Genomic DNA, 57,671 nt, shown 5'->3' with positions numbered 1-57,671 from the left:
CTAATCCAACTAATTTCTTTTTCTTTGCGGCCCAGCAATTATTTAAACAAGTAGGAGATATTGATGTATCAAAAACCTTGCCAAGTAGCCATGTTTTTTCTTTATATATAGAACCATCATCTCTATTAAAAGTTGAAATGAATCCATTTAAACACGTACCACTAGAAAATAGTAAATCCACCGAAAATGTAAAAAAAAAATCGTGGGAATCTGTTGACCAGTTAGATTGTCCATTTTTTTAAGCATAGAAAAATATAGGTAGAGCCCATCACTATACATACGAATGCAGTGATGGGTTTTTGGTATTGTATCGTAATCTTTATAAAGTGAAACTATAATCAGTGGGGGTTTTGTTCATCCCCCACTGATTATTAGCCTTCACCAATCGGGCGTTTACGGACAGTTTATCTCCCACCTAATTTCTTTGCTTCAGCTGAATTTTGAGGTGGGAGTTTTACTGCCCACAAATAGCGGGATAAATAGAAGGGGCAAAACAATTTGTGCCCCTTCTAATAGTTGTTCTTATCTTATACGGGATATATGTTCTGAAACTGCTTTAATAATTTTATCCCAGTCATCGGGATGAATCTCGTGCCCTGTACCTTCAAGGGATAATAGCTTTGAGTTCGGAATTTCATCAATAAGTGCGAGTCCATGTTCAAGTGGAAGAGCTGTATCATGCGTACCATGAATTACTAAAGTAGGTACTAGTAACGACTTTAGTATACCTTCATAAGAATAATCACCTGTAAGGAGGGCGTGATTAAACATACTTAATAGATTGTTAGCACGTTCTATTTCTTGCTTTACTTGTTTTAAAGTTCTTGCTTCATCAAATATACGCTTTGATCCACAGAGTAGACGTGATCCTGTAATTAAATATTTCGCTATAACATCTTTATTTGTCCAATCTAAATTTGCACCATTAGCATGATGTGTCAAAATTCTTTCATCCATTGGAGGCAAATCACGAGTATTGTTATCAGATCCAATAACGCTTGTTGCTAGTAATGTTAAGGTCAAAATTCTTTCTGGGTGTTTTACTGCAGCAATTTGAGTAATCATACCTCCTAATGACATGCCAAAAAGGTGTGCCTTGTCAATATGATACGCATCGAGTACTCCGATTGCATCTTCAGCCATATCTGCTACAGTGTAATTGGAAGTCCCAGGCTCATATGTAACAGAACGCCCAACATCACGGTTATCATAGCGAATGACAAACCTTCCTGTGCTAGCCAACCTTTCACAAAATTCTTCATCCCAATAAACCATTGAACACGTAGCTCCCATAATTAATAATATTGCTGGGTTATTAGGATTTCCAAAGCTTTCTGTACATATATCAATACCGTTTACTTTGAAAACTTGTTCACTCATAGCACACTCTCCGTTTCATTTAAAGGTCATTAATAAATAAAGAGAAATATAACTTTGGGTGTTTCTTAGGCGTAAATTAGATTGTATTTAAGTGAAATAAATGTTTTTTGCACTCATGATGCTTAATTAGTAGAGTAGCATAAATATCACCTCCAAACATATTTATTTTCATTCAAGGCGAAAAATTTTGAAAAATAATTGTTTGTTATTAAAATAAACAGCAAGGGGGAGAGGAAATGAAATCAATTGTTATTGATCAATATGGTAGTGTTGAAGAATTACAAGAAAGACAAGTTCCTAAACCAGTTGTTAAATGTAATGAAGTATTAATACGTATACACGCAACATCTGTCAATCCTGTTGATTGGAAAATAAGAAAGGGAGACTTACAAGAAAAGTTGCGATTTTCATTTCCAATTACATTAGGATTAGATGTTGCTGGAATAGTTGAAGAAGTTGGAGAAGATGTGAATCATTTTAAAATAGGAGATAAAGTGTTTACGAAACCTGAAAATATAGGGAAAGGTTCTTATTCTGAATACATTACAGTGAAATCAAATTTAGTATCGCAAATGCCTAATAATCTTAATTTTGAAGAAGCAGCATCTATACCTCTTGCAGGACTAACAGCTTGGCAAAGTCTTGTTGATTACGCACAAATAAAAGAAAATGACCGAGTATTAATTCATGCTGGAGCGGGCGGAGTAGGGAGTTTTGCAATTCAAATCGCAAAATCATTTGGGGCCTTTGTCGCAACAACTGCAAGTAGTAAAAATGAAGAGTTTTTAAAGTCTTTAGGTGCTGACCTTGTTATTGATTATAAAAAAGATAAATTTGAAGAGCTACTATCAGATTATGATATTGTGTTAGATACAATCGGCGGAGAAGTACAAGAAAAAAGTTTTCAAATTATTAAATCTGGTGGTGTTCTAGTTTCTATCGTTCATGAACCACTTCATGAAGTAAAGGGGATAAAATCAGGGTTTTTATGGTTGAAACCAAGCGGGAAGCAATTGGACGAATTATCTGTTTTGATTGAGCATGGAAAAATTAAACCTATCATCAGTAAGGTTGTTCCGTTTAATGAAGAAGGAATTAGAGAAGCTCATATTTTAAGTGAAAGTCAGCATGTTAGAGGGAAAATTGTAATTACGATGGAATGATATTTACATAAATATACGAGTGGTGACTATATGAGATGAAAATAGTCACCACTCGTATATACTATAATTTTTGCTATCGTGAATACATTTTTGGACATTCATCACCACTTGGTTCGTAAAAGCAATGGCTTTTAAATTGCCCTGCAAACGGCTGATTATACCATTCGGGTGGACAAGCTCCAACTGGACGGAAATACCAAAGAGCCCATCGTGCTGGCCAGCGCCATTCACCTTGTAAAACTTTTCTTGCGATTTCTTTTTCTGATTCACGGGCACGTTGATAAAAGTAACCGTATTGAACTGCTTCGAATCCGCCAGGGCTTTGATATACTGCATCACGCACAGATCGAAGTTGTTTGAAATCTAAGCAATCACAAAATACACGGTTTACTACAACACATCCAACAAGTTGTTCACCTTGTCGTCCTTCGCCCTCAGCTTCAGCACGGATTAAACGTGCTAGTAAATCAACGTCACTTTCGTTGTATGGAATAAGGGGCATTGTAATACCACCTTTCTTTACCTGTTATAGTAAAGAGTGTATGTTTCAAAATGAGCTAAGTGCATTTTTCTTGAAAATAACTACTAATTTTAAAAAGGAGCTTATGCAGATAAAAGCTAATTATTACATAGAAGATAAAAACGAAAAAGGAGAGGTACTATGCATCGTATTCATAAAGAACATATCATTTACGCAATGTCACCAGAAAATAATCCATGTATTGAAGTAGAAATTGGGAGCCGTCTTGTATTTGAAACATATGATTGCTTTGAAAATCAAATTGATTCTGAAGATGTTGTGTTTCAAGAATTAGATTGGAATCGAATAAATCCAGCGACCGGACCTGTACATATTAAAGGTGCAGAACCTGGTGATATATTAGTCGTAACGATTGAAAAGATTAAAATTGCAGAGCAGGGTGTTTTAACTACAGGTGCGAACCTAGGTGTAATGGGTGATGAGCTAAATGAAAATACAGTAAAAATTGTCCCAATACATAATGGACATGTTTCATTTTCAAATGAACTGCAAATTCCAATTAATCCAATGATTGGTGTGATTGGTACTGCACCGAAAGAAGAGAGTATTTCATGTGGTACACCGCATGATCACGGCGGGAATATGGATTGTAAAGAAATCAAAGAAGGTACAACGTTATTATTACCTGTAAATGTTCCTGGTGCTCTTTTAGCATTAGGCGATTTACACGCTGCGATGGGTGATGGTGAAATTGGTGTTAGTGGAGTAGAGGTTGCTGGTGAGGTAACTGTAACTGTTCAGACTATAAAAGGAAAGAAATGGCCATTACCATTGGCTATTCAAAAAGAAAAAATAATGACGATTGCTTCAGAGAAATTGCTAGATGATGCAGCGAATCGTGCTGTACGTAATATGGTGACATTTTTACATGAAGAATTAGAAATGTCTAAAGCTGATGCAACTCTTTTATTATCAGCAGCAGGTAATTTAAAAATTTGCCAAGTTGTGGATCCACTAAAAACGGCGCGGATGGAACTAGGAAGGGAATATGTGGAGAAGTTAGGATTTTCTCTAAATGCATTTCATATTAAATAAGAAAAATAGAAAAAGGATACTTTTGTATAAAAGTATCCTTTTTCTATTTTACGGATTTTGTGAAAAGAGGTAGTATTTATTTATATAAGTATATTTGAGATTGTGGATCAAAAAGGAGTTCAGAGATGGTTAAAATTATGATTGTTGAAGATGATATGAAAATTGCGGAGCTATTATCAACATATGTTGCGAAATACGGTTACCAAGGAATTATTGTAACGGATTTTCAAAATGTGTTAGACATATTTTTAGAAGAACAACCGGAGTTAGTTTTATTAGATATTAATTTACCAAGTTTTGATGGTTACTATTGGTGTCGTCAAATTCGCGGGGTTTCCACATGTCCGATTTTATTTATTTCGGCCCGTGAAGGTACGATGGATCAAGTTATGGCGTTAGAAAATGGTGGCGATGATTTTATTCCGAAGCCGTTTCATTATGAAGTTGTAATGGCGAAAATTCGTAGTCATTTAAGACGTGCTTATGGAGACTATGCACCGAAACTAGAAGAACGAATGATTGAGCAACAAGGTCTTAGTTTATATCCCGAAAGACTTGTATTAAAACTTAGGAACCAAGAGATTGATATAACGAGAAACGAAGCCATTTTATTAGAGATGTTAATGAAAAACCATCCGCGTGTTGTTAGTAGGGAAGTATTATTAAATAAATTATGGGATAGTGAATCTTATGTTGATGATAATACATTAAGTGTAAATACAACACGTGTGCGTAAAAAGTTAAAAACGTTACAAATTGAAGGAGCAATAGAAACAATTCGTAGTGTTGGATATAGATTACATATTACTTGGGATAATGGTATGGAAAAATGATAAGGTTATTTATAAGTGATCATATACCACTTATTTGTTTTACTGCGATCCAACTACTAGCCATATTCTTAGTTTATTGGTTTGATGGGCATAATCATATTTCAACGGCATTATATGCAATGTTTTTAGGTGCTTTTTTTATGGTAAGTTATTTAGTATTTCGTTATTTTACACATCGTTCTTTTTATGAACGTTTAGCAAATCCGTTGCAATCTTTGGATGAATCTGTTCAAAAATCTGATTTTGCAGTTTTATCTACTGCTCTCCAAGATTTGCTCGAAGTACAATATCGACATTATCAAAATCAGCTCCAGTTACAAGAGAGGAAAAATAATGATCATTTAACCTTTATGAATCAGTGGATTCATCAAATGAAAACACCTTTATCAGTAATAGAATTAATTACACAAGATGAAGTGGATTCACGTTTTGAAAGTATTAATGAGGAAACAGATAGGTTGAAAAAGGGGTTAGAGATGGCACTGTATGTCGCACGTTTAGAAGCATTTACACAAGATTTTTATGTAGAAAGAGTACAACTACATAAAATAGTGAATGATTCCGTGCATGAACATAAACGCTTTTTTATTCGGAATTTTGTATACCCAGAGCTTGAAATTGATAAGAGTATTACTGTAGAAAGTGATGCGAAGTGGTTACAATTTTTAATTGGACAAATAATATCGAATGCGATTAAATATTCATCAGGTAGTAGAGAAAAGATTAAAGTGAAAGTACGTAAGGAAGGTAATACAGTTGTACTTGAAATTACCGATAGTGGCGTAGGGATACCGAAGCAAGATTTACCAAGAGTATTCAAACCTTTCTTTACAGGAGAAAACGGTAGAGATTTTAAAGAATCAACTGGAATGGGGCTCTATCTTGTATATGAAATTACGAAACAATTAGGACATAGTGTAGGAATCCATTCAGAGGTTGGTAAAGGTACCGTTGTACGAATTATATTTTTTAATGTGTAAATAAGTGAACTAGGCTAAAGAACTTTGGAGATAAGTTTTTTAGCCTTACTTTATCCCGCTTTAATGGGCAGTAAGACCCCCACTGATTAAAGTTTCACTTTATAGCGATTATATGAAATGGTAAAAGGTCATCTTAGTATGTATAATGACACGCTAATAAATACGATCTTTAAATTAGAAGTATTTAATAAAAAGCTGATAAATAGTTTTTGTAAGAAAAAAGCCACCTCTTTGAAAGAGATAGCTTCATGAATCCATCCTATGAATAGGTGTATCAACATTAATAAGTATAATGTTCGAATTCGTGATATGTTTTGTGGATTATAATAGAATTAGTCTTTTGTTTTTTTATAATACAGTATTGTAATTAAGTAAACAAACTTAATAATGTATATCCAATTAATCCTAAAATAGTGATAGGAACCATCATTAAGAAAGAAGAAATTCGATTAGCATTAGAGCGTTCTAACACAAGAATCAAGATAATCCCGACTATCACTTCGGTATATCCAACAGGTAACATGTGACTATAGTCTTCAAAATTTAAAAGAATGTGAAGTCCATCCGTTACAAAAACTCCACTAATAAGCGCGCTTCCGAATTTATGAAGTGGATTTGTAGTATCTTTCCATAGAAAACCTGCAATTCCAAAGATAGTTCCTCCTATAAATGCACATACAATCCATACAGATATAAAATAAATAGAGTGAGCTACATTTTTAATAACTATTGCATAACCATAATAGCCTAATACCATGCCGAGTAGTGCAAGGATACCAGAAAGTATAGCTGTACGCTTAGAATAACTAAAGCTAGCCACGAAAAAGGATGGAACTAACCAAACACTTCCTAGATTAGCTAATGAATGCCAATGTCCTGGAAGTATACCTTGCCCTAATTTAGTTAGTATACCAACAATTATCCCTACTATAATCGGGATGAGAAAAATCTTTAAAAACATATTTAACTTTGTGATTTTTAATGTCCTGTCCATAAATTCAATCCTTACATTAATATTTTCTACAAACATATAATAGCTTATTAAAGGGGAGTAATCAATAAAAATTTATCGAAAAACAATAAGTGATTATTGGATAGCGAATAACATTTTCTTTTTATTTATAATTTATTAGAAGGAGGGCTTTTTTGCTAGTTGTGAATGATAGGGGGATTGAAATGGATATTCGTAAAATGAGATATTTCATAACAGTGGCAGAAGAATTAAACTTTAGTCGTGCAGCAGAACGGCTTAGGATGGCACAACCTCCTTTAAGCCAAGAAATTCGTAAATTAGAAGATGAATTGGGCGTTCAACTTTTTCATCGAACAAAAAGAATGGTTGAACTAACCAGTGCAGGGAAAATATTTTTAGAAGGTGCGCGGCAAACGTTGCTTCAAGTAGATAGAACTATTAAAGAAACACAGCTTGCGGATGAAGGGAAGATAGGACATTTAATAATCGGTTTTGTCGATTCTACAGAAACCGTAATAGACATATTAAAAAAATTTCGAGAACGTTTTCCTAGAATACAGCTTATATTACGCGAGATGACAACAGACCAGCAAATAAAAGCGCTATATGAAAAACAAATTCATATTGGATTTATTCGTTCCAAGCAGGATAATGAAATATTAGTTTCCGAAGTTTGTTCTGAGGAATGTTTAAAATTAGTTTTGCATGAAGATCACCCTTTAGTTTCGTTACGTAACATTTCAATCAAATCATTAGTTGATGAACCATTTATTTTATTTCCACGTCATTTCGGTACTAACTTTTATGATTTAATTATTAGTTACTTTTGGGAACATGGAGTAAGTTTAAATATTGTTCAAGAGGCGATCCAAATGCAAACTATTGTGAATTTAGTTGCAGCAGGAATGGGGATTTCTGTCGTTCCATCATCGGTGGAAAGCTATAAAAAATCGGGTGTCATGTATAAAGACATTCAAGAAAATACACCAAAAATAAATTTATATGTTGGATGGAGACAAGATGAAAAGTCTGTCGTATTAGAGAACTTCTTAACAGTTGTTAGAGAGGTTTATACGACTTCACAATTTGAATTTAAAAAGTAAAGGCCCATCTTGATGGGATGGGCAGTCGGAAAGTTGGATAGGAAAACTTCTATTTTTATTTTAAAGTCATTGAAGATTCAACCTGTTTTACTCGGATCGTACTCAGCGAAACCTTTTAGTATATTATCAATCTGATCCATAATTTCAGGTTGCAATTTAACACTAGAAGCAATTACGTTTTCTCTTATTTGCTCCGGATTTGAAGCGCCAATAATTGCAGAGGAAACAGCTGGATTTTGTAGTACCCAAGCAACTGCGAGTTGTGGTAGGGTAAGATTAGTTTCTTGCGCGATGGGATTGAGTTTCTGAATTGCAGTGAGTACATCATCACTCATCCAACGTTGCACGAGTTTGTGGAAAAATGGTTTACCAGCATCTGAATTAGCACGTGATTGAGTCGGCAAGGGTTTACCAGGTTGATATTTTCCAGAGAGAATGCCTTGTGCGAGGGGAGACCATACAACTTGACCAAGTCCCTCACGTTGACATGTTGGTATTACATCAGTTTCAATAACTCGCCACAACATCGAATATTGAGGTTGGCTAGCGATAAGTGGAATGTTCAATTCTCGTGCAAGTGCTGCACCGCGGGTAATTTGTTCTGATGTCCATTCACTTACGCCTAAGTAAAGGACTTTACCTTGTCTTACAAGATCAGCAAAAGCTAACATCGTTTCCTCAAGGGGAGTTGTTGAGTCAAATCTATGTGCATAATAGACATCAATGTAGTCTGTCTGCAACCGCTGTAACGATGCATTACAATTTTCTATAATATGTTTTCTCGATAATCCACGATCATTTTTTCCAGGTCCTGTCGGATGGCATACTTTTGTACATAGTTCTATGCTTTCTCGGCGTATACCTTTCAAAGACCGGCCAAGTACTTTTTCGGCTATAGTGTCCGAATAAACATCAGCAGTATCGAACGTAGTAATTCCGACATCTAGTGCGGCTTTCACACAATCATTTGCAGTATCTTCGTTTACTTTTCCACCATGGTTAATCCAGTTCCCATATGCAATCTTACTTACTGTTAATCCACTGTTTCCTAGTTTGCTAAATTCCATTGTAGTATCCTCCTTTTAAAATGATATCTTTATTATAAGAACTGAAATGTAATATGTATAATATATAATTAATGATAAATTTATATAAAAATTATATAAAAGGGAGTGCTTAGAAGTTTACTACTAAGGAAATCTAAAGCCAGTAGTATTACAGATGTTGTTTGTATTTGATCGGTATGAAGTGAAGATAAATAGACCTAAAAGAAAGCAATCATTTTCACAGCACGTATAATCGCATTTACTCATACAGTACTACTATGGTACAATATGGTTACTAACGACGGAAAGGAATGATGGGTGGACGATGATTAACTAATCTTATTTTTAAATGTTGAAATTCAATAAATTTCAATTTATAAAAAATAGGATTAGTCTGCCCAATTTCCTTACAACGGTATTGCTATTTATTATGCGTAATAGCTTATTTGGGTATAAATATGTTAACGACTAATCCTGCCAAATTAATTTGGGAGGATTTTTTTGTTCTCCCTTAATGAAAGGGATCGGTAATATGAAAGAAATTTTAAAATTAAATGATGTTTATGTTGAAATAAAGGAAAATACTTTGTTAGAGAAAATGAATGTTACAGTAAAACAAGGGGATGTTATCGGATTAATTGGTAAAAACGGTGCCGGTAAATCAACGTTACTTCAATTAATAAATGGGAAGATTGAGCCATCAAAAGGGATTGTTGAATGGCAGCAAATGAATATGACAACGGCATATGTTGAACAAGAAATAGAATCTTTTATTAGTAATGATATGATTGCAAAAGAAGCAGAACTTCTTGCGAAATGGGGCGTGCCAACGAACGATTTTCTTACTTTAAGTGGTGGTGAAAAGCTGAAAGTTCGACTAGCAAAAGGATTTGCCGAAAATCCTAATTTATTAATATTAGACGAACCGACAAATCATTTAGATGAGATGAGTACGGAATTTCTCATTAAGCAAATAAAAAATATGAAGGGTACAGTTATCGTTGTATCGCATGATCGATACTTTTTAGATGTTGTCGCAACGAAAATATGGTCAATTGAGGAAAAGAAACTAATTGAGCATAGCGGTAATTATACGAGTTATATGAAAGCACGTGAGCATACAAGAATGACGCAGCAACGTGAATATGAAAAACAACAAAAAAAGATAGAACAAGTAGAAACACATATAAAAGAATTAAGTTCATGGTCACAAAAGGCACACGCACAGTCTACAAAACAAGAAGGAGTTAAAGAGTTTTATCGTGTAAAAGCGAAGCGAATGGATGCGCAAGTGAAGTCAAAACGAAAACGTCTCGAAAAAGAGCTGGAGAAAACGAAAGTAGAACGTGTGAAAGAAGAGTATTCAGTGGAGTTCTCTATTCAAGCGAATAAAAAAGTAGGAAAACGCTTTTTAGAAGTAAAGAAATTAAAAAAAGACTTTCATGGAAAGACATTATTTGAAAACGTTAATTTTACAATCCAGCACGGTGAGAAGGTTGCGATTGTTGGACCAAACGGTAGCGGGAAAACAACATTACTGAAGATGATTATGGGAACGGAAACTGTACAAGGAGAAGTATGGATTTCACCATCTGCAAACATCGGTTATTTAACACAAGAAGTATTTGATTTACCACTGGATAAAACACCAGAAGATTTATTTTTTAAAGAGACATTTGAAGAAAGAGGAAAAGTCCAAAATTTAATGAAACATTTAGGATTCCAAGCTTCTCAATGGAAAGAACCAATTGAGCATATGAGTATGGGGGAACGAGTAAAATGCAAGTTAATGGCTTATATTTTAGATGAAAAAGATGTACTTATTTTAGATGAACCGACGAATCACCTTGACCTCCCTTCACGTGAACAGCTTGAAAATACATTAGCTGAGTATAATGGAACACTCGTTATAGTTTCTCACGATCGATATTTTCTGGAGAAAACAACTAACACGAAACTCGTGTTTTTAAATAATACGATACAAAAGCAGCTAGAGGAACTTATTAAAACAAGAGATGATATTGAAGAGCTACGTTTAACATTAGAAACAGAGAGACAAGAAGTATTAGGTAAATTAAGCTTTTTAACTTCTAACGATAAAGAATATAAAGAACTTGATGAACGATTTATAGAACTTACGAAGCAGATTAAGGCGCTTTAATGTAATTAAGGGGGATTAACATGGGAGAAGAGAGTTCGACTAATTTATTTAGAATAGACTGTGGAGATATATACTTGCAAGAGTTTACTATCAAAGATGCGGAGAGCATTTATAAAATATCGAATCAACCGGAAATTGAAAAGTTTTTGCCGGACTGGAAATCAACGAAAGAACAGAGGGTTAATTGATTATTTGTTTAAAAATACAAATGTAGATGTCCTCAACGCAATTGCTTTAATTAACAACGTACCATCAAATAAAGTTATTGAAAAATGTGGATTTACTTATTTGAGCCAACAGACGATAGAAAACCAACTATATAATCATTATTTATTGAGCAAATCAGAGTGGATAAAAAATATTGCTCTTTAAAAGAATCTATAATGGAATGTAAAAAAGCTTAGAGCTAAAACTCTAAGCTTTTTTACATTCCATTATACCTGTTACCATATCAAAGAGACAATTTGGATGGCTTCTTGCCGGATTTTCTCATCAAAAAAACAAGGGGATTAAGCTGTACATGCGATAATCATTTTATAAAAAATCATATATGAAAAGGGGTTTGGATAATTTTGTCGAATGCATTTGTCTATGAAAACACCACTTTCTTACTCAAATTATCCTAAAAATGAATCATTTTGAGCTCAAATAGAAGAAAGCACGGCAAAAGTGAAGGTGAGCGAAGTTTTGCATATAAAACTTACGGTTGAGTGTTAGTGGATTAAAAGTTTTAAGTTATGAAATAGATTAAATGAGGGAGGGGAACGCATATCATAATTTGGTTTCGTCAATTGCCACAGATAAGTATGGATTTTTCAGAATGGACTCCTTTTATTAAGAATAATTGGTATCAAAAGCATTATATGAAGTTTGTATATCTACTTCAAATAATCATTTTTCTGATACCAAATTACTTTGGAGTAGGTTTCACTCATATTAATATATTGTATCTAATCATAATAGGTATCTTTGTCTTCATCATTCACGAATGTCTACACATTTTGGTCATAAGTAACAAAGGTGATATTAGCTTAACATGTAGTGGAATATTTTTTTGGCTAAATACAAATGCAACCCTATCCAAAGCGAGATTTTGGGTCTTTATGAGCTTACCCATAATTGTATTATCGGTAGCCCCTGCATTTATGTCGTTCTATGTATCAGGAAATATTAAATCAATCATATTATTTGTATGTTGGATAAACGCAATAATTTCCGCATCAGATATTTACAATTCATTTTTAATTGCAATGAAACCGAAGAACTCAGTATTTTGCAGAGGATATTATCAAGTGAAATAGTATTAAAAGTATTATTTAATTATATTTCAATTTAAGAAATTAGTTAAAAATATAATATTTGAAAGTAAAAAGACCGATAATACAATCGGTCTTTTTTCATTAATATAATAAAGATTAGAAATAAATAGCATAGTATTTCATACTACCCTGCGAATATTATAAGATAGATATAAATTGATTATAGTTTCAAAGTAGATTTATTATCAGTTTTTTTAGAAATCTTACAATCGTGTAAGATAAATGAAAGATGAATCAATATGTGCTATAAGACAATTCATTTACACTATATTGTGAGAAGTGCAAATGAAGGGAGAATATAAATGGAAATTCTACATGCAAAAAGTATTAGTAAAGTATATAAAGGGAAAGTACCTTTTAAAGCATTGGTAGATATTGATTTATCAATTCAAGAAGGTGAATTTATAGGGATTATGGGGCCATCAGGGAGCGGGAAAACAACGTTATTAAATATGGTATCTACTATCGACTCTCCAACATCGGGAGAAATATTAATAAATGGTATAAATCCATTCCAGTTGACATCAGATAATTTGGCTTTATTCCGTAGGAAACAATTAGGATTTGTTTTTCAATCATTTAATTTACTTAGCACACTTACAGTAAAGGAAAATATCGTATTGCCGATGACATTAGATGGTGTTTCTGTACAAGAAATGAACGAACGAGTTGAAGAAATTGCAGAGAAATTAAATATTACAGATATATTGAGTAAAAGAACTTTTGAAATTTCAGGGGGGCAAGCTCAAAGAACAGCAATTGCTCGTGCAATTGTTCATAAGCCGCAATTATTACTTGCAGATGAACCAACAGGGAATTTAGACTCTAAATCTTCAAATGATGTAATGGAGATGCTAGATACTTTAAATAAAGAAGAAAAAGCTACGATGATGTTAGTTACACATGATCCGTATGCAGCGAGTTTTTGCAGCAGAGTCATATTTATTAAAGATGGTCAACTATATAACGAAATTTATTGTGGTGAAAGTAGGCAAGCATTTTATCAAAAGATTATGGATGTCCTTTCTTTGTTAGGAGGGAAAAGGCATGACTTTTCGTCAGTTCGCATTTAATAATATTTTTCGCAATAAGCGTACATATGCAGCTCATTTTTTAAGTAGTGCATTTTCTATTATGATTTTCTTTACGTATGCTCTTTTATTATTTCATCCTGATTTACAAGGTGAGTTGAAATCGACAAGTGCAACAATAAGTGCATTTGGTACATTGGGATTTTCAGTTTCGCAAGGCTTGATTTTTGTATTTTCATTTTTCTTCATTCTATATTCAGTTAGTTCATTTTTAAAAACGCGCAAGAAAGAATTTGGGATATTAATGATGCAAGGTATGTCAATGAGACAGCTTAAGAAATTATTATTAATTGAAAATATGTTGATTGGACTTGGCTCAATTTGTATAGGAATTCTCATTGGACTCATATTTTCTAAACTAGTTTTATTGATAAGCGCAAGTGTATTAATGATTAGTAATGGTTTGCCTTTTTATATACCAGTGCAGGCCGTATTATTAACAGTTATCACATTTCTTTTATTATTTTTAATTGTTTCGCTCGTTACATTTAAAATGATAAAAGTAACAGAACTTGTGGAACTTATACAAGCAGAGGAAAAGCCAAAGCCAGAACCGAAAGCATCAATTTTATTATCGCTACTTTCTTTAATTAGTATAGGGTATGGATATTTTTCAGTATTTCGCTTTATCCCAAGTACTAATTTTATTACGCTTGGAATAGGGGTGCTCCTAGTAATTATAGGAACGTACTTTTTATATACACAGTGTAGCGTTTATATATTGCACCTTGCGAAAAGGAGAGAATCTTTCTTTTTAAAGAGAACAAATATATTAACATTTTCTGAATTAATTTACCGTATGAAAGATAATGCAACGATGTTTTTTATAGTATCTATTGTTTCAGCAGTTGCATTTACAGCGATTGGTACAACAGCTGCAATTGGAAATAGGGATTTGGTAAGGATGACAAATCCGTATACATTTTTGTATGGAAGTTTTGAAAACGACAAAGTATTAAATAAAAATCTTTCTATTATAAAAAAACACCTTTCTGATGCTAATATTCCGTATCGAATGGCTTCATCTTCATATATATACACGGAAAATGGTGTAGATGTAATGAAGTTAAGTGAATATAACGATCTTGCTAAAGCACTAGGCTATCAACAAGAAACAATAGAAAAAGAAGATGAAATTTTATTAATTCCTGGAGTCGTATCACAAAAACAAGAATTTAAAAATGGCGAGTATAAAAAGAATATAGAAGTCATTCAAGGAGATTGGACAAAGACATTTCATGTGAAAAAAGCTGTAGAAAATTTAGTTTTACCACATGATTCTAGAACTATTTATATCGCTGTTAAAGATCAGGTATATGATGGAATCCCTCTTACTAGTGACCCAGTTAATAAAGACATTCCATATCGTACTTACGGATTTGTTGTAGACGATTGGATGAAAACGAAGGGAATTTCAAACGAATTAATTAGTAGATTTGAGAAAGATACTAGAGTAGGTAATTTTCAATTTCGGGCTTTAACTATAGATTTGTTAAGTGCAAAGCAAACGAATGGATTATTACTTATGGCAAGTGTTTTAGTCGGAATCGTCTTCTTCACATTCGCTGCTAGTTTTATTTATTTCCGATTATATACTGATTTAGATCGCGATCAACAGCAATATAAAATGATTTCGAAAATGGGATTAAGTAAACGAGAATTAAAAAAAATTGTAACGAGACAGTTATTATTAATGTTCTTCTTACCGATTGTTGTTGCAGTGATTCATACTGTAGTCGCTTATACGGCATTACAGCAATTAGTCGATTTTTCTATAATTAATAGCTCTATCGTTATTTTAATTTCATTTATATGTATACAAGTTTTATATTTCTTTATAACCCGTTGGCGTTACCTGCAAAAGCTTTATAAGGTTATGGAGCAATAGAGTTTATTAGCTTGTAAGACTACATTAAAGTATGTGGAAAAAATGAACTGTATGATGAAAGGAAACGCGATGAAAAGAACTTTAACTATTTTTATGTTAACGATACTACTATTAATAAGTTTTAGTGCATGTTCTAAAAAGGAGAATCCATTTCCTGCAAACGGTTTATTAATCATTGGAAATGAAAATAAAATTTCACCAATTATTAATCGTTATCAAGAAATTACGAAAGAAAATGAAGTGTTTTCTGTGAAAACAGGTACTTATGGAAACGGACAAGTATTAATTTTAAATGAGTCTACAGCACAAGCATTGATTAAAGCTAAAGTTTTCCGTAAACGAGATAATGGCTCCAATTTTATGCCTGTAAATACGTTACCGAAATTCCCAAAAGAGGGTTCTCTACTGTTTGCACAAGAAGACGAAAAGACTTTGAAAAGTATTAAATTAGAAGGAAAAGAGGTCCCTGTCATATACAATAGTGACGCTTGGATAGGTAACAAGCGTAATTATCCAACGCAATGGTATGTGATTGTATCCAAAAATAATATATATAAGGAAATAAAAGCAAATGAAACAAAAATGCATCTTCTTCAATTAAAAAAATCTTTAGGTGACGAAAAACCTAAAATGTCGACAGATAATACATTGGTTAATGAAAATGTAAAAGTAAGAAAGCTAATTAAAGATTTTGAGGGAGAAGTATCAGTTCAGTTTTTAACGATTGAAGAAAAATCTTAAAAAAGAGTTCAAGGTTGATAAAGTTTCTATCAACCTTGAACTCTTTTTAGTTATAGACCCTTCAGATAACATAGTTTACATGACTTCATTTAATCGAGTCTCGCTCGTTTCTTCAATCGCATTTGAATGTTGAACCGAACCATTTTGAGATTCCTTTTCTTTACGAAATTTCTGTAACATTTCTAAAATCATCCATAAAGGTACACCTTTGTCTTTTAGCATTTTCCATAAGTCTAATTCGCTAAATTTATGATCCGCTTGTTTCATTTCTTGTTCAGATGTACGAATATCAAATTTGATTAGATCATTAGATTTCTTATCTTTATGCTTAGTAGAAGAGATAGTATTATGCTCAAGATTAGATGGGGTTATTTTAGAAGGTTGAGCTAATGTATGAATTTTTAATCCGACTTGCATGCTTTTTTCCTCCTTTTCAAGCAATGAAATTAGTTTTCTTATGATTTTTAAATCCATTTAACATGAGGAAACTATATTTAATTATAAATTCAAATAATCAGATTTACAAGTTGTGTTATGAAAAGTAAATGCTTACTAGAATAAATATTTATCAACATTTGTATATGTTTTCTATATATACAACGTATATAAAATACTTTACATTATGTTTAAGTTGCAAACTAAGTTTGTATTTTTTTTCAAAGATAAATGTAAACGTTTTATTGAGGGGGAGAAAGTATGGGGAAATTATTTTTAAAAGTATGTTTTTTCGCATTAGTGACTGTTTGTTCATTCGCAGCGAAAACAACATACGCTGAAGAGAGACAACAAAATAATTATCCTATCATTTTAGTGAATGGATTTGCTGGATGGGGTAGAGAGGAAATGCTAGGGGTAAAATATTGGGGTGGTGTTCATGATATACAAGAAGATTTAAAAAGAAATGGTTATACAGTACATACTGCAGCTGTTGGACCAGTTTCTAGTAACTGGGATCGTGCATGTGAATTATATGCGCAAATTAACGGTGGAATAGTAGACTACGGTGCGGCACATGCTGAGAAACATGGACATAATCGTTTTGGTAGAACTTATAGTGGATTTGCACCGAATTGGAGTGAAACAAATAAAGTTCATTTAGTTGGGCATAGCATGGGTGGACAAACGACAAGAACATTAGTGCAGTTATTAAAAGAAGGAAGTTATGAAGAAAAAGATTATGTGAAAAATCATCCGAACACAAAGATATCACCACTATTTGAAGGTGGCAAATCGTATGTTCATAGTGTTACAACTTTAGCAACTCCTCATAACGGTACAACACTCGCGGACGGAAGTCTTCTGTTGCCGTTCGTTAAAGATTTACTCATTACAGCTGCAAGTTTAGGTGGAAACAATAATTTATCATTATATGATTTTAAATTGGATCAATGGGGTATAAAAAAGAATACTGGAGAGTCCTTTTTTCAATATACTGATCGTATTTTAAATAGTTCAATTTGGGAAAATACAAAAGATATAAGTCAATGGGATTTAAGTACTGATGGAGCAAAGGAGTTAAATAATTGGGTAAAGACGCAATCGGATGTATATTACTTATCCTATAGTGGACATGCATCGCAAGCAGCACCAATAACAGGTTTACATTTACCTCATATAACGATGAATAAAGTGTTAATGGGTAATGCATTTTTCTTAGGTTCCTATGCAAGATATGAAGAGAATCGAACATTAATAGATACTTCTTGGTGGCAAAATGACGGTGTAGTAAATACAAATTCTATGATTGCACCTTCATCTAATATTGCTGCAAATGATAATGAGTCTTTACAGGTTGGAAAATGGAATCATATCGAAACGAAAGCAAATTGGGACCATCTTGATATGGTAGGATTAAGCGTTTCAGACACGTTAGGTTTTTCTAATATTCAAGAGTTTTATAGAACAATTGCAGAAAAATTATCACGGTTACCGAAATAGATAATAATAAAGCACTCTCGATGGAATTCGAGGGCGCTTTATATTATATTGAAAGAGGGATTTGGCAAAAAAAACATGGGGTGATCTTATGAAAATTCAAGTTGTATTATCGGGGTATGGGACAGTTGGTAAAGAATTTATTAAATTATTAAACGAAAAATATTTATATATAAATGAAACATATGGAATTGACTTAGTTGTTAGTGGAGTGATAGGAAGAAATATTGCAATACATAACGGAAAAGGTTTGCAGATTAATGATTTATTGACGTATGGTGATGGTTCTGCTGCAATTGAAAAATATATCGAACATTATCCAGAGGAACGCGGAACGATTAATATAAATGGTACTGTATTGGTTGAATCAACTGCTACAAATCTTAAAAATGGAAATCCAGGGAAACAGTATATGAAACAAGCTATTGAAAATCAAATGGATATAGTAGCTATTTCAAAAGGTGCACTTGTTACAGCTTGGAGTGAACTGAATACGGCAGCACGTATTTCAGGCTCACGCATTCGATATAGCGGTGCAACTGCCGCTGCGTTACCGACATTAGACATTGGACAACTAAGTTTAGCAGGTTGCCATATTGAAAAAATAGAAGGAATATTGAACGGGACAACAAATTATATTCTTACAAAGATGCATGAAGAATATAAGACGTTTGAAGAAGCATTGCAAGAAGCACAAAATAAAGGAATTGCGGAGACTAACCCGTTATTAGATATAAGCGGGATGGATAGCGCTTGTAAATTATTACTTTTGACGAATCGTTTAATGGGAAACGATTATTCACTCAAAGATATAAAAATAAACGGAATAGAGCACGTTACAACGCAACAAATTCAAAATGCAAAGGAACAAAATAAATCAATTAAATTAATTGCATCAGCATATAAAGATGATAATGGAAAAGTAAACCTTAGTGTACAACCTTGTAATTTAGAGAAAGAACATCCGTTAGCAAATATAAATGGCACGGAAAAAGGAATTACGTTCTTTACAGATACAATGGGACAAGTCACTACAATTGGTGGAGCTTCTAATCCACGCGGAGCTGCAGCAGCTGCTTTAAAAGATGTAATCAATTTATATCGAAATGATTTATAGGCTTTATAACCATACCGCTTTTAATAAAAAATACATATGTAGTGGACCTTTTGAGAATGAAATAAATATGCAAAAATAATTGCAGGGGGTAAGAAATTGTTTAAAGATTTTAAAGTTGTAAAAGATCGTCCCGTTTATATTCAATTAAAGGATTATTTAAAAAAGATGATTATGAAAGGGCATTTGTTGGGGGACCAAAAAATCCCATCAACAAGGGAACTGAGTGAATTATTATCAGTGAGCAGAAATACAGTACTCTCTGCATATGCGGATTTAGAACAAGAAGGACTCATTTATGCAGTTAAAGGAAAAGGAAATTTCGTTGCGAAGGTGGATATAAGTAACACCTCGTCTGTTGAAATAGATTGGAAAAATAAACTTAATACAGTTACCACATTAGCGGATGAATTAGACTTAATGAAGCATGGAGTTCGCTGGGAAAAAGGAATGATTGTTTTTAATAGTATAGCCCCGGACGAAAAGCTATTTGATGTTGAAAATTTCAAAAGAGCTTTTCTTACTCGTATGTCCATTGAAGGGGATATCGTATTGAACTACGGATATGCAAAAGGTTATAGACCGTTAATTAATTATTTACTTCATTACATGGAAATGAAAGGTGTAGATATTTCGAACAAAGATATTCTAATTACAAATGGATTTACAGAAGGATTAGATATTGTGTTATCTTCTTTATCGAAGAAATCAGGGCGTGTTATTTGTGAGAACCCAACTCACCATGCTGCATTGAAGCTTTTTCGTTTACATGGACTTGAAGTTCATGGAATTAATATGAATGATGATGGTATTGATACGAATGAAGTAGAAAAAAGATTGCGTGAAAAGGATTTTGATTTCGCGTATTTAATCCCTTCTTATCATAATCCGACTGGTATTGTTACGAGTTCGGAGAAAAGAACGGAATTGATGAGGTTATTTTCAAAATACAAGATCCCTATTATAGAGGATGGGTTTAATGAAGAATTACGTTATTCGGGTTCACATTTATCGCCATTATTAACTTTTGCAGGGGCTGGTAATAATGTGATTTATATTAGTAGCTTTTCAAAGGTACTTTTCCCTGGTTTACGTGTAGGTTGGATCATTGCAGATAAAGAACTGATACATTATTTAGAAAGTGTTAAAAGAGCCAGAACCATTCACACATCTACGTTAGATCAAGCTGTTCTGTTTCAATATTTACATGAAGGATATTTTGAAAAATATTTAAAAAAAGCAAGATCTGTTTATAAGAAAAAATATGAGTTAGCTGTTGGGGCGTGTAATCAGTACATTCCGTTTAAAAGAATGACTGGAGACGGTGGACTTCATTTGTTTATAGAGTTGGAAGAAAAAATTCAAGCCCGCACACTTTTACAAAAGTGTTATGAGAAAGGAGTTACATTTTCTCCTGGAGATGTTTTTTACTCTGATGGAGGAGGAGCGAACACATTCCGATTAGGATTTTCACGTTTGAAAGAACAGGAAATTGTTAGCGGGATTCAAATAATTGGTGAAACTTTAAAAAATGAAACTTGGAGTTGAGAAAATGAGAATTGGCGTTATTATGGGAGGAGTATCCTCTGAAAAGCAAGTATCAATTATGACTGGGAATGAAATGATTGCACATTTAGATAAGAGTAAATATGAAATCGTTCCAATTACGTTAAATGAAAAAATGGATTTAATTGAAAAAGCGAAAGACATTGATTTTGCATTGCTAGCATTACACGGGAAATACGGAGAAGATGGTACGGTTCAAGGGACGCTTGAGAGTTTAGGTATTCCATATAGCGGCAGCAATATGTTATCTAGCGGTATATGTATGGATAAAAATATTTCAAAAAAGATTTTGCGTTATGAAGGAGTAGAAACACCAGATTGGATTGAACTTACAAAAATGGAGGATCTAAAGCTTGAGGAGTTAGATAAATTAGGATTTCCGTTAGTGGTAAAACCAAACTCTGGCGGCTCAAGTGTTGGAGTTAAGATTGTCTATGATAAAAATGAATTAATCTCTATGCTAGAAACTGTATTCGAATGGGATTCTGAAGTAGTAATTGAGAAATATATAAAAGGTGACGAGATTACATGTTCAATTTTTGATGGGCAACAGTTACCTATCATTTCGATTCGACATGCTGCTGTGTTCTTTGACTACAATGCAAAATATGATGATACTAGTACAGTTGAAGAAGTTATCGAACTTCCAGCTGAAATAAAGGAACGTGTAAATAAAGCGTCACTGGCTTGTTATAAAGCATTAAAATGTAGTGTTTATGCAAGGGTTGATATGATGGTGAAGGAAGGAATTCCATATGTAATGGAAGTTAATACATTACCAGGGATGACACAATCAAGTTTACTGCCAAAAAGTGCGGAAGCAGCGGGAATTAATTATAGCAAACTATTAGATATGATAATTGAAACTTCATTAAAAGTAAGGAAAGAAGAAGGTTTTTAAGGTAGTTATATAATTAATTCTTTTGACAGTTCCACGAATTATGCTATGATAATTACAATACGACAACTAAATATTTATCCACTAGGGGGGCCTTTTATAGGCTGAGATCAGATGAAATTTTGAGACTCTTAGTACCTGATCTGGTTAATGCCAGCGTAGGGAAGTGGGAAAGACATTGCTATTTAACGAATAAATACTGTCAATTTCACTTTCTTTACGCCTGTAAAGAAAGTTTTTTTATTTTACAGCTTTAATAATTGTGGATAAATACGTATGTTTTTTACATTATTTGGAGGGATTTAAATGACTTTTTCACAATCATTACGTAAAGAAGTAGATTCAATTTGGGAAGCAAGTTTTAACCATCCTTTTGTAAAAAAACTAGGCGAAGGAACATTAGATTTAGCTAGTTTTCGATATTATGTGCTTCAAGATTCTTATTATTTGAGTCATTTTGCTAGAGTACAAACGTTAGGTGCTGCAAAGGCTCTTGAATTAGAAACGACAGCTCGTATGGCACACCATGCACAAAATACGTATGAAGCTGAGTTATCATTACATGAGAATTTCGCAAAGAAATTAGGGATTACAAAAGAAGAAAAAGATAATTTTATTCCTGCGCCAACTGCATATGCATATACATCTCATATGTATCGTGCAGCTTATGAAGGGCATTTAGGAGATATTATTGCGGCTATTTTACCTTGTTATTGGTTATATTATGAAATCGGTGAACGGTTAAAAGAATGTCAACCAGAAGAGCCAATTTATCAAGAATGGCTTTCTGCATATGGATCTGATTGGTTCCGTACTCTAGTAGAAGAGCAAATCACACGATTAGATACGATCGCTGAAAAAGTAACAGAGGCAGACCGTAATCGTATGAGACAACATTTTATTTTTAGTAGTCAATATGAATATTCATTTTGGGAAATGGCATATACATTAGAAAAATGGCCGGTGAATGAAGAAGTTAAAGGTGTTATTTAATTAAGAGTATATAAAAGGTATCGCTATATAAAGAGGCGATACCTTTTATTATATTTAGTTTCTGTAATTTTTTTGTAAATCATAGATAAAAAATATAATAATTTATTATAATGATTTTATAATATAAATTCCCATAAGGAGGTAGTTATATGTTAATAGTTACTTTATATTAATTTGATTTTAATAATGTTTTATTCGTATAATCAAATGTAATTTAGCTATTTCCTTTAATGTGCTTGGTTAAAATTTGATTCGTTAATGCTTAAAAAATTGGTATCTTTTCTAGTATTATTCATGATCAATATAAATTAAGAGAGGAAGTATTAATAATATGGAAAAATTACAGTTATTAGCATTTAAAAATATAGTAGAACCCCTCTATAATGAGAAAGTATCGTATATTTATTTTCCTATTGAATGGCTTGAGATTGTAGAGATACATTATAGAACATTTTTATTAACGAGCAAATTAAAACTTGTAAATGAAAGATTGTATGAAATGTTTTCTGATATATTATTCATTCAGCATAATCCATATATATTAAAGGAAGATACGCCCTGGATTGTAGCAAAAGAACCAATGAAACAAGAACAGTTAGACTATATTTTCCAAAGCTGGTATGAGGTTATTCATGATTGGAAACCTAATAAATTAATAGATCCACCACATTTAGAATGGCAGTATGATTTAATTAGTAATTTACCAGCATTACATGATAAAAAAACGTTTTCTAAATGGGTACCAGCTCTAATTACTCATATTTTTTGCGAACAGCCTTTACGTATGGAAAATAAAAATGAGGAAGAAATATATTTTTCACCACTGCGATCACAACATGTTTCTGAAGCGATGTCTGAGCCAATCAAAGATGAAGAAACACATGATTATTTCTCTTATGTATATCGGTTTGAATACGTAACTCGTGGAGGTGAGAATATTCCGCTATTAAAAGTATCTGTAGGGATTAGGAGGTTTTATCAACAATATAATCATAAAGATATCCCTATACTTTTAGGGCGAAAGCGGAGCCAAATACTGATTTCAACTCCTGAATTTGAATCAAATAATAAAAAGCAAAGATTTGTAAAGTTAAAAGTACAACAAGCTGTAAAAGGAATAAAGTGGATTAAACGTTTTAGAAATTTAAAAGATGATTATAGGATAGGGGGAGAAGTTAAATTAGAGAACATTCTCCAATGTCCGAAAGAGTATATTAGAGGAACAAAGATAAGAGTGCTTCTTCCATATAACGAAAATATATATAAAGTTCAAGGAACAAAAATAAAATTTGGTATAAAAGTAAGAGAAAAAGAGGAACTTTTTAATGAATTCCAACGAATATGCCCATATTTCACATTACTTCCAGAATGTGAAAATGTATTAACTAATAATGAGAATGAGTTATTACCTTTATTTGCCCCAAAGGGATTAGACTCAATTACGTTAGAAGTATGGTCAGATGATATAGTAATAGAGATAGAACAAGCGTTATTAGATAGCAAAATAGTTTTAGCTCAAAACGGAGATTCCTCCTATGTATTAAATGCAGACAATCCGGTGTTGTTAAAAATAGTAAGATATAACATTGGGAAATTGTTACAAAATCCATATAGAATGCAATATAGCCATAAAAACAAAAAGAAACTAGTAGACGATGTCGTAAAAGCTGTACATGCTACGGCAGGTGAGCAAAATGAAATGAAATTAGCATTGATTGCAATAAAAAATTGTGATGGTCGCGAAAAAATTAATCCAAAGCAAATTATTCGGGAAGGATTCGCTCAAACGGAACGTATTTCAGCATTTATTAATTTATTTATCGGACAAAGTGTATCTAAAAAAGAAATTATTAATGCCATTCTTAGTTTGTTAGAACAAAAGGGGTTCTTAAAGTGTAGTTGGAATAAGATAAAATTACCGGGGGTAATTGTAAATTTATCAATTGAGAAAATGTCTAAATATGATTTCTTACCTATTTTTTCAAAAATAAATGGGAGAGAAATATTATATAAATTATATGGTCAAGAAGAATGGGGCACAATTGATCATACTTTATTAAATATAGGTAATAATAAAGTGTTTTTACCACAACCATCAAAAAGGAATGATATAGGAGTCAGTTTTAAACAATTTATGTCAGAAACATTAGTTGAAATTTCACAAGATGCACATAAACAAAATAAAGAAGTTTATTTTATTGTAGATGCCAATATGAGGAAATATTGGATAGAGGAATTGCAAAATAAAAGCGTTAATATTGGGGTTTCACCTGAAATAATCTCAAATTTAAAAGAGGATATAAACATAATTAGAATTAATACTAACTCAGATGTACCGAACTATATTGTTAGAGACCAAGAACATGTTATGAATGAAACGAGATTATTTGTAGATCAAATGGGAATTTACTATAGCACGGCTGCATACGAATTAGATTGTAATGAGATAGTACAGCAGTACATACTCGAAGTTATCCCGCTTGGTGTAAAATCTGAAGAGAGAGAAGAAATCGCCAAAATGATACATTACATGTGCAGTAAATCAACCTTGCTCTCAGAACAAAATATTCATAATACGTATGTAATGCATATGGCTAAATTAATTAAAAATTATACTACCGATATTGATTCAAGGGAGTTTAAAGAATTCAATGACGAATTAGATGAAGATGTAATAATTTTAGAAAAAGAAGATACATTGATATTAATATAAATAATAGTGTACAAATCCTGCTAGTAATAATGAGCAGGATTTGTCATTTTTTCATGTAAATAAGGCTATCCTTTGTCATGTATCTTTTCTTTTACGTATTTACTTTATTTACATACAGGATTAAGATGTTTTTTAGAAATACAAAAACTACATCATATGGAAAAGCGATTTTTATTAATTGAAAAGAAAATTTGAAAGGAATGGGGAATTGTGAAGAAATTAGATGTATTATTAATGCTACTGAGCGGCCTCTTTCCAATTGCAGGAATGTTAAAGCAAATCCCTCTTGAACAATCTTTATATATTGGAGGACTTTTATTTTTTACTAGTTTCGGTAGTTACTTTGCGAAAAAGATATATTCACGTATATGTAGCTGGATAGCGTATGCACCATTTATAACATTACTGTTAGTTATTTGGAATCAGGATATTTCAATAAGTTCAATAATAGCGAACGCGAAAATCGCCGCTTGCATTGCGTTAATTCCGTGTTTATTCCGGTTTCGTACATACGGGCTTACTTTGGGCTTATTCTCATTATGGGCCGCGTTACTATGGGATATAAAAGAAGTGCAGTCGTTAGTCATACTTGAGCGTATGATGAATTTAATGACAAGCCATTACTTATATATTCTCCTTTTAGTTGGAGGACTTATATTAGGTGGATTACTTGCGATGTTATTACACCGTAAAGAGAAAGACACTAATAAAGAAAATACAAATCTATTTAAACAAAAAAAGAAACGTAAAAGGCTATCATTTAAGATCCGCTTTCCAAGATTACCGAAATTTAAGATGAAATTATTTAAGTTTGGTGGAAAAGGTTCTAAACGTAAAACGCCAGAAATAATGCATGAGCGTAATAACGAAGAACCAGTTGTAACATATGAAATGGCAGAGCAAATAGATCAATATAAAGAAAGTACTGTTCAAGGACAAACTAGGATGGAACGTCGGAAAAATAGGTATAATGCATAATAAATTTCACTAACCTCTTAATGATTTATCGTAAAATTGATAAATCATTAAGGGGTTTTTTATGTAATTAAATATAGGTTGCGTATGAAGGATTCATAGCATATTTTAAAGGTAAGGATTTAAATAAAATAATGGGAGGACAAAATGCTTATTATTACATATATTTCTGTTTGCATATTATTCTTAGTTAGTTTTTTACATGTTTATTGGGCTTTCGGAGGTAAGTGGGCGACAAATAGTGTCATTCCAACTAAAGCTGGAGAAAAGGCGTTTACACCAGGTACAGGAATGACATTGTTCATTGCGTTATTATTAAGTATGGCAGCAATGATTTTATTACAACAAGCAAATATTGTTCATTCCGCACTTCCCATTGTTTTTGTTCAAATGGGATCCTGGGTTTGTATGGTTGTTTTTTTCATAAGAGTAATTGGTGAGTTTCATTATTTTGGTATCTTTAAACGAAAAAAAGATACGCAGTTTGCTAGAATGGATACTGTTTTATATGTACCACTTTGTGCATTTTTATCTTTATCCTTCTTATTAGCAATAATAACGTGAACATATAACCAGCATTATTTTAATACTTTATTACAAACTAAAGAGAAGAATAGCTAGGGATTTATACGGCAACAGAGATGAATTGATGCTGTTATTAAATGAATTTAATAATATAAAATGTACGGCTGCATCTGAAAAAGAGAAAAATAATATGCTATCTCGTTTACAATTAATTTATCAAAATATGAAATTAGATAAGCAGTACCCTCTTCCATTTGCTTTAAATAACAAGTTATTGGTGCGGTTAGAAAATGAATCTCTTCAAACTATTGATGGTTGTATATCATGTCTACATTTTATGTTAGATATAAATTATGAGAAAATAAAACATTATGGATCGAGCACAAGTAGGTCATTTGTTCCATTATCGCAATCTTCAATTTGTCTTGCTGATTGTGTTTGTTTAACAGGAGTTGTATTGGGGTTACTAGGAACAGTGACATTTGGAGGATTAATGTTATCTGTATGTTCTCTTACATAAAGAAAAAAGGACACCCACTTAAGGTGTTTTTTTTAGTTACTTAGGAGAGCTTTTGAGATAGGAGGGACATGGATTCAAATCTATAGTTACACATTTTTATTGTGTTGTGTAACTCAAAAAGGAAAGTATCAGCAACTGCTTATTTTGTATGACTATAAACATTGGCTATTTTGGAGCTGTAATAGAATGCTTAGAAGGGGGCAAAAAATGGTGTGTGAAATATTAATAAAAAAGGACAAGCAGTCGTACCTACTGTCCTTTAAAGGAGAAAAGTCTTTTGGTTAAGAACTACGAATAAACAGAAAATCTGCTTGTAATTAGTTTTATCCCAAATATACATGCCTATACAAAAAGGGATAAGTTCAAAAATACTTATCCCAGGAAGGGAAATCCCAAACACCAAAATGGCTTGTATTGGTATACAGGTTCAAAAGTAGTATATGTCAAACGAAAAATCTCATACAAAAAGCAGACAATCAAAAGTATTGTCTGCCAGAAAGTCGGATGAATTAGCCAACTGTGAAAAATTGCTTTCCCACTTCAAGAAGAGTAAAGGCAACAAATTTGAAAGAAATGAATTGGGATTTAGTTATTGCTTCTATGAATGATGCATTTTTTTTATTTTTTTTATCCCCAAAAAACAACTAATAATTGCGAGTAATCCATTTGAAGAAATGAAATTTACGGTCCAATAAATTCCTGTTCCAGCAATTATATCGATAATTATAAATCTTTTAATTGCCGAACTTTGTACTACATGAAAAATAAATTGATTGTTATCGTTACCCAATGTTATCACATCCCTTATCTAATATATGACAAGGCATGCTTGCTCTAGTCTTCATGATAATATACGAAAAAGAGTAATTAGCAGAAGCTTATAAAGTAGTTATAAATAAAAGATAACTATCGGAAGTTAAATTATTAACTTCAGTGAAAAAAATAACAATCATAATTTATCCTGCGTTATTGATGGGATATTATGTTTTACTTAAGGGCTTATGCGGAAAGTTTGATGAAAAATTCTTTCATTAAAAGTACGATTCCTAGCAGAAACAAGACTTCAATTGAGAACCAAAACATACTTTTGTGAGGTTTTTTAAACTCCATAATAATTGATGAAAATAAAAAAATTGCGATAAGTATGATGATTAAGAGTCGGATTATATCAACCATTAATAACACTCCTAATATTTAATCAGTACTATTATATAATCTTTTCCAAAGATATATAATTCTAGAAACATTCTATTGAAATTTTAATGAAAAGAACAGGTGGTGTTTAGTAGCTTTTTTCTCAAAATCATTTCAAACGTGTAGTGGGAAGTGATAAAAGTGATAAATCCACGTTTTAATAAAAGGATGTAAGCGTATTTTTAGCGAATTATAGATAATTAAGAGAGGCGGTGACACTATGAAGTATGTAAAAGTCAGTATGAATGGTGGAAGTGAGCACAAATTCTCAATGACTTTAGAACGATTTGAAGAGTTTATTACTACAGAGAATGGATTATTAGAAAATAAATTAGTTTGTATTGAAAATGTAATGATTAACCCTACTAATATATCTTCTGTAGTTGAAAAAATTGGTGTACCTGCTAAATTTATGGAAGTTTAAAGGTAATTAGATAAAAAACATCCATGGGGATGTTTTTTGTTTATAAATAAAGCAATTGTACAATGAAAGTATGAGAAAATTTTATTAGTAATAATGTAGGCTATTAAGAATGAATGGATATAGAAAGGTCTTTTCTAGCGTGTTAGTTACTCCAATGTGTATGTATCTATTTGGCATCTAGACATAGTGCTTTCTAGTGCACAATGTAATAAGTATAAGCATATAGTATTTAGTATTTAGTAGGACAAGATCTTCGTGTCCTACTAAATACTCAGAAAAAACCTCTAATCACATTAGGGCATCCAATAGCAGGGTGCTCTAATTTTTTATGAAAAATGTAGCTTCACAACGGTTTCGTTTCAATTATAGTTTTCTTTAACGTTAATAAATATTAAGATTAATATGATAGCAATAATTAAATTAGACAAATAGAAATTTTGGTGACACAGTAGTTCAAAGATGACATCGAATGTATACAATAAAGCGACAGCAGGTAATATACAAATAAATATAAATCTCCAATTTTTTAAATAATGTTTATAATTAGTAAGTACTTTCGCCATTAATATTGCTCCTGTATTTTTTATTTTCTATATAATTATACATTTAAATAAAAAGATTTACAAAGTGTTTAAAAATTATTTAGCAACTAATGTGATTTTGGGAGATAAATAAGGAGGAAGAAAAAAATATTATAGATCTATAGATTGAGAGGAACATAGAGAAAGCTTTTGTTAAAAACTTAGATGGCTGCAGCAATCTGTGTAATAAACGATTTGATTTTAAAAAGACTTTTAAACATCTGGGCTAAAATGATACACTATAATCTACGTTATTTTAGAAATGAATAGAGGGATTTATATGATAGATAAAATTAAAAATGTTGTAGAGGATATGTATGAAGATGAAGCAAAACATTTACTTCAAAGTATTCTAATACAGTTAGATGTATTAGACGGGAATTATAGCGAAGATATGATAAAAAATTTAACGAGTATCCCTAAGCAATTGACGAGTCATACAACTCAGGAAAAAAATTTAGAAGAAAGCACACACATTCATATTGCCTTTGATGATTCAACTGCCGGATGTTTAAAATATATGTTGAAACAAGAAGGATTACACGAGGAGAGTGTTGTTTCATACTCTGAATTCTTTTCAATTGGTCCCATACATCAATTACATACGAATGAAGGTCAATTAGCAAGGACACAGTGGTTATTAAATAACTTAACTTCTTATGATTGTTATTTTGAAGAAGAGTATTTACCAAGATTTAAGGAGACTTTAGAAGATCTACATTCAATTCCGAATGAAACACCGATTACCATTTGGAAGGCGGATAATGCCCATGAGCATGTAGGGCTTTGTTTTGCAATTGCGCAATTAAAAGATAAGAAAGATATTCGTGTTCTGAATACTTCTGAAGCGAGTAGAGAAATATTAAAACAAGATTATGATATTCGTGGAACTGGAGAATTATCTCCTGAAAGTTTAGCACTATTCAAAAAAAGTTTTGTGGAATTTCCGTATTTACCTGAAGAGAAGCGAATGAAGTTTGCACATGAGTGGGATAGATTATCGCAAAGCACGGAGTTTTTAAGAGTTTGGAAAGACGATGAAGTGCATTCTGTACAAGAAGATTATTTTGATCAATTCATTATTGAGTGTGCGAAAAATGTAGGAGCAGATAAAGAATTTCATAAAGCTCCGAGAGTAATAGGTGAAGCACTTGGACTTGCGGATCAATTGGTTGGGGATACGTTTTTGGAATACCGCTTGAAAGAATTAATTAAGCAAGAAGTATTTGAATATGAAGGTTCATTAGATCAAATGCGTTTTTATAGTGTGAAGTTAATAAAATAAAAATTATATTTTGTTTATAAAAAAGCTCGTATTTTAAAAATACGAGCTTTTTTTAGATGAATTTAGGCTATACATAAGCTTCCTATGAATGGCGTATCACATATGAATGTTAAAAGAAACAAATGAAAAGAAGGTGATGGGTTATTATGTATAACCAACAAAACTATCCATATGATCAAGAGATGTATTATAATCCACAAAACTACGGTTATGAATCTACAAATGAAGTGAGAGATATTGAACAAGAAGACTATAGACCAGATGATGCGGAAGATGCTCCAACGTCACCACCACCGTCACAAGCTCCGTCGTTACCGTCCACATTTGCTTCTCCAGCACAAGCAGGCAATATGAAATCTTGGATGTGTAACTGTCTAGGAAGATGGGGCTATTTACGTTTACATCGACCTGGTCCTTTCGGAAGAGATTTATGGTTCTTTCCAACCGAGGTAAGAAGAAGCGGGGTTTCAGGTTACACTTGGCAAGGTGGTCGTCGTCGTAAAGTAAGTTATCGATATCAACAAATTAATAATTTTATGTGCTTCGCATAATAGGAAGTGAGAGAGTAGAATAATTTTACTCTCTCACTTTTTTATTTTTCAATATACGAAGTAAGATTTTAATTAAAAATTTACAATTTTCTAGTTTTTATTGAAGTATAATTCAAATGTTAGGTTGATTTACACAAATAATTGAGAGTGAGGGAATGTAATGTCAATAAAAAATAGGGTTGGCCGAAAAATAGAGGATGGCATTAATTTAGCTTCCGCTCAGTTTAAAGAAGATGCTTATGAAATTTATAAAGAATCGAGAAAAGTACAGCCTATATTATTTGTAAATCAAATTGAAATCGGTAAAGAATGGCTCATTACAAGATATGAAGATGCTCTGCCGCTTTTAAAAGATAATCGCTTAAAAAAAGATCAGGCAAATGTGTTTCCTCAAGATACAAAGAACATGCATCTTTCCGTTGACAATAGTGATCATTTAACAACGCACATGTTAAATTCGGACCCACCTAACCACAGTCGTTTGCGATCTTTAGTTCAAAAAGCTTTTACACCGAAGATGATTTCACAATTAGACGGAAGAATTCAGAGAATAGCGGATGATTTAATAAGTGAAATAGAGCGAAAAGGTACATTAAATCTTGTGGATGATTATTCATTCCCATTACCGATTATTGTAATAAGTGAGATGCTTGGAATTCCAAAAGAGGATCAAGCGAAATTTAGAATTTGGTCTCATGCTGTCATTGCATCGCCAGAAACACCTGAAGAAATAAAAGAAACCGAAAAACAACTATCTGAGTTTATTACATATCTCCAATATATAGTTGATGTAAAACGAAAAAATCCAAAAGAAGATTTGGTTAGTGCGTTAATACTTGCAGAAAATGAAGGGCATAAACTTAGTGCTCGAGAGCTATATTCAATGATCATGTTATTAATTGTAGCCGGACACGAGACGACAGTGAATTTAATAACAAATACGGTATTAGCACTTCTTGAAAATCCGAAGCAATTACAGTTATTAAAAGAAAATCCGGAATTAATTGATTCAGCTATTGAGGAAGGATTGCGTTATTATTCTCCAGTTGAGGTGACGACTGCAAGATGGGCGGCTGAGCCGTTTCAAATTCATGACCAAACAATCCAAAAAGGAGATATGGTTATTATCGCATTAGCTTCAGCAAACCGTGATGAAACAGTATTTGAAAACCCAGAAGTATTCGATATTATGCGTGAGAATAACCGTCACATTGCTTTTGGACATGGTAGCCATTTCTGTTTAGGAGCTCCACTTGCTAGGTTGGAAGCAAAGATTGCTATTACTGCTCTGTTTAAAAGAATGCCATCGTTACAAATAAAAGGTGAGCGTGACAAAATTAATTGGCAAGGTAATTATTTAATGCGTTCTTTAGAGGAATTACCATTGTCTTTTTAGAATAGTTATATTGAGACATGCATACACGACAAATGATTAACATAGAGTATGTATGTGTTATTTAAATTCGAAACGGAAGGGTGAAAACATCCCAATGATCAACTAATTCTATTTGTAAGAGATCTTCGTTAAAAAACGAAATATTCTTCTGGATAGGATTAGTATGTGCATGTATAGAAAAGGGATGTGTTTCGCACTGCGAATATATAGTCTTTTCATATGATTTGTGCTGCCTCCTGTTCAGAACACGAAATAGGAGGCTTTTTTATGTCGACGACTGCAGAAACGAAACAAAATCATGGGGTATCACAAGTATTAAAAAATCGATTTGTGCAAGGGATTCTAGCATCAGCATTATTTTTACAAGTTGGAATTTGGGTTCGTAACTTTGCGGTATTACTTTATGTTATGGAAATGACGAAAGGTGATGCTTTTGCTATTTCGATGATTTCGGTTGCTGAATTTGCTCCCATTTTTATTTTCTCATTCATTGGTGGAACTTTTGCTGATAGGTGGAAGCCAAAGAAGACAATGATATGGTGTGAGACGTTAAGTTCTATTTCCGTATTCGCTGTATTAATTACTCTTATGTTTGGAACGTGGAAAATCGTGTTTTTTGTGACGCTTATTTCTGCAATCCTTTCGCAGTTTTCTCAACCATCCGGTATGAAGTTGTTTAAACAGCATTTATCAACGGAACACATTCAATTAGCGATGTCTATATATCAAACAATATTTGCGATTTTTATGGTGTTAGGACCGATTCTTGGTACATTTATTTTTCATAGTTTTGGAATTTATATTTCAATCATCATAACAGGTATCGCTTTTTTACTTGCTGCAGCTGTGTTGTTATTTCTTCCGAAAGATCTTGAGAATGATAATGAGAAGAAAGAAATTACGCTGTTACAGGAAATGCTGGATGGTATTAAATATGTAAAAAAGAAAAAAGCATTAACTTTGCTAGGGTTTTGTTTTATGGCAGCAGGACTAGGTATAGGTTTAATTCAGCCACTAGGCATCTTTATTGTGACTGAGCAGTTAGGGTTATCAAAAGAGAGTTTACAATGGTTACTAACGGTAAATGGTGCAGGAATGATTGTTGGGGGCGCTTTAGCGATGGTATTTGCGAAGAACGTTGCTCCGCAAAAGATGTTAATTATCGGTATGCTAGGTCAGGCGATCGGTATTGGGATTATAGGTTATTCCACAAATTTATGGGTAACACTCACAGCACAACTTTTTAGTGGGTTAGCTCTTCCGTGTATCCAAATAGGGATTAATACACTCATTATTCAAAATAGTGATACTGATTTTATTGGTCGTGTAAATGGCATTTTAAGTCCATTATTTACCGGTTCAATGGTAGTAACAATGAGTATTGCTGGTTCGTTAAAAGAAATGTTTTCATTAAGTACGATGTATGAGGGCACAGCTTTACTATTTATAATTGGATTATTATTTATTTTACCGATATACAATTTAAAGCCAGTAATAGCAATAGAAAATGAAATAAGTGATAAAGGAAGTGTTGTACAAAATGAATCCTAATCCAAATGTTAAGTACCCTATTGAAGGAAATCAAAATGTCCAATTTATAAAAAATACAATAACAAAAGCTAATATACTCATTGGAGACTATTCATATTATGATGCGAAAGATGGAGAAACATTTGAAGATCGTGTATTACATCATTATGAATTTCTTGGAGATCGCCTTATACTTGGAAAGTTTTGTTGTATTGCAAATGGAGTTACCTTTATTATGAACGGAGCGAATCATCGGATGGATGGATTTTCGGCATATCCATTTAATATATTTGGAAATGGGTGGGAGAAGTATACACCTAATTTGTCTGATTTACCTTACAAAGGTGATACAGTTATAGGAAATGACGTTTGGATTGGTATGGATACAACGATTATGCCCGGAATAAAAATAGGAGATGGTGCAATCATTGCAGCTAAATCTGTTGTGGCTAGAGACGTCGCACCATATACAATTGTTGGCGGAAACCCTGCAAATAAAATAAAGGAACGATTTACAAATACAATAGTAGAAGAATTATTGCAAATTCAATGGTGGCATTTTGACATTGAAAAAATAACCGAAAATATAGATGCTATTGTACAAGGAGACATTGAACCATTAAGAAAGTTAAAAAGGTAATAAAAAATGCATGACAAAGAGTATCATACCTCCGAATTTTGTTAATGATAATAGAACAAGGAGGTGTGATACTATGGCACAAGACGTTTTATGTGAAGTAAACAACTGTAAATTTTGGGCTAACGGCAATAAATGTAGTGCAGATGCAATTTATGTAGTAAGTCATAAAGGTAAACATGCATCTACAACTGAAGAAACAGATTGCAAAACTTTTGATCCAGAAGTATAAATTTTTGAAGGGTAGCCAAATCGCGGTTGCCCTTTTATTAATTATAGTATTGATAATAAATATCATTTTCATTCATTGTTTTTAACTTTTCTTTTTATTTTTTCATATTTTCTTCATAAGTGATGTAATCCAGAGCAATTCATGTTCAATACGCGATTTACTAAATTCAATGACTTCTGTAATAAAAGATGAGCTAACATGTAAAGATTGAATAGCAGTAAGCTGTTTATGTAGTACGTCTTGGCCTATTGTTAAAATTTCTTTTCTAGCTTCGTAATCAAGTTTTTCAAATAGCGCGATACGCACAAGGAATTCAGCGTTATTTGTCGCAATCTTTTCGGGAAACTCTCTTAACATTTCATAAAAAATTTCTTCTCCTGTTTCAGTTATGTCGTACATATTTCGATTCGGCTTTCCGACTTGTTTATGTATTTGTTTAATTATAGCCCCCATATTTTCGAAGCGCCGAAGAGCGGGATACAGTGTATTATGGGGTTCAGCCGAGATACGTGTAAAAACGGGTCATAAGCTGTAATATATTCCCATTATTGGTTTTTTAGTTAAAAATATCTACCTCATGATTAACAAAAAGCTGATTACCTATGCGCTATAAATGAACTGCCCCCAATTGTTAAACAAAACCTAGCAATTGGGGGCAGTTCATAGTTATCATTTGACTCTTCTAGTGACTTTCTCAAGTAAAGCACCCTTTGGTTGAATAAGATTTATTTATTCATTCCCATCAATCGCTTAATTGTTCTTATTTGTCCACGATGATTAATTTCGTCTTCCATAACGTGAAACCACAAGTAGTAATTATTATAAGGCACACCATTATCCCACTTGTTTTCCTCGAATAACCAGCTATCTTGTTTTGATTTCAGATATGTTAGTGTATTTTCTCTAACTTGTGATAATTCATTCAAATAATAATCTAAAGATTGCTTTTTTATTCCTTCCCTTGCTTTGTCTCCAAGTTCTAAAGAAATTCGCCACTTTAGATATTCACTTTCAGTTAAATCTCTTTTTTCAAACGAGATAACTTGATGAACAAACTCCATCGCTGCAATATGTGATAAGAGAGAACCAATAGTGTTTGAACTACCGTTTGGTAAGAAATCTAAATCACTTTGGTTTAAATTGGAGATTTCGCTCAATGTAACATCTCTTGTATGTTCAAGCATTGTTACAAGCTCTCCAATCTTATTTGAATAGTTTTCTTTTGAAATTATTCTATAATCTATCATATATATCCCTCCAATTCATGCTAAGCATAAGTTTACCAATAAAATAAAAAAAACAAAGTCTGAAAATTCATGTAAAATAATGATATAATTTAATTGAATATAAAGAAAAAGGAAACCTGTTTTTATCAGTGTTACCTTATCCAAGACTAAATTTTACCCATACATCATTTTTTTGATGTAGCTCTTGAAGATAAAAACTATTTAATTTTCAAGGAACAGTTATTAACTTAAAACTTATTATACGAGGAGGGTGTATCATGAAAAAAATATGCTTTGTATTAATTGTCGACGCTGGTATAAATTATGGTTCAATATTTTCTCTACCATTTTTAAGGAATCAGGATGATTTGAAGGAATATTTTTCTAAGTATTATGATGTTTCAATTAATTATATTAGGGATAAAAACTCAGTTGACTATTTGGTAGTTCCCAAACCGTGTCCACCTTTTGATAATGAAAATAATCTTCCAATAATTGAAGTACCAGCAATCTTATTTATGGAAAAGGATTTTGAAAAAATAAAGACTTATATAGACAATTATTTTTCTAATAACTCATAAAGAAAATAAAAGTACAGTAAAAAGAAGTCCGATAAAAAACGAGTGGCGTAGAATATTTCTATTAATCATTCGTTTTTTATTATATTTACATATCAGTCTATCGCAAATGAACTTGTACAAAATATCGGAAAATATAGTGAGGTTAATATCGTTGAAGAGTTTGCTGCACCTTTACCTGTTACCGTCATATCCGATTTATTAGGAGTGCCAACAACGGATCGTAAAAAGATTAAAGAATGGTCTGATATTTTATTTATGCCATATAGTAAAGAAAAATTTAACGATTTGGATGTAGAAAAAGGAATTGCGTTAAATGAATTTAAAACGTACCTGCTTCCAATTGTTCAAGAGAAAAGATATCATTTAACCGACGATATTATTTCAGATTTAATACGAGCTGAATATGAAGGTGAAAGATTAACCGATGAAGAAATAGTTACTTTTTCTTTAGGTTTATTAGCGGCAGGTAATGAAACAACTACAAATTTAATTATTAATAGCTTTTATTGCTTTTTAGTAGATTCACCTGGAATATATGAAGAGTTAAGAAAAGAACCTACGTTAATTTCAAAAGCGATTGAGGAAGTTTTACGCTATCGCTTTCCCATTACATTAGCTAGGAGGATTACAGCGGACACAAATATATTTGGACCTTTTATGAAAAAGGATCAAATGATTGTTGCGTGGGTTAGTGCAGCAAATTTAGATGAGAAAAAGTTCTTACAAGCTTCTAAATTTAATTTACACAGAATAGGAAATGAAAAGCATTTAACCTTTGGTAAAGGTCCTCATTTTTGCTTAGGGGCGCCACTTGCACGTTTAGAAGCTGAGATTGAATTAACTACCTTTATAAATGCCTTTGAAAAAATAGAGTTATCTCCATCGTTCAATTTAGAAAAATGTATATTAGAAAATGAACAAACATTAAAATACTTACCTATTCTTTTGAAAACTAGGTAAAACGTTCAGCAAGGTACAAAATTACTGTACCTTGTTTTTTTATTTCTCAATTGTAAATTTTTAGTGGTCTATTTAGTATGGAAGTGTATGAAAGAAGAGTGGAGGAGGATGCTTATGTTAACGTGTAATGGAAGTAAAACGTTTCAAACATTTATTAAAGCTGTAACGGATCTAATTGATAGTAATTTATTAGAAGATCAAATTGTTTGTGCGATTGAAAAATTACTAGAAGAACTTTTAGAAAAAAAAACATGGCTTCCGCTAGAAAAACAGAAGGCGAATTCGGCTCAATATGCACGACACTTGTTATATGAAGATCCTTTAAAGCGATTTGAAGTATTAGCTCTTGTATGGAAAGATGGACAATCTACACCTTTACATGATCATGATGGTACATGGGGAGTAGAAGGCGTTTTTTCAGGAAGGATAATGGTGCAGAACTTTATACAAACTAAGCAGCTTGAAAATTCACTTGTTTATTTAACCCATACAGGAAATCTTTATTTGGGAGAAGGAGAAACAGATAAAGTCATTCCACCAGCTGATTGTCATATTCTTAAAATAGCTGAATGTGAAAGTGTTGTCACGATTCATATTTACGGAAAACGTTTAGAAAAGTTTAAAGTATATGTCCCAACTGAAGAAAAGAATGTGTATATGTGTGAGACAAAATATATTAGTTATAGTTCATAGTTTAAAATCAAAAGCTTTTCTTTAAAGAGAAAAGCTTTTGATTTTATTTTTAATTATTTCTTGACCTGAAACGCTTTTCATAAATTATAAATAAGAAGTACTTAACGAGCTCAATATGAAAACGATACCTTTTTGTTAAATAGATCTCGTGTATTTATAGAAAGTGGTGAAGAAATAATGAAATTAATAGCAATTGACTTAGATGGAACCCTTCTTTCCGGTAATAAAATGATAAGTAAAGAAAATGCAGAAGCAATTCGAAAATGTCAGGAAGCAGGCCATGTTGTAGCTATTTGTACAGGGCGTTCTATCGTTGATATTGAACGATTATTGTTAGAAGTTAATTTAGAGTGTCCAATTATTGCGGAAAATGGTGCCCTTATTTATAAAGATAAGAAAATGATGAAGAGATATCCAATTCAAAATATGCAGGCACTTGAGATTGTAGAATATCTTGAAGAGAATGGCTTGTATTATCAGCTTTATACTAATAAAGGTGTGTATGTACCAGATTATGGAGTAGAGAGTGTACGTAATGAAATCGAGTATGTGAGGAATGCAAAAGAAAATTTCGATTTGAAAGAGTTAGAAACGATTGCAGCATTATATCTTGAACATACAGCATTTCATAGTACAGAAAGTTGTAAACCAATTGTAGAAACTGATATACATGTGCATAAACTTTTACCGTTTTCTTATGACATAGAGAAATTAAAAAAATTAAAAGAAACGTTTCTGCATAATACAGATTTAGCTATTACATCTTCCTATTGGCATAATTTAGAGATTAATCATCGAGATGCTCAAAAAGGAAATGGATTATATACTTTAGCAGAACATCTTAATATTCCAGTTGAAAACACTGTAGCAATAGGTGATGGCTTAAACGATGTTTCTATGATGGAGAGAGCAAATATATCAATTGCAATGGGAAATGCAGTTGAAGAAATAAAAGCGATGTGTCAATACGAAACGTTAACAAATGAAGAACATGGTGTCGCACATGCTTTATATAAATATGTAATGTAATAAAAAAAGAAAAAAGAATCCAAATAGATTCTTTTTTCTTTTTATTAGGGGTAAGGTATTCTATGTGATTCATAGAAGCCTTATTACACCTAATTATATAGAATATATTGGAATAAATGTTTATATTTTTCATGAAAATTATGAAAAATTCGTGAACTTTATGTTTATTGTATTTTTATAGTGCTGTTAGCAGCGCGTAACACTCCCATATTATTTTCTGTTTTTAATTGAAAAATAGAATTTGTTAGAATAATTATTCTACAGCTATATACCTAGGAGCACTTTCTTCGTATAATGAAGAAGTATGAATTTTGAATTTGTATAATTTTTACATATCGAGGTGAAAAAGGAATGGATGCGCGGCTAATGGAACTTATTGATGTGAGTACAATAGAAACCATGGCAGAACAATTTTATAAATTAACCAACATATCACATCAACTTCTTGATGCTGAAAACGAATGTATATTTTCATTTGGAATTAATGAAATGAAAGTATGTAAACTTCCCAAAATTGAAATCCCCCTTTTCTTATACAATCAATATTTAGGATCTTTTATTGTATGGTCCAAACGAAGCGAAATTTGCAATTGCCAAAAATATTTTGAAATGCTTTCTAACCTCATTATAACTGGGATGAAAAAAGCAGTTCAAAGTAAAAATACATCGTTACTTTCTCGAAAAGAGGAAGAACTACATACGATCTTACAAAACATGCCTGTTATGGTTGATGTGCTTGACTATAATGGAGATTTTGTTTTATGGAATCGAGAATGCGAGATTGTAACAGGTTATACTGCTGAAGAAATAATTGGGAATCCAAACGCTCTTCAATTACTGTATCCTGACCATAATTATCGCCATCAAATACAAAATAAATTTTTGACTCGTGGAAAAAATTTTAGAGATTGGGAAATGAGTTTAACATGTAAAAATGGTGAAATTAAAACGATAATGTGGTCCAATATATCAGAACAGTTTCCTGTAACAGGATTTAGTTACTGGGCTGTTGGGGTAGATATTACACATTTAAAAGCGATAGAAGAGCAATTAAAACAACAAACGTCTGAATTAGAATTAATTTTTAAAGCTTTACCAGATTTATGTTTTTTAACAGAAGATGATGGGACAATTATAGATTATAAAGCAGGATCCCCTACAAAATTTTACGTACCTGCAGAAGCTTTTATGGGAAAAAAGTTTTACGAAATATTACCGTCTCCAGTAGCACAGCAATTTCAAGAAGCAATTCGCCAATTGAAAGAAGAAGGAAAGAATGTAATTGTAGAATATGTCCTGACAATTAATGGAAGTATCGATTTCTTTGAAGCTAGATGTTTACCATTATTACAAGATAAAATTATGATCATTGTACGCGATATCACAGAGCGGAAAAAGGCAGAAGAATTGCTAAATAAATCAGATACACTTGCGGCAATTGGTCAATTAGCAGCCGGTGTAGCTCATGAAGTGAGAAACCCATTAACTGTAATTAAAGGATTTATACAGTTATTCCAAATTAATAAAGAAGATCAAGAAAAATATTTTGATCTTATGCTTTCCGAAATAGAAAGAATAGAAGCAATCCTCCAAGAGTTTTTGTCGATTGCTAAAACTGATGAAATAAATACAGAAAAGAAAAATATTTATCAAATTTTTAAAAATGTCGTATCATTAATTAATACAAAAGCAATCATGACAAATATTCAAGTTGAACTATTTACAGATTCCAAAGAGATAATCATTGAATGCTCAGAAAATCAATTGAAACAAGTATTTATTAATATTTTGCAAAATTCAATTGAAGCAATGCTAGATGGCGGGAAAATTTCAATCCATATAAAAGAAATACATAAAAAAGGTGTCATTATTAGTGTAATAGATGAAGGAGTAGGAATACCTGAAGAAAGAATTAAAAGATTAGGTGAACCTTTCTATAGTACGAAAGAAAAAGGTACCGGTATTGGATTGATGTTAAGTTATAAGATAATTGAAGGTCATCAAGGAACAATAAGTATAATGAGTGAGGTTGGCGTCGGGACAACTGTAACTATTTACTTGCCGAAAATTCAGAGTAAACAATCTCTATCAAATTGTGATGATAAATGTATATCGATACGTTCTAGTATTAACTCTTAAATAAATGATTATATACCCAATGAAAAAAGCTAAACTTTTTTCATTGGGTATTTTTATATTTAATTTAGTAAACTTTACCTTTTCTTAACCTTTGTTTTAATTTCTATTAAGTTTTTATCAGTATATTAATATTTGTACAAAGTACTGTATAGAAAATGTGCATTACTTTTAATATATAGATTCAATTGTTATTAGAAATACTGTAAGGAGGAGATTATGACAAGGTGAAAAAGCAAGTGAAAAAAAGTGGTAGAGCAATACCGATGCGGTTAAATATTTTATTTCTATGTGTATTTTTATTATTTTCTGCAATGATTATACAGTTAGGTAAAGTGCAAATTTTCGATGGAGAGACTTATAAAAATGAAGTAGAAAAGAGAGAAAATGCAACTGTGAGCCTATCTGTCCCACGTGGGAAAATATTTGATCGAGAAGGGAATCCAGTTGTTGATAATACATCTTTACGCACGATCACGTACACAAAGATGAAAGGTGTAAAATCAGAAGATATATTAAAAACTGCAAGACAACTTGTAGACATAATTGAAATGCCGCAAGAAGATATAGATAAGTTAAATGAGACAGATAAGAAAGATTTTTGGATGCAATTAAATCCGCAACTGGCTGAAAATCTAGTATCGAAAAAAGAAATAGATACATTTAGAGAAAAGGATATTAGCGGCAAGAAGCTAGATAAAAAAATAGAAGAGTTAAAAAGAAAACGGGTTACAGATAAAAATCTTCAGGAATTAACAGAGAAAGATATAAAAGTGTTAGCTATTAAAAGTAAGATGACTTCAGGTTATCAAATGGCACCTCAAATTATTAAAAAAGATGTTAGTGAAAAGGAATTTACTATAATTAGTGAAGGTTTAGCGAATCTCCCAGGTGTAGACGTATCGGTGGATTGGGAGAGAGTGTATGTAAATGATGGATTATTCCGATCTGTTCTTGGAAATGTTTCTAATTCCGATGAAGGATTACCAAGTGAACGATTAGATTACTACTTGGTACGTGATTATAGCCGAAATGATAGGGTTGGAAAAAGTTATATCGAGCAGCAATATGAAGATGTACTTCATGGTACAAAAAAAGAAGTAAGAAGCGTTGCTGATAAACAAGGTAATACAATTAGAACGGAAACCGTTTCTGAGGGAAAGAGCGGTAAGAATTTAACTTTAACAATAGATATGGAATTACAGAAAAAAGTAGAAGAGAGCATAGAAAAAATATTAAAGGTCTATAAAGGTTCAGAATCGATGTTGGACCGTGCTTTCGTTGTAATGATAAATCCGAAAAATGGTCAAGTATTATCAATGGCAGGGAAAAAATTAGTAGAAAAAGATGGGAAAACAGAAGTTGAAGATTATGCTTTAGGTACGATGACAAGTTCATATGAGCTTGGATCAACAGTTAAAGGTGCGACAATATTGACTGGTTTCGAAACGAAAGCTATAACACCAGGTACTTACTTTTATGATGCGCCTATGAAGTTTAAAGGAACTAAGGAGAAAAAGTCTTGGAAAGATTTCGGGAATATTGATGATCTAAGAGCTTTACAAGTTTCTTCTAACGTTTATATGTTTAATACAGCATTAAAAATTGCAGGTGTAGATTATGTGAAAAATAGTTCATTAAATATTAAACAGGAGTACTTTGATAAAATGAGGTATTATTTCAGGCAATTTGGATTAGGTGTTCCAACGGGTATTGATTTACCGAATGAAACAGCTGGACAAATTGGTAAAAAAGATAATCAACCTGGTTTTTTACTAGACTACTCAATTGGCCAGTATGACACCTATACGCCACTTCAGCTTGTACAGTATATTTCAACAATCGCAAACGGTGGATATCGAATGAAGCCACAAATTGTTCAAGAGGTAAGAGAGCAAACGTCGCAAAAAGATGAGATTGGTAAAGTGGTGCATGCAGTAGAACCAATCGTTTTAAATAAGATAGATATGAAAGAGGAATATATAAATCAAGTAAAAGAAGGATTTAGAAGGGTATTCCAAGAAGGTGATGGAACAGGAGTAAGGGCGTTCCAAAAAGCATCTTATAAGCCAGCAGGTAAAACAGGGACAGCACAGACAGTATACGGTGGAGAAAGTGATATTGGAAGAAATGAAAAAGGTGAGCGAAGAGAATGTTATAATTTAACGTTAGCAGGATATGCGCCGTATGATAATCCAGAAGTAGCATTCTCTGTAGTTGTGCCGTGGGTTATTAATGATAAATCTGGTATTAACTCTGATATTGGAAAAGAAGTTTTAGATGCTTATTTTGAATTAAAAAATAAGCGATTAACTGGCGAAGCACCAAAAACAGATGACTCTAAAGAGAATTAAAATATACGAAACGTCTCTAGCAATTATATGAACTAGAGACGTTTTTTACATACGAATAGATTAGAAATGAGGTATATATGAAGCAATTGATTCTAAAAGATCGGAGAAAAATATGTAGCTATATTTTAATTATAATAGGAATTATTTTTATTAATAAGTCATTTTTATTTTGTATGGTAGAAGGAATTTCGATGCAACCTACTTTGAATGAGAATAATCGCATACTTGTTAATAAGGCTAGCATCTATTTTTCTTCTTTTCATCATGGTGATGTTGTAATAATAAAAAAAGAAGACTCGGCTACATACTACGTGAAACGAATTATTGGATTACCGGGGAATAACATATAATTAAGAGACGATGAGGTATATATTAACGGTAAAAAGCGTGATGAGTCGTATATACAGTTAGATATGTCACAAGTATCAAATCGTTTTTCAAACTGTAGAGAAATGAAAGTTCCCACGCATAAATTATTTGTGTTAGGTGATAATCGAAATCATAGTAAAGATAGTAGGAATACGCTTGGACTAATTGATGAGTCAAATATAATAGGTAAAGTGAAGATGGTATATTATCCATTTGATCAAATAAAATAATTCTATTAGATATGCACGTTTTATAAAATAAATCATATATTGATAGCATAGGACAAGCAGAAAAGCTTATCCTAACCTCACAGAACACTCCTTATCACAGTTAGGCATCTACATTTTATGTAGATGCCTTTTTCAATGTCTGATAATTATTTATCAACCTAAAGTAGTAAGTATATTGGGACTATTAAGGGAAGATTGCTTGTAATAATAACAGTACGATTAATAAGAACATTGAATTGTAGGAGTGAGAAATAAGTGATGAATATTTTAATAGTTAATTTCCCTGCAGAGGGACATGTAAATCCTACATTAAGTTTAGTAAAGGCCTTTACTGAAAGAGGTGATAACGTACACTATATTACAACGGAAAGCTTTAAGGAAAGGCTTGAAGTTTTGGGAGCCATTGTACATACTCATCCGGATTTATTAAAGGAGATTTCTATTGATAATGAAACTTCATATGGATTAAAATCTTTCTTTCATGTACATGTTCAAACTTCTTTATACATATTAGAAATTACGAAACGATTATGTAAAAGCATTAATTTTGATTTCGTAGTTTATGATATATTTGGTGCTGGAGAGTTAGTAAAGGAATATTTACAAGTTCCAGGCATAGTTTCCTCTCCTATATTTTTAATTCCACCAGTATTATTGGAAACCTTGCCTTTTCATCCAAATGCAGAAATACAATTCCAACCCGATGAACTCTCTGAAAAGTTACTGTATCAAATGGAACATGAATTTGGAGTAAAACCCAAAAATAATCTTCAATTTATGCATAATAAGGGAGATATTAGTCTCGTGTATACAAGTCGTTATTTTCAACCTAATAGCGATTCGTTCGGAGAAAACAATGTTTTTATTGGACCGAGTATTATAAAGCGCAAAACAAATGTAAAGTTTCCACTTGAATTGCTTTCAAAAAAGAAAGTTATTTATATTTCAATGGGAACACTTCTCGAAGGGCTCGAACCATTTTTTAATACTTGTATTGATGCTTTTTCAAATTTCGAAGGGATTGTAGTAATGGCGATTGGTGATAGAAATGATATTTCGAAGATTAAGCAAGCGCCAGACAACTTTATTATAACCCCTTACGTACCTCAATCAGAAATATTAAGTGAAGCAGATGTTTTTATTACACATGGTGGAATGAATAGTGTGCACGATGCAATCCATTATAATGTCCCATTTGTGATAATACCGCATGATAAAGATCAACCTATGATAGCGCAAAGATTAACTGAGCTTGAGGCAGCACATAGATTATTGAAAGAGCATGTTAATGTGCAAACTTTAAAAAAGGCGGTAACAGACGTTCTTTCAAATAAAAAGTATAAACATGGCATTCAAAAACTGAATGAAAGTTTTTTAGAGTGTGGTGGTTCCAAAAGAGCCATTGCAGTTATTGATGCTCTTTTAAATAAATAGTTCGGATAATATAAAAGCATAGAGGCTCTACCTGTATGCTTTTATATTATTATCCAGCAAATTGTACAGCAGTATTCGCATGTAAATAAGCAGTATCAAAAACAGGAACAGATAGATCATTTTGGGAAATGAGCAAAGGAATTTCCGTACAGCCAAGTAGAATTCCTTCAGCCCCATTATTAATTAATGAATTGGTAATTTGTATTAGTTTTTCTTTTGATGTTTCTGAAATAACTCCTCTACTTAATTCATTTAATATGACGTGATGGATAAAAGTTCTTTCTTCGTCATTTGGGATGATAGTCTCAATGTTATATTTTGCTAGTCGTGATGTATAAAAATCTTGTTCCATTGTTTGTTTCGTTCCTAATAATCCGATCCGTTTTATATTCTGTTCTACCATTTCTTTAGCACTTACATCACCGATATGAAGAAGTGGGATTGATATTGCTTGTTCTACTTCCTCAGCAAATAGATGTACGGTATTAGAACACATTAGTAAACATTCAGCTCCTGAGTTTTCTACCTTTTTTGCTACCGTGACTAATTCATTTTTCACTTCTTCATATTGATGGTTTTGCAATAATGTAGTTACCTCCCCAAAGTCCATGCTATATAAAACAAGCTTCGCATTTTGATCATATTTAGAGAGAGTCAGTGTATTAATGTGTTTATAGTACAACGATGTTGATTCCCAACTTAGTCCGCCAATTAAGCCAATTACTTTCATCATGCATTCCTCCCGTAACAATTTTGAATTTATTATTTCATAATTCCGATAAGAATACAATGATTTAAGTGAACTATTTATCGAAAAATAAAAATAGTAAGAAAAGTATTGAAATTATTTATTGTTAGTGCCATAATACAGATTACAAATACATACTTATCCAGAGAGGTAGAGGGAACGGCCCTTTGAAGCCTCAGCAACCCCTATGTAATTACATAGGAAGGTGCTAATTCCGCAGGGGACACTATGTGTCTTTTGAAAGATAAGGGGATTCTTGTACGTGAAAGAAAATGACCTCTTATTTAAGAGGTCATTTTTTGTTGTATAGAAAGGAAGTGTCGATGCATAATTCATTTTCAAAATAAATATAGAGTATTAAAAGTTGAATAATACGAGAGGGGAATTGTAATGAACAAATTAACGACAAAGCTAGTAGTAGCTATTGGAATTGGAGCAGCTCTATACGGGGTATTAGGGCTTTGGGGATTTTCTATCGCACCGAATACATTTATTAAACCCGCATTGGCTATTTTAACAGTTTTTGGAGCGTTATTTGGCCCGGTAGCAGGACTTTTAATAGGACTCATCGGTCATACCGTTACAGATACGATCGCTGGTTGGGGTATTTGGTGGGGATGGGTTATTAGTTCAGGTATTATTGGTTTAGCAATGGGACTCATACAAAAAAGAGTTGGTTTTAGTGTAAAACATGGAACGTATAATAACCGTGATATTTCTTATTTTGCAATTGCAGGGTTAATTGGTATTGTCATAGCAATTATATTTGCTGGAGCATTCGATATTATTGTGATGGGAGAACCGTTTGACAAAATAGTTATACAAGTACTAGGCGCAACAATTGCAGACGTTATCGTATTTTTAGTTCTTGGCTTACCAATCACGATCGGTCTAGCGAAATCAAATAAGAAACATACACATTTAAAAATTGAAAAGTAGGGATGAATACATGCAACCAATTATTTCTTTTGAACAATTTACCTTTCAATATAGGCATACCACGCAGCCTACTTTAAAAGATATTACATTTCAAATATATCCTGGGGAAAAGGTACTTATCGCTGGACGAAGTGGTTCAGGTAAGTCAACATTAGCTCATTGTATAAATGGGCTAATCCCATTTTCTTACGAAGGGATAAGTACCGGTAACATTTTAATAGCTGGAAAGGATCCGAGAAAAGGTAGTGTTTTTGAACAGAGTAAACACGTAGGGACAATATTACAAGATCAAGATTCACAATTTATAGGCCTTACTGTCGAAGAGGATGTAGCATTTGCATTAGAAAACGATTGTGTAAATCAAATAGAAATGAAAAAGATTGTTACGGATTCTTTAAAAAAGGTAAGCATGCAGGACTTTCATACACAAAGTCCGCATGAATTATCAGGAGGTCAAAAACAGACAGTCTCTCTTGCAGGTCTGCTAACGACAAATGCCGATATATTATTATTTGATGAACCGTTAGCTAATTTGGATCCTGCATGTAGTTTGAATACAATAGAACTCATTAAAAATATACATGAGAAATATAATAAAACAATTGTAATTATTGAACATCGAATAGAAGAAATTTTAAACCTTGATTTAGATAAAATTATTTTAATAGATGAGGGAGAAGTTATTGCCGTTGGTTCACCGGATAGTATTTTAAATTCTAATATATTACCAAATATCGGACTAAGAGAACCTATTTATATAGAGGCGCTAAAGAAATTAAATTTTGATAGTAATAATGTTAGGGTATTTCCAATTGAAAATCTTCGTAATGCAGGCGTTCATAGCCTATTAAAGAACTGGATGCATAAGCAAGTTTCATCAAAAAACAAATATATTAAAAAAGCTTTATGCAAGATAGAAAATTTATCATTTACGTACAATAACAAACATACAGCCTTAGAAGATATCAACCTTTCAATAGGAGAGGGAGAAATAGTAGCGTTATTGGGTCATAATGGAGCAGGGAAATCGACATTAGCTCATACACTTATAGGAATAAATAAAACGAAGAATGGGAGAATAACATTCGATGGAGAAAATATAAATTGTTGGTCTATTCGTAAACGCGGGGAAGTTATTTCTTACGTTATGCAAAACCCAAATCAAATGATGACACAGCCTACTGTTTTAGAAGAGGTTTCATATTCATTAAAATTAAAAAAGGTTTCTAAAGATGAGATTAAGACAAGAGTCGAAAAATCTTTAAAAATTTGTGGATTATATCCATTTCGTAACTGGCCAATTCAGGCATTAAGCTATGGACAAAAAAAGAGGCTTACTATTGCATCTGTACTTATAACAAACCCAAAACTTATTGTATTAGATGAGCCGACAGCTGGACAAGATTATTACCATTACAAACAGTTTATGTCGTTTATTAGAAAACTGGCTGAAAAGGGCATATCCTTTATTATTATCACACACGATATGAATCTTGCTTTAGAATATGCAGATCGAGCGGTAGTTCTGCATGAAGGGAAAATTATTGCGGACAATACTGTATCTGCTGTTTTAGGGGATAAAGGAACGTTACAAAGAGCTAATCTACGGGAGATTTCATTAATAAAACTAGCTAAATTAAGCGGAATTCCAACTCCAGAAACATTTGTGCAACTTTATATTGAAGCTAATAGGAGGGAGGAATATGCATAATACGTATTTGTATCGTATGGATGGTGCAATTAAATTATCTTTATTTATATTTTGTATGACACTTACTTTTTTATTTTTTGATTTTCGTATATTGCTAATTTTATTTATTGTTGGATGTATCGGCCTCTTAATTGCAAAAATTCAATTGCGTAAAATTATAGTTATTTTCAGCGTTATATTTACATTTAGTTTATTAAATTCCGTTATGATTCTTTTCATTACGCCCACCCATGGATCGGAATTAACGGGATCGTATACCTCTTTTTTTTATATAGGTTATGCAACAATTACATATGAAACTTTATTTTATGCAGCTACACTTTCATTGAAATATTTTACGTTATTACCATTTACACTTCTTTTTATTTATACAACTCATCCAAGTGAATTTGTAAGCAGCTTAAATAAATTTGCTGTTCCTTATAAAATTACATATGCAATAAATATTGCACTGCGTTATATACCAAGTATTCAATCTGAATATATAATCATTAGACACGCGCAGGAAGCAAGAGGCGTACCTTTTGAAAAAGGAGAAGCGAGCTTGTGGATTCGTATGAAAAACCGTGTTTTAATTTTTTGGCCACTTATTATTCATTCATTAGAAAGGATTGATACTGTTTCAAATGCAATGGATTTAAGAGGTTTTGGAAAAAAGGATAAACGAACGTGGTACTATGCAAAAGACGCACAAAAGGAGGATTACATCACACTTTTTGTTGGTATTATCATTTTGATTATTGCAGTTTACTTAAAGCTGAATGTATTCCAAAGCTTCTGGTACCCATTTTAAAGCACTCTCAATAGAGTGCTTTTACTAATTTTTATGAAGACATGCTCAAAAAAGGGAGATATACATACTGTATAATACGAACCAGTTAAAATGATCAACTACCTATTAGTTTTCAAACCAAAAGGAGGAAAAAATATGAGTTTCGGCGGTTCTTGTGGTTTTGGTGGAGGTTTCGCTTTATTAGTTGTGTTATTTATTTTATTAATTATTGTTGGATGTAGCTGTTGGAGCTAAGGGTACTAATTTCTAATTAGTCTCTTCTAAATGTAAATTAAAAAAACATAGCAGATACTTTTTGTATCGAAATAAAAAAGGAGCCATTATGCTCCTTTTTTATTTATTATGCAACGTGCTCTCATTATTATATTTTGGGAATGTAATAGTTAAAGTAGTTCCTTTATTAACGATACTTCGGATTTTTAAACTGCCTCGCATCGTTTCAATAATTTTAACAGCAACCATCGTACCTAAACCAGTACCTTTCGTTTTTGTACTAAAATATGGTTCGCCAAATCGATTAATTTGCTCTTGCGACATTCCAACTCCACTATCTTGAATCCTTATTATGACCTTATTATTGCTAACAGTTGCAGAAATAATTAGATTACCGCCACATGGCATTGCTTCTATACTGTTTTTTATTAAATTTAAAAAACATTGATGGAAGTGCTGTGTATTACCAATAATTGTTCCCTCTGAGAACTCTTTTGTAATATTAATAGTATTCATGTTACAAAAAGGCAACATCATATTAATAACTCGATTTAACTCGTGCTCCACTGAAATATGATCTAGTTTTTCTGAAGCCGGTTTGGCAAAAGTTAAGTAATCATCAATAATTGCTTGTGCACGATTTAACTCTTCAAGAATATGTTCAATATACTCATCTTTGGATTGTTGAGTTATATTGGGTGTTTTTAAAAGTTGTGTAAATCCTTTTACAACAGTCAATGGATTCCTTACTTCATGTGAAATACTTGCAGCGAGTTGGCTGACAATCTCCATTTTTTCAACTTTTATTAATTTTGATCGCATAAATATTGCATCTTTTAAAACCTCATTAAAATAGACCATAAATAATATTAAAATAGTTGGTAATAGAATGAAATAAATAATGTACAAATTATTCACTTCAAAATCTGATAGAGTTAAAACAATTACTGTTGTAAATATTGCAAGGAAAAAAGTTAAAAACATAGATGAAGTTACTTTTATTTTCCTATTGTATGTATTAAATTTTGAGGATGCGAATGCTGTAATTATTAACATCGTTCCATAAACAATGATTGTTAACAGGCTAAAACCATAAAACATAAAACGTATTATTAATAAAATCATGAGTAATGCAATACCGACTGGAAATCCACCATAAAGTGTACCAATTAAAAAGGGGATTTGTCTTAAATCGTGAATATAATTTTCATCCATATAGATGGGGTACCGCATACATAAAATTAGTGGGATACTCGTACAAAGAATGATAAGTAGTTTCTTATATTTCTTCCCAAAGTACCCACTATCATAAATAAAATAAAAAACAAATATACTGCTTAAAATATAAAGAAGATTATTTAAAACATTTTGATTAATGTAAACAAAGTTCATAATACATGCCCCGTTATCCTGAATTTCAATCCCATATGTATTATACATTATAAAAGTACAAGTTTTACATGTACTTTTACAATGTATTTAGTTTTTATAGATTTTCAGTGTTATAGGCTTTTAACCATGCATTATTAAACTCTTCCATTGACGCATAGCGCTCACTACGATTTTCATTTACAGCACGGTATGCTACTTCATATAAGCCTGCACTAGCTTCCCATTTCATAAAGGAACGATCTTGCCCGCCACCTAATAGTGCGAAAGCTATAGCCCCCATATTAAATACATTAGTTTTCCCGTCTATCATAGCATTAAGTTGAAACTCTTCAGGTGACATAAAACGAGATGACCCCCACATTCGTCCCATCTTATTTACATACGGTTTGTTACTGTATAAATCAATATCACAAATTTTTGTTTCATTAGTTTTAAAGTTGTACAAAATACTACCGTCATAAAAATCAATAGCTACATAGTTTTTGTGTTCAACGTAAGTATGGAAATTAAAAATAGAATTTAATGAAACTAGCCTATTTTTAACGGATAATTTTTTATATTTATAAAATGGTGAGTTAGGATCATTATATTTTGCTGGGGGTGGGAAACTCCAGTGCGAGTGAAGACATTCACCGTCAAACCAATCGAAAATTAAAACATATCCATGCTGTACAGGGTAGTGATCAATTAAATTTATAAGAGAAACGTGTTTTAATTCATTGTATATAGTAACTGAGCTTTTTAATCTTTGTATAGCTTCATTTGTAGAAGCATTATATGCGAGTGTTTGTGCCCCTGCATATTTTATAAAGTTCTTTTTCCCATTCTTTTCAACACCAAAACTTATATTACCGGAATCTTGTTGGTCAAAAACCGCAAATACTGTACCTAGTTTTGTAAGCCAATCAAAATTATGATGTTTTTTTAGTTGGAATGTTATAGTATCTAACTGAATTTTAACTGGAATATCTTTCATAATTCACCTCAAATTTAATATAATTAAGTTGTCCATTACAGTATTCGACATATTTTGTGAAATCCCTATATTTATAAACTTGAATTTTATGAATATAATAATATATAGTTATAAGGAGGAAAGCAAATGGATGGAAAAATCATAATTAAACCGTACCAACAATATTGGCATACAGAGTTTTTAAATGAAAAAAATAAACTTGTGCCGTTACTCCATGAAGAAATTATTGCTATTGAACATATCGGAAGCACAGCTGTAGAAGGGTTAGGGGCTAAACCTCTTATTGATATGATGATCGGCGTAACAAATTTACAAATTACCGAAAATTGGAGGGAAGCCCTAGAAGAAATTGGCTATGAATATGTTCCTAAAAAAACACCTAATTGGCGTTTTTTTAGGAAAGGTAAATGGAGAGCTGGTACCCACCATTTACATGTTTATATTTATAATAGCGAGGAATGGAGGAACAACCTTTTATTTCGAGACTTTCTAATAAATCATGAGTGGGCACGTGAAGAATATAGAAAATTAAAAGAGATGCTTGCTGCTACATATCCTTTTGATCGTGTTTCATATACAAATGCAAAAGCACCGTTTATTTGCAACATATTAGAATTGGCCAAAAAGGAGATAAATAAAATATAAGTAGTTTGCAGATTCTCATTTTATTTTAATCTTTCTCTCATGTTATTCTCTCTTTTACTTGATACACTGCTGATTATAGAGCTTTTGAGTCAAAAGGAGATTATATAAAATGGAGAAAATACTTAGAAATAAATATTTCCATATATATGTTAAAATAATCGGTATTACTATTATTGTTTGTAGTGTAGAATTGCTATTTATTAATGTTTTGTACGGGAATGTATTAAATGTACAATGGCTAAATAAGAAATTAGGTTCTTTAGGTGAATACGGGGTAATTATAGCTGCATCATTATGGTTCTTACGTCATATATGGTTATTTTTAAAGAAGAAACATATTCACAGATTTAAAATAATTAAAGAGCTATATCTTTTTATAAAACATTTTCACGTATTAATTGGATACGCTGTAATAGCTGTTGCGACTACTCACGGTGTTTACTTTTTAATAAAAGGAAGTCGGCATATTATGCTAGTATACAGTGGTATATTTTCTCTTTTAACCTTAATAGCATTAGGGATTGCGGGATTTGTTTTACAACAAACTAATAAGAAAACGAAATTGATAATGTATCGAAAAACACATCAAATCGTTGCAATTATATTCGGAATAGAATTACTTATTCATTTAATCGTATAGGAGGAAGTATCGTTGCAACATATACTAATTATTGAGGATGAGGAAAGCTTAGCAGATTTTTTAGAATTAGAATTAAAGTATGAAGGATATATAGTAGATATACAACTTGATGGAAGAAAGGGATTAGAAGTAGCACTTGAAAAGAATTACGATCTCATATTACTTGATTTAATGTTACCAGGATTAAACGGACTGGAAGTATGTCGTCGACTAAGAGCAACTAAAAGTACACCTATTATTATGTTGACTGCTCGTGATAGTATTATGGACCGTGTGACAGGGTTAGATAGTGGAGCTGATGATTATCTTCCAAAACCGTTTGCAATTGAAGAACTTTTAGCACGTATGAGAGTGATTTTTAGGAGAGAAGAAAATACAGAGCAAAAGCACGCATCATTTCTTTCGTTTAAAGATCTACAGCTTCAGATTGAATCTCGAACTATAACTAAAGGAAATGAAGAAATTGAACTTACAAATAAAGAATTCGAGCTACTGCTTATGTTTATGAAAAATATTAATCGAGTTCTTACCCGTGATATTTTACTGGACCAAGTATGGGGATATGATGCAATGGTTGAGACAAATATAGTCGATGTGTATGTTCGTTATTTACGTAATAAGTTACATAGTGTGGATAAGGAGGAGTATATCCAAACAGTTCGCGGTGCTGGATATATAATGAAATGATAAAAAACATTGTGCACCGAATTCGAAATTTACCTATAAAGTGGAAATTAACACTTTGGTCCACTACACTAGTATTCATTTTGTTTATTTTGTATAGCACGTTACAATTCATTGTAATTAATAAGTGGACTATAGATTATGAACAGAAACAAATAAACAGACAATTGACAGAAATAGCGGCATATTTTCAAGATAAAAACGAAACGCTCTCGAGCAAAACATTTGAAAATAGTAAAGAATTTCTAAATAATATGATTGATAAACATCAAATGATTCGTATTATCGGAAATGATGGAAAGCCCATTGTTACTGTTTCTCGAGATTTTAATGAAGCTTGGATAAAACCAAAACAGGTTACCCAAGATGAATCCTTAATAAAAAGACATATAGAAGATCGAATATTAGTTGAGCGCATACCAATTCAAACAAAAAAATTCACGGGAACTATTGAACTTACGAAAAACTTAGAGACATTTGATCATTTATTAAAAATTATCTTAGTGGTAATGGTCTTTGCAGGGATATGTGGATTAGTGTTTAGTTTTTTAGGCGGAATACTTATAACGAAAAAGCTTTTATCAAGTGTTCAAAACATAACGGATACGATGAAGCGTATTAAGAAAAACGGACTAAATGAAAGAGTTCCAGTACGAGAAAATAATGATGAACTCGCAAAATTATCGATTCTTTTTAATGAAATGATGGATGAAGTGGAAACTTCTTTTACACAGCAAAAACAGTTTGTAGAAGACGCATCGCATGAATTAAGAACACCATTAACAATTATTCAAGGGCACTTATCAATGCTGAATCGATGGGGGAAAAATGATCCAGCTATATTGGATAAATCTCTTCAATCCAGTTTAAAAGAAGTAGATCGATTAAATAAATTAGTTTCAGAATTGCTAGAGCTATCAAGGGCTGAATCAGAACAGATACATCCAATAGTAGCTGAACGAGTCCATGTTAATAGCGTATTAAAACAAGTTACACAAAACTTTGCAGTACTGCAAACTGACTTTCAATTTGATATGAAATTGGATGCAGATGAAGCGTATGTTTCAATACCATCATCTTACTTAGAACAAATAATTATTATTGTAATGGATAATGCAGTGAAATATACAAAAGAAGCTAATGAGTATATTTGTATTGAATCAAGTATACAGTCGGGGAAAATTAATATTCGCATAATAGATCATGGAGCGGGAATACCTGAATCGGATTTACCATTTGTTCTTAACCGTTTTTATAGAGTCGATAAAGCGAGAAGTCGAAAACAAGGTGGCAATGGGCTAGGTCTATCTATTGCAAAACGGCTTGTAGAAAAATATAACGGAACTATTCAATTAGAGAGTAAAAAAAATGAAGGAACAGTTGTTACGATTACATTTCCTTATGCTACCCATTGATAGTTGAAGGTGGAAAATTCTTTTTGTAAGAGTTATTTAAAAGGAGGATTACATGATGTATTTCTTCTTTTTTTTAATGTTTAGTAATCAAAATATTTTATTTCTTTCGATATTTTCGATACATTAATAATATAAAGGGGGATTATTAATGAAAGCTATTATACATCAACATAAAAATGGAATAGAAGGTTTAAAATATAAATTATCACCTGAGATAACTCCTAACATTGGAGAGGTTAAAGTGAAATTAAAAGCAGCAGGTTTAAATCATCGTGATTTATTTATAATGAATAATAGAAAAGAAATGGAACTACCATTAGTTTTAGGGTCAGATGGTGCAGGTATTGTTATAGAACTAGGAGAAGGAGTTTCAAATATTTCACTACATACCGAGGTTATTATTAACCCTAGTATTGGATGGAATAATACTCATGAAATACCAGAGTTACCTGAAGTACTAGGTGGACCAGCCGATGGAACGTTTGCCGAATATGTTATTGTGCCGGCTGAAAATGTAGTGAAAAAGCCATCCTATCTTACGTGGGAAGAATCTGGTGTGCTATCTTTATCGGCATTAACTGCATATAGAGCGCTTTTTACAAAAGGTAGATTAAAACCTGAAGAACATGTCCTAATTCCGGGAATCGGCGGTGGTGTAGCTACTTATGCTATGTTATTTGCTAAAGCAATTGGAGCAAAGGTGAGTGTTACTTCAAGGATAGAGGACAAAAAAAAGGCTGCTGAAAAATATGGAGCAGACTTTTCTTTTAATAGTTCTGGTAATTGGGACGAGTGCCTACATGGAGAAAAAGTGGATTTAATTATAGATAGTATAGGTCCGGCGACGTTCTTAAAATATTTTGATATATTAAAACCAAATGGAAGAATCGTTAACTTTGGTGCAAGTTCAGGAGATAAAATCGAATTACCGTTACGAGCATTATTTTATAATCAAATCGATATTATGGGAACATCAATGGGGAGCAGTGAAGAGTTTAATGCGATGATTCATTTTATAGAGGAACATAATATTAAACCAATCATTGATAAAGTATATCCATTAGAAGAAGCAATTCAAGCTTTAAATCGAATGCAGCAAGGAGAACAATTCGGTAATATTGCCCTTCGTATGGAATGAAAATATGATTTCAGAGAAATTATATTTAAATGAACATGTTAA

The 57,671-nt window shown here is 32.1% G+C and carries 54 protein-coding genes, 3 pseudogenes and 2 riboswitches (1 of these 59 cut by a window edge); of the genes and pseudogenes, 45 read left to right on the top strand and 12 right to left on the bottom strand.

The genetic code is table 11. The annotated features are described in order from the left end of the window. Positions 1–242, top strand: the 3' portion of a protein-coding gene (locus tag NSQ08_RS12045; RefSeq protein ID WP_002085171.1) for a hypothetical protein. The gene continues 94 nt to the left of window position 1, outside the view; only the last 242 of its 336 coding nucleotides appear in the window; its start codon lies beyond the left edge, outside the window; it ends in the stop codon at positions 240–242. Between the two features lie 280 nt (positions 243–522). Here NSQ08_RS12045 and NSQ08_RS12040 read toward each other — a convergent pair whose 3' ends face one another. After that, positions 523–1,380 (bottom strand): alpha/beta fold hydrolase, encoded by an 858-nt coding sequence (locus NSQ08_RS12040; protein WP_340775064.1) that lies wholly within the window; start codon positions 1,378–1,380, stop codon positions 523–525. Between the two features lie 236 nt (positions 1,381–1,616). Here NSQ08_RS12040 and NSQ08_RS12035 point away from each other — a divergent pair, with 236 nt between their 5' ends. Beyond that, on the top strand, positions 1,617–2,543 hold the full coding sequence (locus NSQ08_RS12035) for an NADP-dependent oxidoreductase (RefSeq protein ID WP_340775061.1): 927 nt from the start codon (positions 1,617–1,619) through the stop codon (positions 2,541–2,543). Positions 2,544–2,616: 73 nt separating this feature from the next. Here the strand turns inward: NSQ08_RS12035 and NSQ08_RS12030 are convergent, their stop codons facing one another. Next, positions 2,617–3,045, bottom strand: coding sequence for a cell wall hydrolase (locus tag NSQ08_RS12030; RefSeq protein WP_002013108.1), 429 nt, complete (start codon positions 3,043–3,045; stop codon positions 2,617–2,619). 159 nt (positions 3,046–3,204) lie between these two features. On the opposite strand from NSQ08_RS12030, the gene NSQ08_RS12025 reads away from it, so the two are divergent. The 3 genes from NSQ08_RS12025 (at position 3,205) to NSQ08_RS12015 (ending at position 5,932) form a co-directional block, all read left to right on the top strand. Beyond that, on the top strand, positions 3,205–4,119 hold the full coding sequence (locus tag NSQ08_RS12025) for an acetamidase/formamidase family protein (RefSeq protein WP_002192860.1): 915 nt from the start codon (positions 3,205–3,207) through the stop codon (positions 4,117–4,119). Positions 4,120–4,244: 125 nt separating this feature from the next. Next, positions 4,245–4,952, top strand: coding sequence for a response regulator transcription factor (locus tag NSQ08_RS12020; RefSeq protein WP_002189809.1), 708 nt, complete (start codon positions 4,245–4,247; stop codon positions 4,950–4,952). Beyond that, positions 4,949–5,932: a sensor histidine kinase gene (locus NSQ08_RS12015; RefSeq protein ID WP_340775048.1), complete on the top strand. Its 984-nt coding sequence runs from the start codon at positions 4,949–4,951 to the stop codon at positions 5,930–5,932. Before NSQ08_RS12020 ends, NSQ08_RS12015 begins: the two co-directional genes overlap by 4 nt. Positions 5,933–6,299: 367 nt before the next feature. Here the strand turns inward: NSQ08_RS12015 and NSQ08_RS12010 are convergent, their stop codons facing one another. After that, on the bottom strand, positions 6,300–6,926 hold the full coding sequence (locus NSQ08_RS12010; protein ID WP_002189807.1) for a DUF6518 family protein: 627 nt from the start codon (positions 6,924–6,926) through the stop codon (positions 6,300–6,302). Between the two features lie 182 nt (positions 6,927–7,108). Between NSQ08_RS12010 and NSQ08_RS12005 the strand changes: the two genes are divergently transcribed. Then, positions 7,109–8,008: a LysR substrate-binding domain-containing protein gene (locus NSQ08_RS12005; RefSeq protein ID WP_340780138.1), complete on the top strand. Its 900-nt coding sequence runs from the start codon at positions 7,109–7,111 to the stop codon at positions 8,006–8,008. 77 nt (positions 8,009–8,085) lie between these two features. Here the strand turns inward: NSQ08_RS12005 and NSQ08_RS12000 are convergent, their stop codons facing one another. After that, on the bottom strand, positions 8,086–9,075 hold the full coding sequence (locus tag NSQ08_RS12000) for an aldo/keto reductase family protein (RefSeq protein ID WP_256492527.1): 990 nt from the start codon (positions 9,073–9,075) through the stop codon (positions 8,086–8,088). Positions 9,076–9,586: 511 nt separating this feature from the next. Here NSQ08_RS12000 and abc-f point away from each other — a divergent pair. The 6 genes and pseudogenes from abc-f to NSQ08_RS11970 all read left to right on the top strand — a co-directional run bounded on the left by abc-f (position 9,587) and on the right by NSQ08_RS11970 (position 16,254). Next, complete coding sequence (gene abc-f, locus NSQ08_RS11995; RefSeq protein WP_002136649.1) at positions 9,587–11,215, top strand: ribosomal protection-like ABC-F family protein; 1,629 nt, start codon at positions 9,587–9,589, stop codon at positions 11,213–11,215. A gap of 20 nt (positions 11,216–11,235) precedes the next feature. Further along, positions 11,236–11,587, top strand: a pseudogene (locus NSQ08_RS11990) (GNAT family N-acetyltransferase). Between the two features lie 434 nt (positions 11,588–12,021). Next, positions 12,022–12,516: a DUF3267 domain-containing protein gene (locus tag NSQ08_RS11985; RefSeq protein ID WP_002032490.1), complete on the top strand. Its 495-nt coding sequence runs from the start codon at positions 12,022–12,024 to the stop codon at positions 12,514–12,516. Positions 12,517–12,836: 320 nt separating this feature from the next. Then, the gene (locus NSQ08_RS11980) at positions 12,837–13,607 is read left to right on the top strand and encodes an ABC transporter ATP-binding protein (protein WP_002032489.1); all 771 of its coding nucleotides are present in this window, start codon (positions 12,837–12,839) and stop codon (positions 13,605–13,607) included. Next, complete coding sequence (locus tag NSQ08_RS11975; protein WP_002189798.1) at positions 13,582–15,513, top strand: ABC transporter permease; 1,932 nt, start codon at positions 13,582–13,584, stop codon at positions 15,511–15,513. Before NSQ08_RS11980 ends, NSQ08_RS11975 begins: the two co-directional genes overlap by 26 nt. Positions 15,514–15,582: 69 nt before the next feature. Beyond that, a complete protein-coding gene (locus NSQ08_RS11970; protein ID WP_002127671.1) occupies positions 15,583–16,254 on the top strand; it encodes a lipoprotein BA_5634 family protein in 672 nt (223 codons plus the stop codon). A 75-nt stretch (positions 16,255–16,329) separates the two neighbouring features. On the opposite strand, the gene NSQ08_RS11965 is transcribed toward NSQ08_RS11970, so the two are convergent. After that, the gene (locus NSQ08_RS11965; protein WP_002189797.1) at positions 16,330–16,671 is read right to left on the bottom strand and encodes a DUF3914 domain-containing protein; all 342 of its coding nucleotides are present in this window, start codon (positions 16,669–16,671) and stop codon (positions 16,330–16,332) included. A gap of 279 nt (positions 16,672–16,950) precedes the next feature. Here NSQ08_RS11965 and NSQ08_RS11960 point away from each other — a divergent pair, with 279 nt between their 5' ends. From NSQ08_RS11960 to NSQ08_RS11920, 9 genes are all read left to right on the top strand, one after another. After that, on the top strand, positions 16,951–18,192 hold the full coding sequence (locus NSQ08_RS11960) for an esterase/lipase family protein (protein WP_002032480.1): 1,242 nt from the start codon (positions 16,951–16,953) through the stop codon (positions 18,190–18,192). Between the two features lie 88 nt (positions 18,193–18,280). Further along, entirely contained in the window at positions 18,281–19,306 is a 1,026-nt protein-coding gene (locus tag NSQ08_RS11955; protein WP_012261038.1) for a homoserine dehydrogenase, read from the top strand. A gap of 96 nt (positions 19,307–19,402) precedes the next feature. Continuing rightward, complete coding sequence (pdxR, locus tag NSQ08_RS11950; protein ID WP_340775028.1) at positions 19,403–20,851, top strand: MocR-like pyridoxine biosynthesis transcription factor PdxR; 1,449 nt, start codon at positions 19,403–19,405, stop codon at positions 20,849–20,851. Between the two features lie 4 nt (positions 20,852–20,855). Beyond that, positions 20,856–21,770, top strand: a complete 915-nt coding sequence (gene ddlB, locus NSQ08_RS11945; protein WP_002013134.1) for a D-alanine--D-alanine ligase — start codon at positions 20,856–20,858, stop codon at positions 21,768–21,770. Positions 21,771–21,843: 73 nt separating this feature from the next. Then, positions 21,844–21,949: riboswitch (TPP riboswitch) on the top strand. A gap of 124 nt (positions 21,950–22,073) precedes the next feature. Then, positions 22,074–22,760 (top strand): thiaminase II, encoded by a 687-nt coding sequence (gene tenA / locus NSQ08_RS11940; protein WP_340775024.1) that lies wholly within the window; start codon positions 22,074–22,076, stop codon positions 22,758–22,760. Positions 22,761–23,091: 331 nt separating this feature from the next. After that, positions 23,092–25,473: a pPIWI_RE module domain-containing protein gene (locus NSQ08_RS11935; RefSeq protein WP_340775020.1), complete on the top strand. Its 2,382-nt coding sequence runs from the start codon at positions 23,092–23,094 to the stop codon at positions 25,471–25,473. A gap of 210 nt (positions 25,474–25,683) precedes the next feature. Beyond that, positions 25,684–26,451, top strand: coding sequence for a DUF3959 family protein (locus NSQ08_RS11930; protein ID WP_002070031.1), 768 nt, complete (start codon positions 25,684–25,686; stop codon positions 26,449–26,451). Between the two features lie 144 nt (positions 26,452–26,595). After that, positions 26,596–27,012 (top strand): DUF3995 domain-containing protein, encoded by a 417-nt coding sequence (locus NSQ08_RS11925; RefSeq protein WP_340775017.1) that lies wholly within the window; start codon positions 26,596–26,598, stop codon positions 27,010–27,012. A gap of 85 nt (positions 27,013–27,097) precedes the next feature. Then, on the top strand, positions 27,098–27,493 hold the full coding sequence (locus tag NSQ08_RS11920; RefSeq protein ID WP_012261034.1) for a hypothetical protein: 396 nt from the start codon (positions 27,098–27,100) through the stop codon (positions 27,491–27,493). Positions 27,494–28,091: 598 nt separating this feature from the next. Here NSQ08_RS11920 and NSQ08_RS11915 read toward each other — a convergent pair. After that, on the bottom strand, positions 28,092–28,283 hold the full coding sequence (locus tag NSQ08_RS11915; protein ID WP_340775014.1) for a hypothetical protein: 192 nt from the start codon (positions 28,281–28,283) through the stop codon (positions 28,092–28,094). Between the two features lie 624 nt (positions 28,284–28,907). On the opposite strand from NSQ08_RS11915, the gene NSQ08_RS11910 reads away from it, so the two are divergent. Further along, positions 28,908–29,111: a hypothetical protein gene (locus tag NSQ08_RS11910; RefSeq protein ID WP_002085220.1), complete on the top strand. Its 204-nt coding sequence runs from the start codon at positions 28,908–28,910 to the stop codon at positions 29,109–29,111. A gap of 359 nt (positions 29,112–29,470) precedes the next feature. Here the strand turns inward: NSQ08_RS11910 and NSQ08_RS11905 are convergent, their stop codons facing one another. Then, positions 29,471–29,674 (bottom strand): hypothetical protein, encoded by a 204-nt coding sequence (locus NSQ08_RS11905; protein ID WP_002085221.1) that lies wholly within the window; start codon positions 29,672–29,674, stop codon positions 29,471–29,473. Positions 29,675–29,972: 298 nt separating this feature from the next. Between NSQ08_RS11905 and NSQ08_RS11900 the strand changes: the two genes are divergently transcribed. The 6 genes from NSQ08_RS11900 (at position 29,973) to NSQ08_RS11875 (ending at position 35,323) form a co-directional block, all read left to right on the top strand. After that, positions 29,973–30,977 carry a DUF1835 domain-containing protein gene (locus NSQ08_RS11900; protein ID WP_215586372.1) on the top strand — a complete coding sequence of 335 codons (1,005 nt, stop codon included), beginning with the start codon at positions 29,973–29,975 and terminating at the stop codon, positions 30,975–30,977. A gap of 146 nt (positions 30,978–31,123) precedes the next feature. Then, positions 31,124–31,528, top strand: coding sequence for a hypothetical protein (locus tag NSQ08_RS11895; RefSeq protein ID WP_088039497.1), 405 nt, complete (start codon positions 31,124–31,126; stop codon positions 31,526–31,528). 160 nt (positions 31,529–31,688) lie between these two features. Next, complete coding sequence (locus NSQ08_RS11890; protein WP_340774998.1) at positions 31,689–32,924, top strand: cytochrome P450 family protein; 1,236 nt, start codon at positions 31,689–31,691, stop codon at positions 32,922–32,924. A gap of 267 nt (positions 32,925–33,191) precedes the next feature. Beyond that, a complete protein-coding gene (locus NSQ08_RS11885) occupies positions 33,192–34,475 on the top strand; it encodes an MFS transporter (RefSeq protein ID WP_340774995.1) in 1,284 nt (427 codons plus the stop codon). After that, the gene (locus NSQ08_RS11880) at positions 34,465–35,094 is read left to right on the top strand and encodes a Vat family streptogramin A O-acetyltransferase (RefSeq protein ID WP_061690125.1); all 630 of its coding nucleotides are present in this window, start codon (positions 34,465–34,467) and stop codon (positions 35,092–35,094) included. Before NSQ08_RS11885 ends, NSQ08_RS11880 begins: the two co-directional genes overlap by 11 nt. Positions 35,095–35,167: 73 nt before the next feature. After that, entirely contained in the window at positions 35,168–35,323 is a 156-nt protein-coding gene (locus tag NSQ08_RS11875) for a DUF1540 domain-containing protein (protein ID WP_000046089.1), read from the top strand. Between the two features lie 102 nt (positions 35,324–35,425). Here NSQ08_RS11875 and NSQ08_RS11870 read toward each other — a convergent pair whose 3' ends face one another. Both NSQ08_RS11870 and NSQ08_RS11865 read right to left on the bottom strand, forming a co-directional pair. Beyond that, positions 35,426–35,830 carry a PadR family transcriptional regulator gene (locus NSQ08_RS11870; RefSeq protein WP_340780136.1) on the bottom strand — a complete coding sequence of 135 codons (405 nt, stop codon included), beginning with the start codon at positions 35,828–35,830 and terminating at the stop codon, positions 35,426–35,428. Positions 35,831–36,048: 218 nt separating this feature from the next. Further along, on the bottom strand, positions 36,049–36,570 hold the full coding sequence (locus NSQ08_RS11865; protein WP_002168266.1) for a DinB family protein: 522 nt from the start codon (positions 36,568–36,570) through the stop codon (positions 36,049–36,051). A gap of 257 nt (positions 36,571–36,827) precedes the next feature. Between NSQ08_RS11865 and NSQ08_RS11860 the strand changes: the two genes are divergently transcribed. The 8 genes and pseudogenes from NSQ08_RS11860 (at position 36,828) to NSQ08_RS11825 (ending at position 46,335) form a co-directional block, all read left to right on the top strand. Next, positions 36,828–37,130: a hypothetical protein gene (locus NSQ08_RS11860; RefSeq protein ID WP_000717614.1), complete on the top strand. Its 303-nt coding sequence runs from the start codon at positions 36,828–36,830 to the stop codon at positions 37,128–37,130. Between the two features lie 93 nt (positions 37,131–37,223). After that, positions 37,224–38,090 (top strand): annotated as a pseudogene (locus NSQ08_RS11855) (cytochrome P450); the annotation flags it as partial. Between the two features lie 114 nt (positions 38,091–38,204). Next, the gene (locus NSQ08_RS11850; protein WP_002136626.1) at positions 38,205–38,783 is read left to right on the top strand and encodes a cysteine dioxygenase family protein; all 579 of its coding nucleotides are present in this window, start codon (positions 38,205–38,207) and stop codon (positions 38,781–38,783) included. 177 nt (positions 38,784–38,960) lie between these two features. Further along, the gene (locus NSQ08_RS11845) at positions 38,961–39,812 is read left to right on the top strand and encodes a Cof-type HAD-IIB family hydrolase (RefSeq protein WP_340774983.1); all 852 of its coding nucleotides are present in this window, start codon (positions 38,961–38,963) and stop codon (positions 39,810–39,812) included. Positions 39,813–40,163: 351 nt separating this feature from the next. Continuing rightward, on the top strand, positions 40,164–41,951 hold the full coding sequence (locus tag NSQ08_RS11840; protein ID WP_340774976.1) for an ATP-binding protein: 1,788 nt from the start codon (positions 40,164–40,166) through the stop codon (positions 41,949–41,951). A gap of 224 nt (positions 41,952–42,175) precedes the next feature. Continuing rightward, entirely contained in the window at positions 42,176–44,302 is a 2,127-nt protein-coding gene (locus tag NSQ08_RS11835; RefSeq protein WP_340774974.1) for a peptidoglycan D,D-transpeptidase FtsI family protein, read from the top strand. A 77-nt stretch (positions 44,303–44,379) separates the two neighbouring features. After that, a pseudogene (gene lepB / locus NSQ08_RS11830) lies at positions 44,380–44,901 on the top strand (signal peptidase I). Positions 44,902–45,156: 255 nt separating this feature from the next. Further along, positions 45,157–46,335, top strand: coding sequence for a macrolide family glycosyltransferase (locus NSQ08_RS11825; RefSeq protein ID WP_002085238.1), 1,179 nt, complete (start codon positions 45,157–45,159; stop codon positions 46,333–46,335). Between the two features lie 49 nt (positions 46,336–46,384). On the opposite strand, the gene NSQ08_RS11820 is transcribed toward NSQ08_RS11825, so the two are convergent. Continuing rightward, positions 46,385–47,068: an aspartate/glutamate racemase family protein gene (locus NSQ08_RS11820; RefSeq protein WP_012261026.1), complete on the bottom strand. Its 684-nt coding sequence runs from the start codon at positions 47,066–47,068 to the stop codon at positions 46,385–46,387. A 150-nt stretch (positions 47,069–47,218) separates the two neighbouring features. Continuing rightward, a riboswitch (SAM riboswitch) is annotated at positions 47,219–47,334 on the top strand. A gap of 139 nt (positions 47,335–47,473) precedes the next feature. Between NSQ08_RS11820 and NSQ08_RS11815 the strand changes: the two genes are divergently transcribed. From NSQ08_RS11815 to NSQ08_RS11800, 4 genes are all read left to right on the top strand, one after another. Then, on the top strand, positions 47,474–48,022 hold the full coding sequence (locus NSQ08_RS11815) for an ECF-type riboflavin transporter substrate-binding protein (RefSeq protein ID WP_002127640.1): 549 nt from the start codon (positions 47,474–47,476) through the stop codon (positions 48,020–48,022). A gap of 10 nt (positions 48,023–48,032) precedes the next feature. Beyond that, positions 48,033–49,733 (top strand): ABC transporter ATP-binding protein, encoded by a 1,701-nt coding sequence (locus tag NSQ08_RS11810; protein WP_340774963.1) that lies wholly within the window; start codon positions 48,033–48,035, stop codon positions 49,731–49,733. Further along, positions 49,726–50,526, top strand: coding sequence for an energy-coupling factor transporter transmembrane component T family protein (locus tag NSQ08_RS11805; protein WP_305927605.1), 801 nt, complete (start codon positions 49,726–49,728; stop codon positions 50,524–50,526). Before NSQ08_RS11810 ends, NSQ08_RS11805 begins: the two co-directional genes overlap by 8 nt. A 135-nt stretch (positions 50,527–50,661) precedes the next feature. Continuing rightward, positions 50,662–50,760: a YjcZ family sporulation protein gene (locus NSQ08_RS11800; RefSeq protein WP_000007808.1), complete on the top strand. Its 99-nt coding sequence runs from the start codon at positions 50,662–50,664 to the stop codon at positions 50,758–50,760. Positions 50,761–50,859: 99 nt separating this feature from the next. Here NSQ08_RS11800 and NSQ08_RS11795 read toward each other — a convergent pair whose 3' ends face one another. Together NSQ08_RS11795 and NSQ08_RS11790 are read right to left on the bottom strand one after the other, a co-directional pair. Continuing rightward, entirely contained in the window at positions 50,860–52,179 is a 1,320-nt protein-coding gene (locus NSQ08_RS11795; protein WP_002141985.1) for a sensor histidine kinase, read from the bottom strand. A gap of 46 nt (positions 52,180–52,225) precedes the next feature. Then, a complete protein-coding gene (locus NSQ08_RS11790) occupies positions 52,226–53,107 on the bottom strand; it encodes a protein kinase (RefSeq protein ID WP_061690133.1) in 882 nt (293 codons plus the stop codon). 126 nt (positions 53,108–53,233) lie between these two features. Between NSQ08_RS11790 and NSQ08_RS11785 the strand changes: the two genes are divergently transcribed. The 5 genes from NSQ08_RS11785 to NSQ08_RS11765 all read left to right on the top strand — a co-directional run bounded on the left by NSQ08_RS11785 (position 53,234) and on the right by NSQ08_RS11765 (position 57,629). Beyond that, entirely contained in the window at positions 53,234–53,752 is a 519-nt protein-coding gene (locus tag NSQ08_RS11785) for a GrpB family protein (RefSeq protein ID WP_061690134.1), read from the top strand. Positions 53,753–53,861: 109 nt separating this feature from the next. Next, the gene (locus tag NSQ08_RS11780) at positions 53,862–54,392 is read left to right on the top strand and encodes a hypothetical protein (protein WP_061690135.1); all 531 of its coding nucleotides are present in this window, start codon (positions 53,862–53,864) and stop codon (positions 54,390–54,392) included. A gap of 12 nt (positions 54,393–54,404) precedes the next feature. Further along, positions 54,405–55,079, top strand: coding sequence for a response regulator transcription factor (locus tag NSQ08_RS11775; protein WP_340774948.1), 675 nt, complete (start codon positions 54,405–54,407; stop codon positions 55,077–55,079). Next, a complete protein-coding gene (locus tag NSQ08_RS11770; RefSeq protein WP_340774945.1) occupies positions 55,076–56,491 on the top strand; it encodes a HAMP domain-containing histidine kinase in 1,416 nt (471 codons plus the stop codon). The genes NSQ08_RS11775 and NSQ08_RS11770 overlap by 4 nt, the downstream gene beginning before the upstream one ends. A 148-nt stretch (positions 56,492–56,639) precedes the next feature. Beyond that, the gene (locus NSQ08_RS11765) at positions 56,640–57,629 is read left to right on the top strand and encodes a zinc-binding dehydrogenase (RefSeq protein ID WP_340774942.1); all 990 of its coding nucleotides are present in this window, start codon (positions 56,640–56,642) and stop codon (positions 57,627–57,629) included. The last annotated feature ends 42 nt before the right edge of the window (positions 57,630–57,671 follow it).

Origin of the sequence: Bacillus sp. FSL E2-8887 (assembly GCF_038007205.1) — a bacterium.
In the GTDB taxonomy this organism is placed as follows: Bacteria; Bacillota; Bacilli; order Bacillales; family Bacillaceae_G; genus Bacillus_A; species Bacillus_A mycoides.
The sequence above is the reverse complement of the archived record's forward strand: the minus strand, read 5'-3'. Positions and strand labels throughout refer to the sequence as shown.

Excerpts from the sequence above, each read along its gene's own strand:
- NSQ08_RS12040 (WP_340775064.1), bottom strand. The coding sequence starts at position 1,380 with ATGAGTGAACAAGTTTTCAAAGTAAACGGTATTGATATATGTACAGAA.
- NSQ08_RS12035 (WP_340775061.1), top strand. The coding sequence starts at position 1,617 with ATGAAATCAATTGTTATTGATCAATATGGTAGTGTTGAAGAATTACAA.
- NSQ08_RS12030 (WP_002013108.1), bottom strand. The coding sequence starts at position 3,045 with ATGCCCCTTATTCCATACAACGAAAGTGACGTTGATTTACTAGCACGT.
- NSQ08_RS12025 (WP_002192860.1), top strand. The coding sequence starts at position 3,205 with ATGCATCGTATTCATAAAGAACATATCATTTACGCAATGTCACCAGAA.
- NSQ08_RS12020 (WP_002189809.1), top strand. The coding sequence starts at position 4,245 with ATGGTTAAAATTATGATTGTTGAAGATGATATGAAAATTGCGGAGCTA.
- NSQ08_RS12015 (WP_340775048.1), top strand. The coding sequence starts at position 4,949 with ATGATAAGGTTATTTATAAGTGATCATATACCACTTATTTGTTTTACT.
- NSQ08_RS12010 (WP_002189807.1), bottom strand. The coding sequence starts at position 6,926 with ATGGACAGGACATTAAAAATCACAAAGTTAAATATGTTTTTAAAGATT.
- NSQ08_RS12005 (WP_340780138.1), top strand. The coding sequence starts at position 7,109 with ATGGATATTCGTAAAATGAGATATTTCATAACAGTGGCAGAAGAATTA.
- NSQ08_RS12000 (WP_256492527.1), bottom strand. The coding sequence starts at position 9,075 with ATGGAATTTAGCAAACTAGGAAACAGTGGATTAACAGTAAGTAAGATT.
- abc-f (WP_002136649.1), top strand. The coding sequence starts at position 9,587 with ATGAAAGAAATTTTAAAATTAAATGATGTTTATGTTGAAATAAAGGAA.
- NSQ08_RS11985 (WP_002032490.1), top strand. The coding sequence starts at position 12,022 with ATGGATTTTTCAGAATGGACTCCTTTTATTAAGAATAATTGGTATCAA.
- NSQ08_RS11980 (WP_002032489.1), top strand. The coding sequence starts at position 12,837 with ATGGAAATTCTACATGCAAAAAGTATTAGTAAAGTATATAAAGGGAAA.
- NSQ08_RS11975 (WP_002189798.1), top strand. The coding sequence starts at position 13,582 with ATGACTTTTCGTCAGTTCGCATTTAATAATATTTTTCGCAATAAGCGT.
- NSQ08_RS11970 (WP_002127671.1), top strand. The coding sequence starts at position 15,583 with ATGAAAAGAACTTTAACTATTTTTATGTTAACGATACTACTATTAATA.
- NSQ08_RS11965 (WP_002189797.1), bottom strand. The coding sequence starts at position 16,671 with ATGCAAGTCGGATTAAAAATTCATACATTAGCTCAACCTTCTAAAATA.
- NSQ08_RS11960 (WP_002032480.1), top strand. The coding sequence starts at position 16,951 with ATGGGGAAATTATTTTTAAAAGTATGTTTTTTCGCATTAGTGACTGTT.
- NSQ08_RS11955 (WP_012261038.1), top strand. The coding sequence starts at position 18,281 with ATGAAAATTCAAGTTGTATTATCGGGGTATGGGACAGTTGGTAAAGAA.
- ddlB (WP_002013134.1), top strand. The coding sequence starts at position 20,856 with ATGAGAATTGGCGTTATTATGGGAGGAGTATCCTCTGAAAAGCAAGTA.
- tenA (WP_340775024.1), top strand. The coding sequence starts at position 22,074 with ATGACTTTTTCACAATCATTACGTAAAGAAGTAGATTCAATTTGGGAA.
- NSQ08_RS11935 (WP_340775020.1), top strand. The coding sequence starts at position 23,092 with ATGGAAAAATTACAGTTATTAGCATTTAAAAATATAGTAGAACCCCTC.
- NSQ08_RS11925 (WP_340775017.1), top strand. The coding sequence starts at position 26,596 with ATGCTTATTATTACATATATTTCTGTTTGCATATTATTCTTAGTTAGT.
- NSQ08_RS11920 (WP_012261034.1), top strand. The coding sequence starts at position 27,098 with ATGCTGTTATTAAATGAATTTAATAATATAAAATGTACGGCTGCATCT.
- NSQ08_RS11910 (WP_002085220.1), top strand. The coding sequence starts at position 28,908 with ATGAAGTATGTAAAAGTCAGTATGAATGGTGGAAGTGAGCACAAATTC.
- NSQ08_RS11905 (WP_002085221.1), bottom strand. The coding sequence starts at position 29,674 with ATGGCGAAAGTACTTACTAATTATAAACATTATTTAAAAAATTGGAGA.
- NSQ08_RS11900 (WP_215586372.1), top strand. The coding sequence starts at position 29,973 with ATGATAGATAAAATTAAAAATGTTGTAGAGGATATGTATGAAGATGAA.
- NSQ08_RS11895 (WP_088039497.1), top strand. The coding sequence starts at position 31,124 with ATGTATAACCAACAAAACTATCCATATGATCAAGAGATGTATTATAAT.
- NSQ08_RS11890 (WP_340774998.1), top strand. The coding sequence starts at position 31,689 with ATGTCAATAAAAAATAGGGTTGGCCGAAAAATAGAGGATGGCATTAAT.
- NSQ08_RS11885 (WP_340774995.1), top strand. The coding sequence starts at position 33,192 with ATGTCGACGACTGCAGAAACGAAACAAAATCATGGGGTATCACAAGTA.
- NSQ08_RS11880 (WP_061690125.1), top strand. The coding sequence starts at position 34,465 with ATGAATCCTAATCCAAATGTTAAGTACCCTATTGAAGGAAATCAAAAT.
- NSQ08_RS11875 (WP_000046089.1), top strand. The coding sequence starts at position 35,168 with ATGGCACAAGACGTTTTATGTGAAGTAAACAACTGTAAATTTTGGGCT.
- NSQ08_RS11865 (WP_002168266.1), bottom strand. The coding sequence starts at position 36,570 with ATGATAGATTATAGAATAATTTCAAAAGAAAACTATTCAAATAAGATT.
- NSQ08_RS11860 (WP_000717614.1), top strand. The coding sequence starts at position 36,828 with ATGAAAAAAATATGCTTTGTATTAATTGTCGACGCTGGTATAAATTAT.
- NSQ08_RS11850 (WP_002136626.1), top strand. The coding sequence starts at position 38,205 with ATGTTAACGTGTAATGGAAGTAAAACGTTTCAAACATTTATTAAAGCT.
- NSQ08_RS11845 (WP_340774983.1), top strand. The coding sequence starts at position 38,961 with ATGAAATTAATAGCAATTGACTTAGATGGAACCCTTCTTTCCGGTAAT.
- NSQ08_RS11840 (WP_340774976.1), top strand. The coding sequence starts at position 40,164 with ATGGATGCGCGGCTAATGGAACTTATTGATGTGAGTACAATAGAAACC.
- NSQ08_RS11820 (WP_012261026.1), bottom strand. The coding sequence starts at position 47,068 with ATGATGAAAGTAATTGGCTTAATTGGCGGACTAAGTTGGGAATCAACA.
- NSQ08_RS11815 (WP_002127640.1), top strand. The coding sequence starts at position 47,474 with ATGAACAAATTAACGACAAAGCTAGTAGTAGCTATTGGAATTGGAGCA.
- NSQ08_RS11810 (WP_340774963.1), top strand. The coding sequence starts at position 48,033 with ATGCAACCAATTATTTCTTTTGAACAATTTACCTTTCAATATAGGCAT.
- NSQ08_RS11805 (WP_305927605.1), top strand. The coding sequence starts at position 49,726 with ATGCATAATACGTATTTGTATCGTATGGATGGTGCAATTAAATTATCT.
- NSQ08_RS11800 (WP_000007808.1), top strand. The coding sequence starts at position 50,662 with ATGAGTTTCGGCGGTTCTTGTGGTTTTGGTGGAGGTTTCGCTTTATTA.
- NSQ08_RS11795 (WP_002141985.1), bottom strand. The coding sequence starts at position 52,179 with ATGTATAATACATATGGGATTGAAATTCAGGATAACGGGGCATGTATT.
- NSQ08_RS11790 (WP_061690133.1), bottom strand. The coding sequence starts at position 53,107 with ATGAAAGATATTCCAGTTAAAATTCAGTTAGATACTATAACATTCCAA.
- NSQ08_RS11785 (WP_061690134.1), top strand. The coding sequence starts at position 53,234 with ATGGATGGAAAAATCATAATTAAACCGTACCAACAATATTGGCATACA.
- NSQ08_RS11780 (WP_061690135.1), top strand. The coding sequence starts at position 53,862 with ATGGAGAAAATACTTAGAAATAAATATTTCCATATATATGTTAAAATA.
- NSQ08_RS11770 (WP_340774945.1), top strand. The coding sequence starts at position 55,076 with ATGATAAAAAACATTGTGCACCGAATTCGAAATTTACCTATAAAGTGG.
- NSQ08_RS11765 (WP_340774942.1), top strand. The coding sequence starts at position 56,640 with ATGAAAGCTATTATACATCAACATAAAAATGGAATAGAAGGTTTAAAA.